This window comes from Rossellomorea sp. NPDC071047 (assembly GCF_050270195.1).
GTDB lineage: Bacteria > Bacillota > Bacilli > Bacillales > Bacillaceae_B > Rossellomorea.
In genome coordinates this window covers 1-57671 of the sequence record NZ_JBNNJT010000009.1, presented here as the reverse complement: position 1 = coordinate 57671, position 57671 = coordinate 1, and the positions used below count along the sequence as shown (strand labels likewise).

Sequence of the window (57671 nt, the reverse complement as noted above, 5' to 3'; positions counted from 1 at the left end):
CCTGCTTTTCTTTTCTTTAAATCCTTATCGACAATGGGAATCTTTTGATGATTGAGAGGCAGACGCCATAATAATGCTTGGTTTTTATCAATATTGATTGGGATTTTGAGTTCTTTACAGATCAATTGATCACTCTCCTTTAAGGTTCTGCCTACTTTAGTTCGCCACATGCTTAAAAAACCCTTCTTATTAATTTGAAAAATCTACAGAATATCACTAATTGCGTCGTTTTGGGGTAGAATTGCGTCGATATCTGAATAATTGCGTCGTTTTCAGCTTAATTGCGTCATTTTATTATTTATTGCGTCGTTTCTTACGATAATTGCGTATTTTTGTGAAAATTGGAAATACATATAATCCTTGCCCCAATCCTGCACGCATTCAAACCAACATAACAAAAAAAACACGACAACCCTAAGGTCATCGTGTCCTCAAATCTATTGATCAAGAATTGTTATAAGATTTACGTTTCGTTGAAGATTGTGGTCTGCCGCCACCAGTACGGTTGCGATCTCCGCCACGGCTTCCGCCTCCGCGATTTCCACCGCCGCTGCGTGATGATCCACCACGGCTTCCGCCTTTACCGCTGCGTGCTCCACCTTTGTATCCACCGCCGCGATTTCCGCCGCCACGATTTCCACCACCTCTTGATGGTAATGGACGCTCTTCAGTGATTTCAACTGGTGTTGTATCCGGCTCTTTCGTCAGGACACGGATTGCTGCTGCAACTGCTTGAACAGAATCGTGGCCACCAAGGAATTCTTCTGCTAATGGATAGTAATCTTTAAGATCACTTTCCTTCGCAGCTTCAGCTAATTTTTCAAGAGCTAAGCGTTGTTGACCTTCAAGGGCTTCGTTTAAGCTAGGTGGCTTAAGAGCCGTCATTTTCTTCTTCGTTGTTTGTTCAACGATCTTCAGGTAACCCATTTCTCTTGGTGTTACAAAAGTGATGGACATACCCTTCTTACCTGCACGACCTGTACGTCCGATACGGTGAACGTAGCTTTCAGGATCTTGAGGAATATCAAAGTTGTATACATGCGTTACGCCTGAGATATCTAATCCACGGGCAGCAACGTCTGTTGCGATCAGGATATCGATGCGTCCTTCTTTGAATTTCTTAAGGACCGTCATACGACGAGCTTGAGAAAGATCTCCGTGAATCCCTTCAGCCAGGTAGCCGCGGATGCTAAGAGCACGCGCTAATTCATCTACTCTACGCTTTGTACGACCGAATACAATCGCAAGTTCAGGTGATTGAACGTCGATCAAACGGGAAAGAGTATCGAATTTTTCTTTTTCGCTTACTTTCGTGAAGTATTGTTCGATGTTCGAAACTGTTACTTCTTTTGATTTTACTTTGATTACTTCCGGCTCTGTCATGAAGCGATTCGCAATGCGTCGGATCGGATCCGGCATTGTTGCAGAGAATAGAAGTGTTTGTCTTGTGCTTGGAACAGTCTCAAGGATGCTTTCAATGTCTTCGATGAAGCCCATGTTCAGCATTTCGTCTGCTTCGTCAAGTACTAATGTTTCAACGTTTTCAAGGTTGAGTGTTTTACGTTTGATATGGTCAAGAAGACGACCTGGTGTACCAACGATGATATGAGGGTTCTTTTTCATCGCGCGGATTTGACGTTGGATGTCCTGTCCTCCGTAGACAGATAACACGCGTGCACGCTTGTCGGATCCGATACGATATAACTCTTCAGAAACTTGGATGGCAAGTTCACGAGTTGGTGCAATGATAAGAGCTTGAACGTTTGGATTTTTCACGTCGATCTTCTCGATCATCGGGATTCCAAATGCTGTTGTTTTACCTGTTCCAGTTTGTGCCTGACCGATAATATCCTTACCTTCTAAACCGACTGGAATCGTACTCGCCTGAATTGGTGTCGCTTCTTCAAAGCCCATACGTTTAATTGATTTCAACGTAGATGCGCTTAAGTTTAAATCTGCAAACTTAGTCAATGTTACATTCTCCTTTAATTTACATCTTTTATAACTAATCAATATCTGATTATATTTTTAGGTCGGAACGAAATCTTACCCACCGAAAGACTTCGGTATCTAATCTAAAACCGTCTATATGAGATGTTTAGTTTTTATGTTTGGTACAAAAAAATACACTCTTCAAAATAGAAGAGCTAGCACGTCCAACAAATTAAGAACTATGTTGTAGCTATGTTACCACTTCTAGAAATGAATTTCAATCTAATGTCAAATAGTCAATCTATTCATTTAGAAGGAAATGGTAGATCTCTTCGAAAAGTTCATGCTTATCTTCACTATGACAGATCAAATGTTTTGCTTTAGGGGAATAAAAAAGGTTTTTTTCTTGGGAAGAAATAGTCTCGTATATATATTTTGCAGCTTTAGGGGGGACTATTCCATCAATCTCTCCTTGGGCAATGAAGGTTGGGACATTAACCTTCTTCAGGAGTGGACGAGCAATACGAACGACTTTTCTAAATTCGTACGTGGACAGAACTGGGGTTTTTGTCACCTTCCATTTGTACCGATTGTACAGCTCGTTTTCAATCAAATTTCCTTGAATTCCTTCTTTAATCATATTTCCAATATCTTTCAGTAGTTGCTTCACATTTACATAATAAGCTGCCGCGCTTAATAGCACGAGCTTATTGACTTCATATTTCACTGAAAGATACGAAGCGATCAACCCGCCCATGGAGAAGCCGATTACGTAAACCTCATCGCATTTCTCTATAAGAGCCTGAAGTTCTTCCTCAGCATGCTCGATCCATTCAATATGTTTGACCCCTTTCAGTTCAAGGGTTTCACCATGACCAGGCAGAGTCGGCACAACGATTTCCCAGTCGGTCCTCTCTTGAAGGAAATTTGCCAGAGGCTCCACTTCAAAAGGGCTCCCGGTGAATCCATGGATTAGTAAACAACCGATCATGTTATCCCCTCTTACTTTTCAAAAGGTAGGGAGCGAGCCAATCTCCCATCATCTACAAGCTCATTTTGTTCATTTCCATTAAGGTTTAAACTTGGACGTCAGTAGAAATTTATGCCTTTAATCCATCGATGACTTCTTCAAGCTTCATTCCCCTGGATGCCTTGAATAAAACCAGCTCTTCCCCTGTAATGAAGGAGGACAGCTCTTTTGTCAGGCTATCTTTATCCGTAAAAGAGTGAACACGGTCAGGAGAAAAATTCTCAAGTGCACCCTTACCTATAAAGCCTCCTAAAGGACCGAATGTAAACACATGCTGAACTTTTTCCGGATTGATCAATTGTCCAATTTCCTGATGAAATTCTTCTTCCTGGTCGCCAAGCTCCAGCATATCACCAAGCACCAGGATTTTGGTATGAAACCCCTCAAGCTCTGACACAAGCTGAATCGCGGCTTTCATGGAAGTAGGGCTGGCATTATAAGCATCGTTAATGATGCTTTCACCTTTCTTTCCTTCCACCATTTCCATTCTCATCTGGGTCAGCTTCAACGACTGTAAGCCTTCTTTCATGTCATCGACGCTGAGACCAAATTTACGGGCGATGAGAATTCCGGCTAGAGCGTTGTGGATATTATGAACCCCTAACACGGGAAGAAAGAAGGTTTCTCCTTCAGCGAGCGAGGTCTCAAAATAACTCCCTTTGTTATCCATGTTGATTTTTGTTGGATAGATAGTGTTGGATTCGCTTCTTCCGAAAGTCTCCACATGCTTCAGGTTGAGTTCCTGAACGCGACCCTGTAGCAGCGGTTCATCTCCGTAGTATGCAAATAACCCATCAGGCTTCAAGCCCTTCACAATCTCCAATTTGGCTTTGGCGATTCCTTCCCGTGACCCCAGATCCTGAAGATGTGATTCTCCAATGTTGGTAATGATGGCCGCATCTGGCTGGGAGATCTCTGATAGAAGTTCAATTTCTCCGAATCCACTCATCCCCATTTCAAGTACAGCCACTTCTGAGTCCTGGGGCAGGGATAGGATGGTTAAAGGAAGACCAATGTGGTTATTATAGTTCCCTTGTGTCTTATGAACTCGATATTTTACAGACAAAAGGTTTGCCACAATATCTTTCGTTGTTGTTTTTCCATTACTGCCTGTAATTCCGACTACCTTTAAACCCAGCTCATGGCGATATTGATTCGCCAATGACTGAAGGGCCAGAAGGGGATCTTCCACCACTATTACGGGAATATCTTCAGGTGGATTCGGAACATTAACATCCCAAAGAGCGGCAGAAGCACCATTTTCGATAGCATTTCGAACAAATTGATGACCGTCCACGTTTTCTCCTTTAAAGGGGACAAACAGATTGGCATCTTCAATCTTTCTCGTATCGATGGAAACGCCTTTCACCACCACCGACTCAAACCTTGAAAGATCGTTTTTTACCTCAAGCATGTTGCATATATCTTTTATTTTTTTCTCAAACATTCGCTTTCTCCTTTTACTCTTTTTAATAAAAACAGAGCAGGGACTGCCTTTAGACGGTGAATCTTCTGGTCAGTCCCAAGTATCGCGTATTACATCGTATGTTTAATCGTTTGTTTGTCTTGATAACGTTCTAAGCCAAGTTCCACTAATTTCCCGATCAAGGTAGGATAGTCCACCCCCGTGTGCTTCCATAGAAGCGGGAACATACTGAATGGTGTGAAGCCGGGCATCGTGTTGACTTCATTCATATAAATCTGACCATCTTCTGTTAAGAAGAAGTCCGCACGCACAAGTCCTGAACAATCCAGGGCTTTATACGATTGAATCGCGATATTCTTCATTTCATTGTAAATGCTTCCTTCTACTTCTGCAGGAATGATGAGGGCCGTATCTCCGTCTTCATATTTCGCTTTGTAATCATAGAAGTCTTTTTTAGGTACGATTTCACCCGCAACTGAGCACTCAGGCTGGTCATTCCCTAATACACCAAGCTCAATTTCACGTGCTTTCACACCTTCTTCGATGATGATTTTACGATCGAACTGGAACGCTTCCTCGAAGGCAGCCTGCAATTCTTCGCGGGATGTACATTTGCTGATCCCTACTGATGAACCTAAGTTAGCAGGTTTTACAAAACAAGGATAGCCAATCTCATCTTCCACTTGCTTATAAGTAGACTCAGGATTCCCTTTCCATGTGCTGCGGATGAACCATGTGTAATTGACTTGCGGGATGCCTGCTTGAGCAAATAAATTCTTCATGATGACTTTATCCATTCCAGCAGATGAGGCAAGAACGCCATTCCCTACATACGGAAGATTCAATAGTTCAAGCATTCCTTGAACCGTTCCGTCTTCCCCATTCGGTCCGTGAAGTAACGGGAAGATCATGTCGTATCCAACAGACCCGGAAGGAGAGATGGATGTACTTAACGCATTAGGGGCAATTTCTTCCCCATCCTTAAACTGTAATGCTTTCACATCTTCAACGGGAGCATTCAGTTGTGGGCCTTTGATCCACGCGCCTTCTGTCGAGATGAAAATAGGGTGAATTTCATATTTATTTAAGTCCAGGGCTCCGATCACAGCCTTGGCTGTTTGCAAGGATACATTATGTTCAGCGGATTTACCGCCGTACAGTAAGCATAACTTCGTTTTCATGTATTTAGTTACCTCCAATATTCACAATAGATGTTTCTATTTTATCACTTTCATCGGAAAGGGAAAGAATGATTCCTATGGAAAATAAAAATTACCACATTTGTCTTGATTCAAAAGACATTTAAGTCAAAGCCCATTATATATGTATGCAAAGGAAAACTAGTCCTGCGACAGGGAGTCAATAATATTATTCTGAATACATTTAAGATTTCGCCTATTTGAAAAGCTATTAAAATATCCTCCTATAAGGTGTACAATCTTTCTATTAAAAACATTTGTATTCTAGAGGAGGACACCAAGATGAGAAAGCTGGGTTTACTGCCTAAGATCCTCTTAGGTATTGCTTTAGGTATTGTCATTGGAGCATTTGCACCAGAGTGGTTCGTTAAAATCTTCGTAACGTTTAATGGATTATTCGGTAATTTCCTAGGATTCGCCATTCCATTAATCATTATTGGATTTATTGCTTCAGGAATCGGATCCATGGGTAAAGGAGCAGGTAAGCTTCTCGGTTTAACCACAGCTTTAGCATATGGTTCCACGGTGTTAGCCGGCTTACTCGCCTTTACGGTTGCGAAGTCTATTTACCCAACTTTGTTGGCAAATCAAACGTCTCAATCCTTTGAAAATCCCGAAGAAGCGCTTCTCAAGGGATTCTTCACAGTAGAAATGCCTCCTATTATGGGCGTTATGACGGCCCTGCTTATCGCCTTCACCATTGGTCTAGGAATGGCTGCCATTAAGGGAGACGCTCTTCAAAAGGGCATGAATGAATTCAGAAACATCATTGAACTTGTAATTGAAAAAATCATCATTCCGCTATTACCGGTTCATATTCTTGGAATTTTCGCGAACATGACTCAAGGTGGACAGGTCAGTGCCATCATGTCTGTATTCGCTAAAGTATTCTTTATGATTATTCTTTTACATGTAGTCTTTTTAGTTTTACAATATACAACTGCCGGAACTTTAAGAAAACAAAATCCGCTTTCTATGATGAAAAGCATGCTGCCGGCCTACTTTACTGCACTCGGGACTCAATCATCGGCTTCTACGATTCCCGTGACGCTTGAGCGCTCAAAGAAAATCGGTTCCAGGGAACGTATTGCCGATTTCTCTGTCCCTCTTTTGGCAACGATCCATTTATCAGGCAGCACGATTACCCTTGTCAGCTGTGCCATGGCCGTCATGTTCATTCAAGGAGAAGCGTTACAGTTCACTCAGCTGTTCCCGTTCATCCTTATGCTTGGAATCACGATGATTGCAGCACCTGGTGTTCCGGGTGGAGCTGTCATGGCTGCCCTTGGATTACTTGAAACAATGTTAGGCTTCGGACCAACAATGACATCCCTCATGATTGCCCTTTACCTAGCACAAGACAGCTTCGGTACAGCGTGTAACGTAACAGGTGATGGTGCGATCACGTCGATTGTGGACAAGCTTACACAGAAAAAAAAAGTACCCCTTTCTAAAATAAAAGCAAGCTGATATACACAGAGGTCCGTCCCAATTTGAGGGACGGACCTCTGTTTTCTTGTTGAAGGGCTTCTTCTACTTCTTGTCGGGCAGGCATTCCGTCTTGATCACCGAACTTAGTGACGGATAAGGAGGCGGAACGCTTGGCAAAACGGATACTTTCATCATGAGAACTCTATTTTCTGTATAATGGAAATATTAACATATTAAAGGAGTGCTCATGAATTGAAAATAACCGGTCAGCGTGTAACACTTAGAAAAATAGAAGAAAGAGATCTTCCTACTCTATGGGACTATATTTACAGTGATCCTTCTCCCGAATGGAAAAAATGGGACGCCCCTTATTTTGAACATAAACGCTTAACACGTGAAGAGTACATAGATTCATCAATAAAAAATAAAAGTCGCAGCGATGAATTCCAGCGGATCATTGAAGTGGACGGAACCATCATTGGAACGATCGGATTTTACTGGGAGTACGAACCTACCAGATGGCTTGAAGCGGGCATCGTCATTTATGACCCTTCCTATTGGAACGGCGGCTACGGAACAGAAGCGTTATCCCTCTGGGTGGATCACCTGTTTCAAACAAAGGAAATTGGCCGTGTAGGTATCACCACATGGTCAGGAAATGAACGGATGATGAAGGCTGCAGAAAAAATCGGGATGAAACTCGAGGGAAGAATGCGCAAATGCCGTTATTATAATGGTGTATACTACGACTCCATCCGTATGGGCATGATTCGAGAGGAATGGGAAGAAAAGCGTCACCTATAAAGGAGATTCATTATGAAGACAATCATCTTAGTCGGTGGCGGACACAGTCACCTGCATTGTTTAAAAAAACTAATAGAAAATCAGGATGATCACGTGAAGTGGATCCTCATTTCCCCCTCACGTTATCAATATTATTCAGGAATGTTCTCAGGTTACACGGAAGGGATCTACTCATTAGAGGAAACGCGAATCGATTTAGAGAGATTGTGCGAGGATGCCGGGTGTGAATTCGTCGAGAGTACCGTTCTCTCGATCGACCCTGTTCAGCAGCATCTCCTGACGGACAAAGGGGACATCCTCACCTACGACTTTGTTTCCTTCGACATCGGATCCCGTAATGACTCATTGGAAATCGAGGGATTACACGAACACAATCTTCCAATCAAACCAAACTATCGTTTCCCTAAGCAAATAGAGAAGTTGCATAACAGCAGGAAAGCCGTCTTTATCGGGGGCGGGGCGGCGAGTATTGAAATGGCGTTGTCATTGAAGGCATGGAAGGTAGACAACGGCTTTAAGGATCATTTGGTAACGGTCGTTCATTCCTCCCCCCTCTTAGAAAAGGCAGGTCCCCATTCTTCAAAAAAAATAACAGGGCTTACTCTTTCAAAAGGGGTTGAGCTACATCAGGGCCGCATAAAAAAAGTAGATGAGACTCGCGTATATGCAGATGACGGAGCACGTATCGACTACGATGAAGTCATCTTCTTAGGAGGGCCAAAAGCGCCGCCACTGTTTGGGAGCAGTATTTTACCGACAGATGAAAAAGGCTATTTAATGGTGAACAGCTATCTTCAATCAGTTGAATACCCCAACGTATTTGGGACAGGCGACTGCGCCACTTTAAAGGACTTTCCGGATACTCCGAAAAATGGCGTGACAGCGGTACGCCAAGGACCTGTCCTGTGGAAGAACCTGAACGGGGCTGTGGCAAACGGAAAAATCATTCCCTTCGATCCTCAGAAGCGATACCTCGCAATCATGTCAGTCGGGGATAAAGAAGGCTTTTTAACATACGGATCGTTTTCATTGGTCAGCGGATGGGCTTGGCGTTTGAAGAATTGGATTGATGTGCGGTTTGTGAGGCGGTATGGAGGGTGAGTTGCGGCACTTCAGCATATGACGTGCCAACTTGTGCACATAAATAAAAAACGCAACCGCCTCCCAGCAGTCGCGCCACCTTCATCTATCATCTGAATATTTCTACAAACTTCTTACTAATCACAGGCAGGACACCATCGAACAGCTTCTCTCTCCAATACAGATCCGCCACCTGCTGTACGACTGCAGCGTGATTGGGGTATGGATAAACCATATTGGACAGTGCCCCGATTTTGCTTCCTTTTTCCATGGCGAACACAACAGGCTGCATCCAGTCTCCTGCGCCGGAACCGACTGCATGGGCACCGAGGATTTTCCCGCTTCCGTCTGTGATGATTTTGACGAGGCCTTCGGTTTTGTGGTCTGCTACGAACCGATCCACTTCGTCCAATGTTTTTTTATAAACTTTGTACTCTAATCCTTGTTCCACAGCCTCTTCCTCGGTTATCCCGATATGAAAGATCTCAGGTGAGGTATAAGTTGTCCAAGGGAGTTTGTTGTAGGAAACTTTACGCTTCAAACCGAATACGGCATTTTGGACGACAAGCTTTCCTTCCATTCCTGCCCCATGGGTGAATGGATATTGACCATTGACGTCCCCTATGGCGAAGATATGAGAATGGTTCGTTCTTAGTTCGTCATTCACTTTGATGAAGCCCCGGTCGTCTACCTCTACTCCCGCAGCAGGCAGGTTCAAAGATTCTGTCCCAGGTTTGCGGCCCGTTGCCAGGAATAATAAGTCTCCATCCACAGATTGCTCTACTCCGTCTTTCACATATTGAACCACTTTTTGTCCATCCCGCTTCGAAACACGCTTAATATCCGCTCCATAAACAAACTGAATATCCTTTTCCAATAAACCTGTTGCTGCTTCCCGGATTTCCTTATCTTCCTTCACCAGTATCCCGTCGTGCTTCTCAAGGACAATGACTTCTGATCCTAAATGAGAGAATGCTTGTGCCAGCTCCAAACCAATCGGACCTCCTCCGATAAACATGACTCGGCGGGGCAGTTCATCTACTTCAAATACCGTTTCATTCGTATGATATTCAACGTCTTCCAAGCCTTGGATTCCAGGAATGAGCGGACTTGACCCTGTTGCAACGACTATTCTCTTCCCGGATATCCGGTCCTCTTTTTCCACTAATATCGTGTGAGGATCAAGAAACTCTGCTCCGCCGAAGTAAATATCGACCCCTAATTTCAGGAATCGATCGGGATCGTCATGTTGTTGAATATGGGCAACGGCTTCTTTGATCCTCTCCCTTACCTTTTTCATATCGACTGAACCCTTTGTATCGAAACCATAATCTTGGCTTGCCCGAATCATAGCCACTTCTCTCGCAGATTGGATGAATGCCTTGGATGGTACGCACCCAAAGTGCAGGCAGTCTCCTCCGAGAAGACCGCTCTTTTCGATGATGGCCACTTTTGCTCCAAGGGACGCGGCTCCCGATGCGACGGTAAGTCCACCTGCCCCTCCTCCTATTACGATCAAATCGTATTGATCCATCTTGATCTCTCCTTATGAAAGTAATCGTTTCGCTTCTAAAAATCGCTGTAAGCCCGTGTACAATTCCACTGCAAAAAACAGTAAGGTGGTCCACAGGACGATGGACGGAAATAGCATCATGACGCTGAACAAAATGAAGCCTTCCGTCCTTTCAGCAAGTCCTGCCTGATAATAAAAGGATTTCATTCCCTGTTTCTCTGATACGGCTCCGACTGTCAGGAAAATGGTCATGGAAATAATAATGGATACACTCAGTAAAAGGAGCGCCCACATAATCTCAGGGTGTATGAAAGCAACGCCCAGAATGACACTGATTTCGACGATTCGATCAAAAGTGACATCCATGACGGTTCCAAAGGGGGAGGGCTTGGTTAATCGGGCCATGGTACCATCGACTGCGTCCAAAAAGCCGGATAACCATAATAAGAGGACGGCTAAGATCGGGAATCCAAAATAATAAACCAGACCTGTAGCTGAGCCTACAATAAATGCAATCAACGTTACTTGATTGGCTGATAGTCCCCTTTTTAATAGCAAACGTGCTGTTCCCTCTATGCTTGGCTGCACCCACTTACGGGCATGCGTATCTAACATGTGTTTCCCATCCTTTACTTGTCATCTTTACTCGATAATCCCAGCCAGTCTTTCATTTTATTCTTGAAGATTAAAGGCACGATGATCATCATCAAGAAAAAGCCGATAGCAATATATAAATTCGTTCGATCTTCTCCTACCAAGCTTGATCCCAGAAATACGTACCCAAACGTACCAGGTAAAATCCCGATGGCTGTAGCGAAGATGAATGGGGTGTATCTCACCTTCCCCATGCCGGCAAGGTAACTGATGAGATCGAAGTTTAAAAACGGAACTAGCCGTAATAGTAATACATAAACAAAACCGTTCTCCTCCATCTTCTCGCGGATCTTAATCATGCGGGGAGATGGTCTTTTTAATAGTTTTGCCCCAAGGAAGCTTGCAGTATAATAGGCTACCGTTGCACCACCTAAAGCTCCGATCAAAATGTAGATGAAGCCTTCAAATGCACCGAAAGCAAGACCTGCAGCCAATGAGAGCATGGAAGCTGGAAAAAGAATCAGCGGTCGAATCGTATAGACGACAATAAAAACAATAGGAGCCCAAATACCATAGGACACGATCCAATCCCTGATGTCATGTGGCTTTACATTAAAGAAATTCCGGCTCAGCCACATGAGGAGCAGTAATATGGAAATGAACAACAGAATCTTACCGACTTCCTTCTTCTTCATTCTACTTCCCTCCTATTCCTCTTTCTGAAACGTTTGGATGTTCTCTTCCTCTGCATAAAGCCAGATGTCTTCAGTAGAGGTCTCTAATTCAATGGGTAGATTCAGCTTTTGCTCCAGTTCATCCACCCATACTTCAAAGAGGTTGGACCCTGCTACAAATAACTTTTGTATCACAGCTCCTTTCCATCTTGGCAAGGAAGTATCAAGAAAGGTGGAGCTTGCCTTTATGTGGGAAGCGTGAATGAATTGTTTCTGATTCAGGATAAGTCCGTCACTCATGAAAGATGCCACAAATGGAGTGTGCGGCCGATAATAGATGTCCTCAGGAGCTCCTATCTGCAAAAACCTTCCACTCTGTAATACAGCCACTCGATCTCCTAGTTCATACGCTTCATCACGATCATGCGTGACGAAAATGACGGTTGTTTCTTCTTCTTTAAAAATCCGCAGTACCCATTGCCTCAGTTCCTTCCTTAGCTGCAAATCCAGACTGCTGAAAGGTTCGTCTAAAAGTAAAAGCTTCGGCTTCAATATCAAAGAACGTATCAGGGACACCCGTTGCTGCTGACCGCCGGAAAGCTCAGAAGGATAATGATGCATCACTTCTCCGAGGCCTACTCGTTCAATATAGCTCATGGCTTTTTTCTTGTTTTTCCCTTTGTTTCGTTCTTTCATTTCCAGCCCGTACATGACATTTTCCAGGACATTCATATGAGGGAATAATAATGGCTGTTGAAAGACCATTCCAATGGGGCGTTTTTGAGGCTTTAAAGAGGAGATATCTTTGCCATCAATATACGTATTCCCTTTTGTCGCAGACTCTAACCCGGAGAGAATGCGAAGGAATGTTGATTTACCAGACCCGGATGCTCCAACCAATGTAAGGATCTCGCCCTTTTTTAATGAGAACGTTACGTTGGTTAAAATCTCTTTATCTTTAAACGATTTGGATAACTGATTAATTTCTATGAATGAACTCAAAGGCTCTTCCTCCCTCTTGGATGTTGATAAGGGAGTAAGAATTTCAAACACCCTTCCAGAATGATGTACAGTATGATGGGAATGAGGGCGAACACGATGGAGAAGGCTGCCATCACCGCTTCATCTGCCGTATCGGTAAAAGGATAATAGACCATCGAGAGCGTCACGACATTCCCTCCCCCTATAATCGCTGTAAGCACATACTGGCTCAGGCTGATTACAATCGTCAGGAATAAAACACTTCGAATGCTTGGAAGAAGCAAGGGCAGTTCAATATGGTAAAAACGTTGAAAAGCTCTGCCTCCAAGCATGGCGGATTGCTCGATTAATTTCGTACCGATCCTCTCATAGCCTGCTTTGAACATTTTGATACTATAGGGAATGGTGGGTACTAAGTGAACAAGGGCCACTCCGGTCCAGTGATCAGCGAGTCCATAACGTATGAACGTAATATGAAGTCCGATGACCACCACCAAGACGGGTAGGAATAGCGGCAACATAAGGAGTGCTTCCACGATGGACTTACCTGTGAACGAAGATAATGAAAACACTCTTCCTGAAGTAACGCCAATCAGAAGATTTATCGCCAGTACAACAATGGCGATCCAGATGGAGGCACCAATCGATTCCACGAATTCCCCCTCATTTATCAGCACCTGCCACGCCCTTAAACCAGGCTCAACAGGAACGGGACTTCCCCATCTCCAAACACCGAAAAAACTTTTGTAAACTAAAAATAAGAGGGGAAACACAAAAAGAAGGAAGGATATGATATAAAAGAACGATTTTCTCAAGTGAACACCTCTAATTTCGAATCCCTTTTGTAATGTGCATTCGTTTCTTGTTTGTGAAGTAAATAAGGAGCCACATCACGATCCCGATGCCAAGCCCGACTAATACGAGGGAGGAGAAAGCCAAGGGACGGTCACTCCAGGTGCCACTGTAAAACCAGTCGTAAGCAAGGATGGCCAGCATTTGCGGTGACGTCACTCCCAGAAGCTGTGGCACTTCAAATGCTGAAAAAATGAATGCGAACAGAATCGCTCCGGTTTCCACGAGAACGGGAAGGATAAATGGCCATTCTGCCACCCAAAATGCTTTATAGGGACTCGCGCCCAGTAAAGAAGCGATCTCTTTATAGCTTTTTGAAAGCGTCGCGTAAACGGGTAACAGCATCAGGGTAACAAAGGGAACCTCTTTCCAGACATACGTCAGAATGATTCCGATCCCATTCCGCTCCTGGACCAGGGTCGGGAACTGATTTCGTTCGTCGATCCAACCGGCCATTTCGAACACATTTGAGAAAAAACCGCTTTGATTAAAGAGCAAATAGACGAGATAAGCCCATACAAAATGGGGAACCAGCATCGGAATCCATACAAGTAGTTTATGTTTATTTTCCTGTAGTAAAGGTGAGAATGCCTTCACAATTCCAAGTCCAATGCAAAGAGATAGAATGGTCGAAATGGAAGTCACAGTCAAACTGAAGAGAAAGGATGTCATAAACCGCTTCTCTTCGAATAAATCAATGTAGTGCCCGAATGTGATATTCCCTTCACTCCCTACGCTTTCCAGTAGGGCAAGCACGATCCCAAGTCCAGGAATGAAGATAAAAAAGAGTAGGGCGGGAATGAGGAGAAACGTGTTATTGACTCTCTGCCACTTCACGGATCCAGTTCTCCTTTAACCATTCCACGTACTCAGCATCCAGTTCACCCCTATAGGCCTCTTCGAGTACAGGAGCCTCCAGTACACTTCCACCCCGATCGATGCTCATAAATTTATTTCTCCATTTTCCATCCAGCTTTTCATAAGAAATAGGTGAACTCTCACCCCAGTAGTCAGGCTTCAATTTCTCATACTGAGCTTCAGGAGAGAGTAGTTCATTGATGGCCACCAGCGCTCCTTCTTTATTGGGGCTGTTGAATGGGATGGCCAGAAAATGAGTATTCCCTATCGATCCCACATCGTTTAATACGAATGATTTTGTGCTTTCCGGGAACACCCCATCCTTGATCAAATGCTCTGCTCTCGCTTCGTTATATCCCATCGTCATCCAAACCTCTTCCCCGCTATATAGCTTATCAAGGTCTGTTAATGTCGCGGGGTACGTTTCTCCTTCACGCCACAAGAACGGCTTCATGTCATTCAACTCTTTCCAAACCTCTCCCCCCATCTTCTCGGCTGATTCTTTGTCGAATTCAGACTGAGCTAAATCCGAGTCCGATTTCGCATAAAGAAGATGTCGAAGAAATGCATTTCCGGTGAAATCAGTCGGATTAGGATAGGTGAATTTCCCCGGATGCTCTTTCATGAATGCTTTTAATTCATCGAAGCTGGAAGGGGGATTTCCCACTTTTTCGCTGTTATAAAAGAAGACAAATTGAACCTTTCCCCACGGTGCCTCATATCCTTCTGTTTCCGTCCCGAAGTCATATTGAAACGCTTGACTTTCTGTATCGTAATATTTCGTGAAGTTTGGCAGCTTATCTGTAAATGGACCTGCCAGTAAGTCATTTCCCTTTGCATTTTTAAAGTTTTCTCCATTGATCCATACAATATCAATCGTTCCTTTCCCCTTGCCGGCCCGCTTCTCCGTTTGTAGCTTTTGTAGGATTTCCGGTGTGTCCAAAGGTACTCGATTTAACTCGATATTGTTTTTTTCTTTCAGTATAGGAGCAACTGCGTCATCAATATAACGGTTAATCCCATCGTCACCGCCCCACATGAAAAGATTCACTTTCGTTCCTTCTGCTTTTGAAGTGATGGTTCCCCAATCTTCATCGGGAAGTTCCCCGCTATCGGTTGCATTTGAAGGACCACAAGCAGATACTAATAGTAAGGAAATAACACCAATAATAGCTAACCATTTTTTCATACACCTTGCTCCTCTGTTCTTTTTCTATAATTCTATTGTACTGAACCTCGTGATATAAAAAAGTAATCTGCCTTACATATGTGTAATTATACCTTTTAGAGGAAGGGTTTTATGGAAAGGTTGTTGTTTTAACATGAGCTCTTCATGGGCTCTGTCAATCAGTGTGTGCTGGATGGTGAGGGGAACTGCTCCGCTTTCCGCGGACGTTCGGCCGAGCCTCCTCAGCTTCGCTTCCGGGGTCTCGGCACGCCCGTACTTCCGCAGGAGTCTCCGCAGTTCCCCTCACCATCTTTAAAAGATCTTTTGTGACAGAGCATCAACATGTGTAATAAAAACATGTAACTAGAAAAAATAATTCTTTTTTTATAAAAGGGATATCAATCTCTACTCTTAAGTAAGGTTGTTTGCTAAAATTCTTGTTTTTATTGATTTCCCTTAAGGATACATTCTCAGAAAGTTGATTCTCGCTGCAGGAAGATCGACTCCTGCGGGAATAGCTGGACAGGTGAGACCCCGGAGGCGCAGCCGAGGAGGCTCACCGCCAGCCCCGCGGAAAGCGAGCATCCTGGAGCGGAAATCAACTCCTACATTCTTCATTAAGATAACCACAAACTTTGCGAAAAGAGCCTTATAGAAAGAAACAAGTTCAGCCCATCCCTATGTGTCTTCGTGCTCATATTCGGGAACACTTGTAACCTTTCGGGATAAACCTTGTCTAATTCGGTAAGGAGGTGGATTTGGCATGAAGCGATTGATTATGTTATTTATTATACTTATGGCAGGGGTAGCCGGCTGTGGAACGGCTGGTGAAGAAAACGGAAGTCAAACCAAAGAAGATAAAAACTCAGGAGCTGGTGAAGATATTTCTGTACAGAAAGGGATTGTTGCAGGCGAAATGGAACCTTCTTTAACGAAACAAGATGGAAGCGGTCAGGTTGTCTATGTCTATTCGATCAAGAACCAAACAGAGCAAGAGAAAACCTTCATTTTTTCATCAGGACAAACCATTGACTTTGAACTTAGAAACGATAAAGGTGAAGTAGTGTATACGGACTCAAAGAATAAGATGTATACCCAGGCAATCCAGGAGATCACCGTGAAACAGGGTGAAGAATTTTCTCAGAAGGTTGTTCTCCCCAATGTCGCTAGCGGTACCTATACATTGACGGTTTGGTTAACGGCTAAAGGAGACCAGAACTATAAAGCTAAAACAGAAGTACAGGTGAATCAGTAGAGCAAAAAAGGATTAATCTTCACATGCTATGATGGATGTGAGATTAATCCTTTTTTGTATATACAGGTAAAGGTCCGTTTAAGGAAATACGCTCTGGCGTCACGATACAGCTTCTTCCAAAAAATTGGACACCCTGATCTTCGGCTTCTTCCATGACCCGGGCAAAATGAGGATCGATTTCAGGAGCGGAAGTGATTCTGTGCAAATCCGTTCGCTGAGCAATAAACAGGACCGCTGATTGAAAGCTTCCTTTAGCCTGCAGATGTGTAAGCTCCTCTACATGCCTTGCACCTCTTGACGTGACGGCATCAGGGAATCTCCCTACTCCCTCTTCAACCATGGTGACACTTTTTACTTCAAGCAGTAATTTTTGATCATTTCGTTTGTGGGTGAGTAAGAAGTCAAATCGTGAGCTTCCTACTTTATATTCAGCTTTTTCTAACCGCCATTCCTTCAACTCTTCCAGCACTTCCAACTGTAAGGCTTCGAGCACTAGCCGATTCGGATATTGGGTATTTAAAGACACATACATATCGTTAGAAGCATCATACGTCATGACGGCTGACCATTTTGTTTTCCTTTTAGGATCGTTTGATGCCTGAAGCCAAATGGGGTTCCCCCGCACCAATAATTCTTTTAATCTGCCTGGATCAGGTAAGTGGACTATCTCTATTGAACCTGAAGGGAGCTCACACTCAAGCACAAACCGATTGAGGCGTTCGAGAAACACTCCTCGAACCAAGCTGTCATGAAACAGAATTTCTACCAAGCTTTCACACTCCTCGTCACCGAAGTAAAGCACTCCAGCTTTTCGTTTTACGATCATAGGATAATAACCCGTTAGCTGGTGATTTCCGGATTTGCTTATAATCTTCCGCCATCTCGTCCATATCATAATAATCACCGATCACCCATATAGGGATCTCTATCTTGCCTCTCGTTAGTATGGCTTTTTCCAACGAAATGACCATGCCTTCTTTTAATTTGTCTCTAAAGGAATGAATCACTTCCTGACCGATGATAGGATAGTCTTTCTCTTTCTTCATACCAAATAAGCCTTTTCCACCTTTGACTGTACTCAATTTTGAAGAAATCGTTGCTCCTAACATATGATAGAAGTCTTCAAATTCCCGATAATAGATCTTATTAAACCACCCATCATCATGGGAAAGGTACGCGTAACGATTGTTCAGCTTTGAATAAAAAGGAGGATTAAGGGGTTGCTTGACGTGACCCATATAGAGAAGCTCAGCGATTTCCTGACCGTTCAATTCATTGACTCCGACTTCTTCTTCAAAGTCAATCCAACAGAAATCACCATAGCTCTGTACTCCATCATTCATGATCTTCTTCATTTCATCCTGTTCCACATACTCCATATGCGTATGTATATTAAAAGCGCCATGCTCGTACTGATGCTTAATAAGAAGTAGGTTCATCAATGGTTTTCGGGCATTTGAAGCAAACTCGTTGAAATTGATCCCGTAAGAAACGACATACTGGCGATCTGTATTCTTGTGAACATAGATGATATCTTTAACCTGATTATTTGCCTTCAAGAACATTCCCTCCATCTGATTGACACGATGCACAATTCATAGTATCTATTTTAGCAAATAAGTACAGTACTTGTTCTTTTCTATTTCATTTCAAAATGATGACAAAAGTCGCAGGTAATTGTCGAAAATAGTCATATTGCAGGACCGTTAGCTTTCATTATTTCTATTTAAGTTTATTGGAATGTAAGAAATCGAGGTGTTGTTTTTAGGCCACGGCACTTTCTTCTCATATTCTGAAGACAAATAATGATCACAATCATGTAAAAAATGGTATTCCTTTTAGTGCTTCCTCTGTCGAATCCCACTCCCATAGGCTTAATTATTCATTTCATTTCGACAAATGTCGTTTAATGCCTGTCACATCCCGTCAGAACTTCCGGATTTTATCAGGTCATGAGTAGAAATTTCCCTTCATTTCTATTAGACTAGGAATGTGAAATCTTTAGAAATTCAGGTGAATTGATTATGGAAACTCGCCAGCGATTTGCTGACAAGATCGATTGGGGTCTTCTCTTTTTATTAATGTTGTTTTTTATCGTTAGTGCTATGGGAATAAGCAGCGCCCAGACCTCAGGTCAATATGGGACAAACTTTGTGATAAGACAGGCTTTTTGGTATGTCGTAGGTGGAATTATTATTGGTGGAGCCTTATTCCTTGATTCCGATCAGTATAAGCGGCTTGCCTGGTACATATACGGTGCAGGGATTTTCCTGCTGCTTGTATTACTCATCTCACCGGAAAGCATCGCCCCATACAGAAACGGAGCCAAAAGCTGGTTCATGCTGGGGCCGCTTGGTTCGATACAGCCTTCAGAATTTATGAAGACGTTCTTAATTCTTGCTCTTGCACGAATCATTACAAATCATCATGAGCTAAATCCAAGTAAAACATTACAGACAGATTTTCAGCTGTTAGTGAAAATCGGGGCGACGACTCTCCTTCCCCTTGCTTTTATTATGCAGCAGCCGGATTTAGGGACATCCCTTGTCATTTTAGCCATCATGACCGGAATCATCTTAGTTTCAGGTATTACATGGAAGCTGATCGTTCCCATATATGCTTCTATCGGAGTGCTTGGGGGAATCATCCTTTCTCTTGTGATTTGGGCTCCTGAGCTGCTTGAAAAATATTTAAATGTAAAGCCTTATCAATTTGGACGTATTTATGCTTGGTTAGATCCTTATAACTATGCAAAATTAGAAGGTTTTCACTTAATTAACTCCCTTAATGCCATTGGCTCTGGTCAGATCTTCGGGAAAGGCTACAGTGATGGAGAAGTATATATCCCGGAAAATCATACGGATTTTATTTTCAGTGTGATTGGTGAGGAATACGGATTTATTGGCGCAAGCGTCGTGATCAGCTTGTACTTCTTGTTAATTTACCATCTGACGAAAACGGCACTGGACACAAAAGAACCATTCAACGCCTATGTATGCGCAGGAATTATCAGTATGATCACCTTCCATGTGTTCCAGAACATCGGAATGACGATTCAATTACTTCCGATCACCGGGATTCCCCTTCCTTTTATCAGCTATGGGGGAAGTTCTCTTATGGGTAATATGCTGGCCTTGGGACTTGTATTCAGTATGAGATTCCACCATAAAACGTATATGTTTTCATCAGAAGATTCTTAATTACAGGTTGCATTCAGCTCCATAATGTGTAAAATAATAGTAATTATATAAGAACATTCGATGATGAAGAGAGTAATTCTGACGTGGATCGAAAGCGAACCGGGGATGGTGGAAGCCTGGTGTGAAGCCTGGGATGAACCGCACTTCTGAGAAGTTTTTCTTGAAGAGTTAGTAGGGAAAAACCGGGATCCCCGTTATACAATGAGCGCCCTTCAAGGGAATAAGAGTGGTACCGCGAGCTAAACTCGTCTCTATTTTGGATAGAGACGGGTTTTTTTGTGTTCGATTTTATCAGGAGGTGTAGATGATGGATTTGAAATTAATAGTAGCCGGTGCGCTCACACAGGTGTTGTCTGATTGGGACAAGAATGACCTTTACGAATTGATTGAAACGCCAAAACATTCTCATTTGGGAGACCTGGCCTTTCCTTGCTTCCAGCTGGCGAAATCATGGAAGAAAGCACCAAACGTCATTGCCGGAGAGGTTGCAGATGCCCTCTCCTCTCCCTTTTTCAGTAAGGTGGAAGCAGTCGGTCCCTATGTTAATATCCGATTTGATGGAGTGAATGCAGGGAAAGAAATTGTTTCAGCTATATTAGAGAATGGAGCGGATTACGGTAGTCATGAATTTGGAAAACAAAAAACCATCGTATTGGATATGTCCTCCCCTAATATTGCGAAACCATTTTCCATGGGACATTTACGCTCGACAGTCATCGGAAATTCCATCGCCACCATTGCGGAAAAATGCGGCTATACAACAGAAAAAATCAATTATATCGGTGATTGGGGTACACAATTCGGGAAATTGATCGTCGCATTCAACAAATGGGGAGATCAACAAAAAGTGAAGGATAACCCGATCGCTGAATTGTTTATCTTATATAAAAAATTTCATGAGGAAGCAGAAAAGGACCCCTCACTTGAGGAAGAGGGAAGAAAAGCGTTTAAGCTATTAGAAGACGGAGATCCGGAAGTAACGGAGCTTTGGAGATGGTTTAAAGATGAATCACTCCATGCCTTTAAAACGATTTACTCTTTGCTCGGTGTGGAATTTGATTCCTATAACGGAGAAGCGTTTTTTAATGACAAAATGGGTGAAGTTGTGACCATGCTTCAGGATCATGACCTTCTCGAAACCTCTGAAGGTGCGAGAGTCGTTCGTTTAGAAGGGAATCTCCCGCCCTGCCTCATCAAGAAGTCCGATGGAGCTACCCTTTATGCTACAAGAGATCTGGCTGCAGCACTGTATCGCCATCGTCAGCATCACTTTGATGAAGCTTTGTATGTTGTTGGACAGGAACAGACCATTCACTTCAAACAAGTGATGGAAGTTCTAAAGAAACTCGGCTTTAACTGGGCGGACGATATGAAGCATATCCCCTTTGGACTTTACTTGAAAGATGGAAAGAAGATGTCCACCAGAAAGGGCAGAGTCATTTTACTTGAAGAGGTTCTCAAAGAAGCGATTCATATGGCTGAAGAAAATATCAAGCAGAAGAATCCCCACTTAATGAATGCTTCAGAGGTGGCGAAAGCTGTTGGAGTTGGCTCCATTATCTTTCATGATTTAAAAAATGATCGTGTGAACGATATTGAATTCTCCCTGGAACATATGCTGACCTTCGAAGGTGAAACAGGTCCGTACATTCAATACACGCACGCCAGGGCTCAATCCATTCTGAGAAAAGCGGGTGAAACACTTCTGTTGACGTTTGAGGGGCTTGACGATGCTGAAAGCTGGGAAGTGATTAAACAGTTACGCTTATTTCCGGAGATGGTCGAGAAAGCGTGGAAGAACTATGCGCCTTCGACCATTGCCAAATATTTAGTCGATACCGCCCAAAGCTTTAACCGTTACTACGGAAAAACTAAAATCATTTCAGAAGATTCCCAGCAGGCATCCCGTTTAGCCTTGGTTCATGCTGTTTCGACTGTCCTCGCGGAAGGATTACGATTACTAGGAATGAAGTCTCCTTCAGAAATGTAGAATCAATAAGATTTCTGTCACTATTTCCCGAGAAATAGATTATTTCGTTTAAAGCTTTTTTAAACGTTGTTAAATGTTTTAGGTAGTAAACTCCCGTGGGTTAATTCATGACTCCTTTTATGAAAAGTGATATACTTTCTTATGTTCCGTTTAAAATCGAAAATAACGCTTGATCAATAAAGGAGATTACTGAATTTATGTCTGAACTACTTCACGCTTTCGAAGCATGGTTACTGGATTATGGTATATGGGGACTAATTCTGGTTTCATTCGCTGACTCATCATTTTTCCCTATACCACCTGATGTACTACTGATCCCATTAGCGATTGCCAATCCGGATAGCGCATTGTTGTATGCACTTTATACGACTATCGCTTCCGTTATCGGAGCCCTTTTTGGCTGGTGGATTGGTAAGAAACTTGGACGACCGATCCTTGTGTATTTCTTCTCTGAAAAAAGGATTCAAAAAGTTGAGGAATACTTTAACAAATATGGAGCAATGGCTCTTTTAATCGCAGGACTTACACCTGTACCTTATAAGATCTTCACGATTTTCGCAGGGGTTTCAGGTGTTAAGATCAGAGTCCTTGTGATCTGGTCGATTATCGGAAGAGGAATTCGTTTCTTCCTTGAAGGTGCAATCATCTTAGCACTTGGAGCTAAAGCAAAACCTTTCATTGAAGAGAATTTTACACTTCTTACACTTGGTGCTGGTGGCGTCTTGATTGCCGTTTACCTTGTATACTTGGTAATAAAGAAGCGAAATAAAACGGTATAATCATAGGAAAAGAGAGCAAGGGGAGGAATCCCCCCCTTGCTCTCTTTTTATTCTGACATTTCAACCACAAATCGCAGATGCTTATTTAACACTTGGAGAGATTGCCTGTTTCCTTCATATAATTCCCCATCCATATCAAGCTTTTCATTCTGTCCAAGTTCGATATGGGCTTCCCTTGCTTGAATGTGCATAATATCATCATATTGTTCGCTGATATTGCCCGTACTTTTGATAACGAGAAATTCCTTTAATAACGGAAATCCGCTTTTCTTGACGACGTAAATATCCATCAACCCATCTTCCATATCAATGCATGTCGGCAGTGGGTTAGAGCCTATCGATCGTCCGTTAGCAGCCAATAGCATCACCACTTCCTCTTCAATCACTTCACTTTCAGTTGTTATCTTTACATTTAAGATGGGTGATTCCTGAATGGATTGAAACGCACTAATATAATAACTCAGTTTTCCGAGGACACTCTTTGATCCTACATCGATATTATCGCTCGTCTCTGCGACCAGCCCCGTTCCCCAGAAATTGCTGAAATACCGCTCGTCTGCTTTGACGATATCGATATCCTTTTCAAAAGGACGCTCGGTAATAAGTCGGACAGCTTGTCCAATATTCATGGGAATATGTAACGAGCGTGCAAAATCATTACACGTCCCTCCAGGGAGGATGCCTACCAATGGCCTTTTTTCTAAGACTGCCAATCCGTTAATGGCCTCATGGATCGTTCCGTCGCCACCCATAATGACCACCAGTTCATATTGATTACCGGTTTCCTTACAAATTCTTTCGGCATCGCCTTTCTCTTTCGTTTTATGAATAATTAAGTTCGTACAGATATCTAGTAAAGGGGGCACAGCATCCTTTAACAGAACTTCTAACGTTCCTTGACCTGCCTTCCCATTACAGACCAACAATATATCCGAAAACATCGTCATGAATATCGTCACCTAACTTTTAGAGTAGTAAATAAAAAGAGGCTGACCCAAAACGATGAGTGATGTCATCCTTAAAGGACCAGTCCTAATTCTTTCAGAGTTTCTGATTTATTTCTATAATATTCTTCATTTAGAAGCCCTTGAATTCTTGGGTCAACCTCTTTTACTATGCTGTATTGGAATCCTCTTGAGGGACTTGGAGAACAGATCGATAGGCAATTCCAAGACGCCCTTTAATATAACTTTCGGGGTCATAAGGAATATGGTGATTCTCCATTCGATGAATTTCCGTTTCTGCAAACATAGCTAGTGCACGACATACCTGATCTAACGCCATGCTTACACGATGAGGATCTGGTTGATCCCGGCTCATACAGTAGTATGAAATTTCATCTGCCTTCTTTCTGATTTCCTTTAATGCCTGTAAATCAAACATCATTCTTTCCATACCTACCCCTCCATTTCACTACTACTTAGTATATCGTGAAAAAAGGGAGAATATGTCTGTCCAACGTTTCTTGGGGAGTATGTTTAATAGTCTTGGGTTAACGTCTTAGGTAATGGCTGATACTGCTTCAGTGAATGAAGAATTTCACGTCTTGATTTCGTTTTTGAAATATTAACACCAACGTTCGACAATTTCGTAATCACTTTTTTTAAGCGATCGTTCTCCTTTACCACGTTATTCACCTCTTTTATAAAATGTCGTTACCTATTTGTACGTTTATTCTAAAGAAAAGTTTCACTTTATGGTTAATGGTTTTCCTTTTCCCTAAAAATGAAACTATAATCCTATTTCCACACTTTTTCTTAGAATATTTTGTCCCTGATTACACATTAATCATGAAAATAAAACGTTCTCGCTGAATCCTAAACTCCTATCGGTGTGGGATATGCCAAAGGAGGATCTTACGGGACACTAAATGATATTCAAGAAGGACTCCATGAAGGTCCGTCCCTCCCATTTTGAAAATAATGGCTGAACACATTGAGAATAGTTGAGTGGATTTGTCGAATAATAATGGTGTACTGCCAATTTGATTAAGGGGGAATTTACATGCAAGTACGTGATATTATGTCGACAAATGTGGAAGCCGCTTCAAATCAGGACTCACTTCAGAGCGTCGCATCTAAAATGAGTTCCAAAAATGTTGGTTCCGTTCCCGTTGTTGAAAACGGACAAGTTGTCGGTATGGTAACAGACCGTGATATTGCTACTCGTGGACTGACTCAAGGTGCACAGGGAAATGTCTCTCAAGTTATGTCACAGCAGGTCGTGACAATCTCTCCGGATGCCTCGGTCGAAGAAGCATCAGCTTTGATGTCTCAACACCAGGTCCGCCGTTTGCCTGTCGTGGAAAACGGACAGCTTGTCGGGATGCTGGCTCTGGGAGATTTGGCAGTACAACAGCAATCGGATCAAAGTGCCGGAAGCGCCCTTAGCGGAATTTCACAAAATCACCTCCGCTAACTAAGGCTACAGGTACTCACTTCTAAGCTTTCTTCATCCAAATAAGAGGCTATCTGAGCATAGCCTCTTATTTTGTGTTGTAGATTTAATGAAGGTCCGTCCCTCCATTCGACTTGTTAATAGGTCAGTCGGCATATTTTTCACTTTAAGGAAGGATTTTCTTGAATTGTGACGAATATGTGTTAATACAAATGATGTTTATGGAGGAGGAGGTTTTTTATGAGTCGTGCTGCACGATCGTATCGCAAGGAAGTACGTCATTTTAAAAGTGAAAACCGTAGAAAAGTCTTCGCCGACAGCATTCTTGATTTCTTATTTATGTTATTTGGTATTTCAATGATTACGGGTATTTTATTATTCGCTTTAGGATTCTGGAATTATTATTAATCCTTATTTCATCCTTCTATCTTAAAAGATCCTCATCAAGGCATTCTCTACTTAATATGAAGAATCATCATGTTGCCATGGACTCCTATGGCTTTTTTTGTGGGGAATACTGCTCTGTAAATCCTCACTGATTTTTGTATGTCCCTTCTTAATATTCAGTATTGATCAAAGATTAGCACTTATAAAAAATCTAAATAGTAACCGTTTTCAATGTTATAGTAAACCTTGTTATCTATTTTTAAGGAGGTTTTACTATGTGGTGGCGTTTTGACACTATCTTAATTCAAGAACCTATGGCAATCTTTTCTTATTTAGCTGCCTTAGTAGGTCTTGTGTTCATTCTTGGGGAGTCGAAGAATCCTTTCTTACAGAAGTTCTTTCACTATGCTCCACCATTAATCTGGACTTATTTCCTTCCGATGTTATCTACAACGTTTGGAATCATCCCGGATCAGTCATCTTTATATGACTTTACATCGGCTTACATATTACCAGTGGGATTATTATTGCTGCTTCTTTCAGCGAACGTTCCCGCAACATTAAAGCTTGGTCCAAAAGCGATTACGATGTTCCTTGCCGGGACTCTTGGTGTCGTGATCGGAGGTCCCATCGCTTTAGCCATATTCCAGCCGTTTCTTCCTGAGGACGCATGGACTGGGGTAGCGGCACTTGCCGGAAGCTGGATAGGCGGGAGCGCCAATATGGCAGCCATGATTGAAGCTACTGGTACACCGAAAGAAATCCTTTCTCCTATTATTGTCGTCGATACCGTTGTCGGTTATAGCTGGATGGGAATCATGATTGCCCTGGCAGGATTCCAGCATAAATTCGATAAATGGAACAAAGCGGATAACTCGATCATCCGTAAGGTGAATGAGGATATGGGCGAACTTCAACGTAAAAATGCCAAGCCCATCGAGGTTCCATACCTTGCTGCCATCATTGGTTTAGGTTTCGGTGTAGCTTACGTTGTACGAAAGTTCTCAGAAACGTTACCGGTCACAAATGTACTCTCTGCTGGAACGTGGACGATTATGATCATTTCTGCAGTCGGGATCATCTTCTCCTTTACTAAGATTCGCACCCTTGAGAACTACGGTGCAAGTAAAATCGGATACGCAGGAATTTATCTCCTGCTTGCAACGATCGGAGCAAAAGCCGATCTTGCTTATGTATGGGATTCCCCTCAATACGTTGCAATGGGGATCGTATGGTTAGCCATTCATGTGATCATCATTTTCTTAGTGGCACGTCTACTAAGAGCCCCTTTATTCTTCGTAGCTGTAGGATCTCAAGGAAATATCGGCGGAACAAGCTCGGCTCCTGTTGTAGCCTCAGTATTCCAGCCTTCACTTGCCCCTGTAGGTTTATTAATGGGGATACTAGGTAACGTGGTGGGAACTTATGCCGCCGTTGCATGCGCCTGGATTGCCGAATGGGTAAGCAGGACATTATAAATTATGTAAAGCGAGGCTGGAACAAAAGAGTATTTGTCTAAGTAAAACCGGAACTAATTTGCTTTCTTGGAGCAAAATTAGTTCCGGTTTTTAATTTGTTTAATATACATTTAGATTTTAGCTCTCTCCAGCGGTTGATTGGAGTGCAAGACGAAGACTCCTGCGGGAAGAGTAGCTTATGTGAGACCCCGCAGGCTTGCCGAGGAGGCTCACGGGCTACCCGCGGAAAGCGTAGTCTTGCACGGAAATCATTAGCGGTATTAAGAATCGTCGTTTTTTATGAAGCTTAAGCCCTGGTTCGTCATTGTCCCTAAATAAAAAAATAATTATTCCAACGGAGAGAAATATATTATTTTAAGATAATATATTCAATCACTACTTTGGACTCATTACTACAAAAGAAACCTTTATTACTATGACAAAATAGTTCGCCCTCCTAAATACCCGATTGGTAATATTTTAATATTCAGATAATAACTTGACTTTTATTTGAAATTTTCAGATAATATTAAACGTAACCGACACAAATTTCTGAGGGGGTTATCATGGATATTTTAAACAATTTAGTCACGGAAGCAAATTCAATATTATGGGGGTATATTTTAATAGGCGTACTCCTCATTTTAGGATTATACTTCACAATCGGATCTAAATTCGTTCAAATTCGCCACTTTGGTGAAATGCTTCGATTATTAGGAGATAAAGATGTGGTCGAAGCGGAAGGGGAAAAGCAAATATCATCCCTGCAAGCATTCTTTATTGGAGCAGGTACTCGAATTGGTACAGGTAATTTAGCAGGAGTAGCCATTGCCTTAGCAATTGGGGGACCTGGAGCGGTCTTCTGGATGTGGCTTGTCGCCATTCTGGGAGGAGCCAGTGCCTTTGTAGAAAGTACTCTGGCTCAAATTTACAAAGAAAAAGATAAGGTTGGATTCAAAGGCGGCCCCGGCTACTATATGAAGAAACAACTGGGCAAGCCATGGATGAGTTCGATCTTTGCTGTCACCATCATCCTTTCCTTTGGGACAACCTTCAATGCGGTTCAAAGTAACACCATCGCAACAGCTTTCAGTAATTCATTCGGAATAAATACGTTTGTTATCGGAATTGTGTTAGCAGGTTTGACTGCACTCATCATCTTCGGCGGCGTTAAACGCATAGCCACTTTTTCTTCCATCATTGTTCCGATCATGGCAGTCTTTTATATTGTTTTAGCTTTATTTGTAGTCATTACGAATATTACGGAAATGCCGGGAGTCATCGCACTTATTTTCAAAAGTGCCTTTGGATTCGAGCAAGTGGTTGGTGGCGGAATTGGTGCCGCGATTATGAATGGTGTAAAACGTGGACTATTCTCCAATGAAGCGGGTATGGGTAGTGCGCCGAATGCTGCCGCTACAGCATCTGTTTCTCATCCGGTCAAACAAGGTTTCATTCAGGCACTTGGTGTCTTCTTTGATACGCTGCTCGTTTGTTCTGCAACCGCGTTTATCATCTTAACTTCAGATGCGTACGGTTCCGGACTGACAGGTATCGAGCTATCTCAAGCAGCCATGTCTGAGCACTTTAACTCATGGGCAGGTATTTTCTTAGCGATTGCCATTTTCACTTTTGCCTTTAGCTCCATCATTGGAAGCTATTATTATGGAGAAGCGAATCTTCCATTCATTAACAATAGCAAGACTGGACTTCTGATTTATCGTTTCATTGCTTTAGGAATGGTGATTTTTGGTTCTGTTGCAAGTCTTGATATTGTTTGGAGCTTAGCAGACTTCTCAATGGCATTAATGGCTCTTACCAACTTAGTTGCCATCGGTATTTTAGCACCAATTGCTTTTAAAGCCTTGGACAACTATATGAGTCAGCGTCGACAAGGATTGGACCCGATCTTCTATGCAGATGATATTCCAGGTTTAAAGGGTGTCGAAAGCTGGCCAACACGTGGACGCGAGATGAGTAAAAAAGCTGTGAATGAATAAAGAATCCTACCGAACAGAGCAGGCTGACAGTCTGCTCTGTTTTTCTTTGTCATTTTTTTCTATTCCATTCTCAGGTATACTACTTATAGAAAGCTAGTTAAAGGAGCCTTACATACTATGAGTATCCTATCTACTCTTTTAGGGGTTTTATATGTTCTTAACTTAGTTCTCGCTGGCGTCATCATTTTCCTGGAGCGAAAAGATGCCGGTGCGACCTGGGCATGGCTTATGGTTCTGTTTTTCATTCCCCTTCTTGGCTTTATTCTTTATTTAATCTTCGGTCAGAACTTAAGCAGAAAGCGCTTATTCGACTGGGAAGATATGAAGAAAATCGGCATTGAAGATTTGATTCAAAAGCAGATCCACTCCCTGAAAGAACATCGATTCCCTTTTAAAAATGAAACGTCCTCCCGCTATCAGGACCTTATTTATATGCACCTCATGAATAATGAAGCTCTTTTGACCCAGGATAACGAAGTACAAATGTTCACCCATGGGGAGGACAAATTCGAGTCCTTATTGGAAGATTTGGAAGCAGCACAGGATCATATTCATATCCAGTACTATATCTTTAAGAAGGATCAATTAGGCAAGCGTATCTTAAAAAAGCTCACTGAGAAAGCAAAGCAAGGCGTAAAAGTCAGGGTTCTGTATGATGAAATGGGCTCCCGGCGGACAAGAAGAAGCTTCTTTAAGGAACTTCTTGCAGCCGGCGGGGAAGTGGCCGTGTTTTTCCCTTCGAAAGTTCCCTTCATCAACCTCCGCCTAAACTATCGTAACCACCGAAAGCTTGTGATTATTGACGGGAAAGTTGGTTATGTCGGCGGATTTAATATTGGAGATGAATACCTGGGCTTGAATCCTAAGTTCGGTTATTGGCGTGATACCCACCTGCGGATCGTAGGGAGCTCAACACTTGCCATGCAAACCCGGTTTATTCTGGATTGGAATCAAGCCAGCCGCTCGAAGAAGATCGCTTACGATTTACGATATTTCCCACAGCCTTCCTTTACTGGTCATGCCGGAGTACAGATTGTGACATGTGGGCCAGACTCAGAATGGGAGCAAATTAAAAACGGTTATATTAAAATGATTTCATCTGCCAAACGATCCATCTATATTCAAACTCCTTATTTCATACCTGATGTCAGTCTGCTGGATTCGTTGAGAATTGCTGCTCTTACAGGAGTCGATGTCCGGATTATGATTCCGAACAAACCGGACCATTTATTTGTGTATTGGGCGACCTATTCATACATTGGTGAGTTACTGAAGGCAGGAGTGAAAATTTATATTTATGATAACGGCTTTATTCATGCCAAAACCATTGTAGTGGATGAAACCATTTCTTCAGTTGGAACGGCAAATATTGATGTAAGAAGCTTTCGCCTCAACTTTGAGGTAAATGCCTTTTTGTATGATCAAACCATCTCTGAAAATCTGAGTGCTGTGTTCAGGAAAGATATTGAGAAGAGTAGAGAATTAACCATGGAAGAGTATAATAAAAGACCTGTGAAGATCAAAGTGAAAGAATCAATTTCAAGGCTCCTGTCCCCTATCTTATAGAAGAGATATCTAAGACGTTGCCATGAGTGCCTTGAAGAAGGCATAATAGAAGATATAATGCGTAATTGGTAGAGAGGGATGAAATCATGAGTGTACATAAAGACATTACGAAGCATTCAAGTAATCAAAATCAACTTGTACAACAATTTATGAAATTGGATGAGCGTAGAGAAAGAGCCATCGATGAAGCCGTTCAGCTTTGTTTGAATGATCAGCCGTTTACAACGGATGCCATTAATCATGTGACAAATGAAATCAATATCCTTGCCCGTCAAGGTGTCGTTCCACAGAGAAAGCTTGTCACAATTGAAATGGTGAAGGAATATGCAGCTAAATTAAAATAATCAGATGGTAGTTGAAACACTTCTTTTTCGAGTGTCAGACTACACATAAAAGACCTTGAGACGTCTAATCCATCTTCATGGCAGGCGTTTTCAAGGTCTTTTTCTTTGTATGTTGGAATTTATGCTTTTAATGCGCTATTCCACCCATCATATACAAATACAGGTTGTGTACCAATTTCTGCCCGTTCTATGACGACATAGTTTTTATGTGACACAACGGTTTGATCGTCGGGTAAATCCAGCTTCTTCGCAACATCCCTGTCCATTTTAACAATGACCGTATTTTCTCTTAGGGTAGTAACCACGCCATTGATTACATGTTTCTTTCTTTTGAATTGAACGGTATCTCCAAGGTTAGCATTATCTTTTGAGTACACGAATGTATTTTCCATTTTAATATCCCCTTTTTAATAAAATGTAATATGTTTCTAATCTAGGTTATAAAATTGAAAGAATTTTCTAATAATATTATTCTAACTGGTATTTATATAATTTTCAATGAATACTTATCCTTCTTCTACCACAATTTTTGTATATCAAAACCTTTTAAGAAAACTTTTTGTTTGCTTATTCTTTCTCCCTCATTATATCTATTGGCTACTAATATAGGAAAATTATTCCTTTTTACATTTTTTTACAAGACTCTGTCAATTCGTGTGTGCTGGATAGCCGAACGGGGTCTCGGCACGGAGCTTAATAAATGGCTCTTTTCACAAAGATTGTTGTTTTCTAGCATAAAATCTGCCAGGGCTCTGTCAAGCAGGTTTATGCTGGATGGTGAGGGGAACTGCTCCGCTTTCCGCGGACGTTCGGCCGAGCCTCCTCAGCTTCGCTTCCGGGGTCTCGGCACGACCGTACTTCCGCAGGAGTCTGCGCAGTTCCCCTCACCATCTTTAACAGTTTTTTCATGACAGAGCTTCAAGGTGTGCAAGAAAACAAAATAAATAGAAAAAAATAATTCTTCTTCCTTAAAAGGAAATTCAAAGTTTACTTACATTTAATAAGATTGTTTGCTAAAAAGCTTGTTTAAATGGTTTTCGATTTAGGATTCATGCTTAGAAAGTTGATTGGAGCGGAAGGAGGCTCGACTCCTGCGGGAATAGCTGGACAGGTGAGACCCCGGAGGCGCAGCCGAGGAGGCTCACCGCCAGCCCCGCGGAAAGCGAGCATCCTGGAGCGGAAATCAACTATTACTTTCTCCTCTACAATAGCAACAAACTATACGAAAAGAGACCAATAAAAAAACGCCTGAAGAGTCTGTTCTCTTCAGGCGTTTTGATGTATTAATAAGCGAGTGCATTTTTCTTTTCTTCTTTCATGAGGACGAAGCAAAGGAAAATGCCTAAAAGGGATAGTACAGCGAAGAATAAGTATACCGTGTAAATGGAGTACGTTTCATAGATAAAACCGCCAACAAAGGTACTGAACCAGTTCCCCAGTCCGTTTCCGATTGCTGAATACACCGTAACGGCCGTTGCTGTAATGTGGGAAGGCGTGATTTCTTTAATGTACCGTAATCCGGCTGGAATAAACAGGCCAATGGCAAGACCTTGCATGACAGCCGATGAATAGACAAGCCATAGACTAGGTTCAGTAAAGTAAAAGAGCCAGCGGAGCATGGAAGCAGCACCTGCCAAGGCAGCGACGGTTAACAAACCGAATTTATCAATCCATCCACCGGCGATCCTCATAAAGGGGACCTCCGATAACACTGCAATCAGGAACGCAAGACCAATCCCTGCATACGTTCCACCTGAGTCTTCAACAAATAATCCAAAATACACATTGTTTGCCAGATTCGGGCCGAACACTAAGAATGTGACCGCTAAAAAGATAAGGAACTTTTTCATCGTGAATAATTCCTTCATCCCTGCCTTTAAATCAAGCTTGGCTGCCGCCCTCTCTTTCGGAAAACGGAACGAAAGGAATCCGGATAGGACTAAACAAATAAAGAAAGAGTAAAAAATGATGGTAGGCCCGATGAATCCTTCTGAAAGTCTTCCCATCATAAAGACTGCGATACCAAAGCCCAAAGAGCCGAACAGGCGGATATTTCCATAGTTATACCGGACTTTACTTGTATACTTCAAGCTTATACTATCGGATACAGGAATGATCGCACTTTGGAAGATTGCAACTAGAATGGCCACGATAAGCAGGCCATAGTAAAAGTCCATGAACAAGTAACCGAGTGCAAAGATCCCTGCTACTAAAGAGGTTAAACCAAGAACCAAGGTGGGACGATTGGTCGTGTCACTCACCATTCCCCATATAGGCTGGAAGAAAATCATCATAATGGGGCCTACAGACATGATCGTTCCAATCTGATAACCATTTAAGCCCACACTTTCGCTCAAATACACACTGAGTAAGGGATATAAACTACCAACACCGAAGAACGTCAATAAATAAAATCCTTGTAAGGTAAAAATTTGATTTCGTACAGTTCTTTCCACTACCGTATCCCCCAAGATGTTTTTTGTCTTCCTTATAGTAGACCTTGAACGGTCAATTGTCTATGAGTTTATACCTTATTATGGATAAAATCATACTTTTGTTGTTGGTAAGGAAGGAAATAGACTGATGTCCATGCTACAGAAAAAATTCCCGTTTGACTTTTTCCAGTAAACCCTTTAAAGTATGGAAGTATATTTAAATCAACTAAATACGATATTCTTCTTATCCAGAGAGACGGAGGGACTGGCCCTGCGATGTCTCGGCAGCGGACTCATATTGAGTGCTGTGCCACATCCAGCAAGCGAAATGCTTGAAAGATAAGAGGAGTGTTTCGTTCTTTTGAAACCTCTTCTTATTTTGGAAGAGGTTTTTTGTATGTTAGTAAATTGGACGTCAAAGGAGTGTTAGGAATGAATCAAGAAAGAGGAAATTTATTGGCGTTACTGCCTTTGATCATATTTGTTTCACTGTTCCTTGGAGCAGGCATCATTTCGGGAGACTTTTATGCGTTTCCTGTACTAGTATCGATCATCATTGCATCTGTGGTAGGTCTTGTGATGAACCGAAAAGAGACATTAACGGCTAAGATTGAGCGTTTCGCTAAAGGAGCCGGTCACCCTGATATCATGATCATGGTCTTTATCTTCCTGTTAGCAGGAGCATTTTCCGGAGTGGCTGAAAAGATGGGGGCCGTTGATTCAACCGTAAACTTCGCCCTATCCGTGCTCCCTGGTAACTTGATCATCGTTGGATTATTTATTATTGCTGCTTTCATATCATTATCAATGGGTACGTCCATGGGAACGATCGCAGCACTTGCGCCAATCGGTGTCGGGATTAGTTCAGGTACAGATATTTCCATGCCCCTTGCGATGGCGACAGTTATTGGAGGAGCGATGTTCGGAGATAACTTATCATTCATTTCAGATACGACCATTGCAGCTGTTCGTACTCAGAAAACGGAAATGAAAGATAAATTTAAAGTGAACTTCTTCATTGTATTACCTGCTGCAATCGTGACAATGGTGATTCTCCTTGTTCTTACTATGGGGAATCAATCAACTGTCGGAGTGGAAAGCTTTAATTGGATTAAAATTCTCCCTTACCTTGGAGTTATCATCGGTGCTCTTGCAGGTTTAAATGTATTTGTCGTTTTGTTAGGCGGAATTGTTTTAGCTGGAATCATTGGATTCATAGATGGAAGCTTTACTCCAGCCAGTTATTTCGGCAGTGTGGCCGATGGAATGACAGGGATGGCAGAGATCGTGATTCTATCCGTACTGATTGGCGGAGTTGTCGAACTCATCCGTTATAACGGCGGTATTCAGGCTTTACTATATCATGCTACACGCAAAATCAAGTCTCCTCAGGGAGCACAGCTTGCTACTGCAGGATTAGTGAGTTCTACTAACCTTTGCACAGCAAACAACACGATTTCAATCATTATTGCCGGTCCACTTGCCAAATCGATTAGTGAAAACTATGGAGTCGATGCCCGTAAATCAGCCAGTATCCTTGATATTTTCTCTTGTTCGATTCAAGGGCTGATCCCTTACGGAGCACAGGCCCTGTTAGTGGCTGAAGTCGCGGGCATTTCACCGGTCAGCATTATCCCATATGCCTTCTACCCTATCTTGATTGCTGTTTGCGGTTTGATTGCCATTCGATTCGCACTACCGAAATTCACACGTAAATCAGCACCGGAAGCAAACTCGGTTCGATCTTAGTAAATGATAGTAGAGAGACAAATCCTTTGGGGTTTGTCTTTTTTTTGAGCTAAGAAAAAGCAGATTCCGTTTCCGGTAATCTGCTCACTTTTTATAACAAATCATTTACATGATAAAGCTTACCACTTTCGATTTCGCTTTCTGTTACGAGTTTAACCAGTGCATTAGCGACCGTATCCGTTTCACGAAGCATCCCTTCCTCTTTGTAGCGCTGAAAGGATTCTACATCGGCAAAGGCTTCTTTAGAGGAGGAACGGATTTCTCCCTGCATATCCGTATCCATGACACCCGGGCTGAAGGCAATCACTTGATGGCGGCTATGCTTTTTAGAAAGCTCCAGGCTTACGGTTTCCGTCAGCATGTTCACGCCGGCTTTGGTTGCGCAGTACGTACTCCATCCGTGAACAGGACGACTTCCTGCTCCTGAGCTGATATTGATCATGATCATCTTCGATTCGGAACCCCTGGCTGCTTTTAGCATCTCATTGGTGGAGATCATTGGAGATAGTAAATTCACATGCACACTCGTTTCAAGGGCTTGAGTTTCTACTTCACCAGACGGATTGATTGGTGTCACCACACCGGCATTTTGGACAACATAGACTCTGTCCGGTTGATAACCAAATACTTTTGCTCCCACTTCCCGGAAGACCGCTTCTGTTTCTCCTGATTGTGCAAGATCGCATGGAAAGAATTCATACGATACATCCTTTTCCCCGGCAAGTTTTTGCAGTCTTTCATTATCCGATCTGGAAACATTGATCAAACCTATGCCTCTTTTGATAAATAGCTTGGCGATCGACTCGCCCAAGCCTCTTGTTGCTCCCGTCACAATTGCATAATCCATATCGACTCATCTCCTTCTTACCTTCTGATTATAAGGGAGAGTCTTCTTTTAACAAAAAAATAAGCATTGGTTTAACAGAAGATTTACAAAGTAGCGGTTTCCAAATTAAGGGAAAGAGCACGCCATCAAGGCATGCTCTCATCAATCAAATGATATTCAGGTATTAAATCTGACAGTGGTACAATGGATGCTTTTTTCTCATAAAGAGGAAGAAACTCTTCAAGCATGGTGGCAATCTTGATTCCTGTGACCCCGACATGACCAATGGCAATGGTGGAAGTGCCACTGTCTAATTCTTTAGAAAGAAGCTTGGCTTGCTTTCCTATATGCTGGATGGAATAGACATCATCAAAGAATAATTCGTTCTCAAGATAGGGAACGTCCAATTCTCTTGCAAGCTTCGGAATGACACTCTTTCCCGTTGTTTTACTATCCAAATAAAATAGTCCCTTCTCCTTGCATACCTCTAATACGGTCCTCATGACCCTCTCATTGGCAGTGGCCCTTGAGCCCATATGGTGATTGACGCCTACTGCATAGGGGACCTCTTCGATCGCCTTTTCTACTCTATTCCGAATTTCCTCATTTGAAAGCGAAGTGGTAATCGCTCCCGGGCCTAGCCAACTTGCTTTCCCGGACATCGGTTCCATGGGTAGATGGACGATGACCTCATGCCCACGGCCGTGTGCCTTTTCTGCATCTTCCCTTGTTGTCGGAAGAAATGGCATAACGGCAATGGTCAAGGTGACGGGTAAGTTCAGAATCTCTTCCGTTCCCTTCATATCGTTTCCTAAATCATCAATAACGATCGCGAGTTCATTATGATGGGCTGGAAGGGGCAGGATGTTTCGGGCTGAAACGGATGCATGAAAAGAGAAAGTCATTAGTAACCAGATGAACACGATTCTCATCTCTCATCACTCCTTTTTCTTTATCATGTCCATTTTGAGGAGGATATACGAAAGAGGTCCGTCCCTGGGGAGAGTGTAAATAAAGGCAGGAAGCTGATTCTCTCTTCCTGCCTTTTGGTTTATGAGGTCCGTCCCTCATCCCAGCCTTTGGTGGGGCGGTCGCTGGGGTAGCCGTTGGTTTGGCGGTAGTTTTTTCTTTGGGTTGTGAAGTCCCACCAGTTTTTGGTGGATGCCGGGTTGTTTGCGTGGTGAACGACGCACCTGAGGGAGTCTTCCACGCATGGGTCCATCCAGACGCCTTACTTCTTTTCTAGGTCTATAATGAGATCTTCCCCTTTTTCATCCTTAATGTCTTCGTAGGTATGAAAACCAAGGTCTTCAACAACATTATGCGCCATATTCGGTCCGATCGACGGAATTCGTTGGAAAATGGACATGCCGACTAAGTACCGGGCTCTAGTCATAGAGATGTTTAGTTTTTCACTTAACACATCGGGAGACAGTTCGAAGATGTCTCCCAGTCTGATCTTCTCTTTACGAAGTGCCGATCTTTCCTCGTCGGTTAGTGGCAATTTAGGACTCTTTCTACTCACTCTCAATCTCCCCCTTTAACCCTTAAAGGATTGTTGTCGAACCAAATGAAAGTCTTCCGTCACTGGACGGTAGGTTTTCTTCTTGACCAGCTTATGTTTATTCTTAATTGGAGTGTTGTTCACCAGTACCCCTACCTTTGTTTGCTGGATTTCCTTCACACCTTGCACAATCAACTGCATGGCGATGATGGCAATCATAAATGCCGCTAACGGAGCAATGACAATCCAGTACTTTCCGGTCATCAGGGAATCTTTGGTGGAACTGATCAGACCTGACCATTCAAATGTTCCTGATTTCGGAGGATCGGGTACCAGTCCTCCTGTGATGATCGTTCCCCCCAAGAACAGATGAAATAATCCCAGATGCACTAGAATGAGAAGCGTTTGGATAAACTGCTGTCCCCATATAATAAATAATCTAGGTGCCAAATGAGGGAATAGATGCGTCCACAGCAAATGTCGATTACTTCCCCCTAAGAGCTTCGCCGACAGAACAAAATCCTGTTTTCCTAATAACTTCAGTTCATTCCCTATTAACACCGTCGTTAACGGCAGCACAAGAATCGTCAAGACGACAGCTTCAAAAACGAGTCTTTCAAAGATGGAGTGATCCCATCCTAAAACGGGCAATCCCCAAAGAACAGGTCTTAATAGAAGATACGCAATAAGACTCAAAGGCAGGAAATGAATGGAATCCACCATCCGATCAAGCCAATTCTTCCTATTTTCTTTCAGATGAAAATGATAGGCTACTCCAAGATAGAATCCACCTATCACCCTTAGAGACGCGACAACCAGTGCAAAGAGGAGGGTATACTTTGCCCCGACAATCAGTTGGTCGAGGATGCTATACCCGAAGAAATCCGAGCCCAGGATCATCTCTCCGAATGGCTTATGTGGAGGGGCACTGATAATTCGTCCCTCATCGTTCTTCATAAACTGAATTTGTTTAATCGGCTCATCTTTCAGTATTGGATAAAGGAAACTGAGAGCAATCAAGAGAAAGATGACACTAAACCCGATAGCAAACTTCCCATTATGCATATGCTGCCACCAAAGCCGTCTAATAGTAGAAAGCCAGCTCCATATCTTCCATTCTCTCCACTTTATTTTATCCTTTTTATATTTGGTATGATCGACGCTTCCCTCCCGATTGATCCATAGATATACACCTTGATACACGACAAAAAAAGGCGTGTATATCATAATCAGTGAGATGGCTATGACCATTGGTCTGAAGTCCTGGACGATATAATACGTGATTCCTCTCATATTGAAAATCGTTTCAATGATGAATAAGCTAGAAAGCATCCCCCATATGATCAGCTTTCCATGATAAAACAGACTGGGAGAAATATTTTTCAATACGTGAGCAAAGAGAATTCTGCCTTTCGACATTCCTTTACTTTGGGCAAATTCAATATGTGGTTTAAGCATTTCTTCTTCTGTAATAAAAAGAAGAATTCGAAAGAAAGAGATCATGGGAATGATCGATAATGTGATGATTGGTGCAAGAAAGATCTTTTCTTCCCCATACTCCGTGAAATTCATCAGTTCCACGCCAAAATATTTAATTACATAGACAATGAGAAGCTGAAGCATAAACGCAAACATTAAGTCAGGCACCGTCTCAAAGAGGTTTAATACTTTCTTTAGAGAAGACGTAACCCATTGGGGCAAAAACACTGTGAAAATGGTAAGGATGAAGGCTATTCCCAGGCCTAAGCCCAATGCTCCAGCGATAATCTGTAAAGAATACAGATAAGGTCCCCAAAGCATGTCCAGAAAATCGACGGTTATCCCTTTATAGGAATAGCTCCAATTTTCCCCGTCCATAAATACAAAAACAAACTTAAAAAACTCTTCCAAGAACCCGACAAAATTATACAGACCCTTCTCCTTAAATACTTCAGGAGCAATACTCACGGCTAAAATACCGATTAATCCGAGAATATAATAGAACATAAATTTCAGCGGAAATGTGAGAAGCCTCATACCCTGATCCCCTTTTTTTCTCTTTTTCCTCAGTTTAATGGAAATGTTAAATATTTTCAATTTTATTTTAATTCGGACAATCTCGCAGCAGATGTCCACGAAAAAAGGTGACTCCTACATTTCAGAGTCACCCTTCTCATTTAAGCTAATAATCGACTCGGCCTTCCCAGATAATAGCCTTGCCCGATTGTAATCCCAATATCCTTTGCCACTTGCATATCCTGTTTGGTTTCAATGCCTTCTAACACAATTAGCGTATCCTTACCATAGAATTGATTAAAAAAGGAAAGGAATCGTTTTTTCTTATCGTCTTGAGCCAGATTCAAAGCAAAATAGCGATCCAGCTTAATGATTTCAGGTTCATATTCAATGGATTTCTTGATGGAGGAAGTCCCTTGACCAAAATCATCAATCGCATACCAAACACCATATTGCTTAAGTTCTTTGAGAGACTCTTTTAATAGTGGGTTCTGCCACAGCTCTTCAGCACTCGATTCATTAATCTCCAGCACAAGCCGCCCCTTTATATCAGGGTGTTTCTTCATGAGATCATAAAAATAGGTATGAAAGCTTGGGTGAAGAATCGTCGTGATATAAATATTAAGAAATAACTTACAGTTTTTCAGTCCATTCTTTGAAAAGCTTTCAAGAGCTTTTGAAATGGATAACGTATCAAGCTTATACAAGATATTCGCTTTCATCGCAGACTGAAAAACACTTTCGGGATTTTCGTTATACTTGTTTCGTAACAGGCCCTCATATGCATAGAGGGTTTGATGCTCGCCCATTTCATATAAGGGCTGAAAATCATGATAAATATAGTCGTTTTGAAAAATAGTAAAGATATTCATAGGACCCCTATACTCTCTATAGTTTATAAAAAAACCACACAAAAACGTATTCCTACGTTCGTATGTGGCCGGTTGCGCTACTAGCTCCCCTAAATGTAAGCGCCCATCTATCATTTAGGTTCAAAGCTCCCATTCGAATTGTCAGTATATGATTTTTATCTCACAAGAAAAATATACCACAAACATAGTACTTATGGTTTATTTTTTAATTGATTATTAGAAAATTCTCAAAAATAATTATCTTGATACATAAGAATTCCCCTTTACCCAGAACCTCCACGGATAATCCCTGGCTTCACCAGTATTATCAATCCCGATTCGTTTTCCCTCCACGATGTCTTCAGGCCGGTATCCCTTTGAGATGATGAGAGGGGGTTCCAGGAAGCTGCCCCCGTAATCCTCCATGGTTATGCCTAATGCTTTTGTCAGCTTTCCCGGACCATTTGTCCAATTTTTTTTCACATGACCCGACCTTCTTCTTTCCATTAGCTCCAAGCCGTCAAGGGGTTCGACCGCTCTAATGAGAATCGCTTCGGGTTTTTCTTTTTCCCCGCTCACTACATTGACCAGGCAGTGAGTATGCATAACATATGTATAGATCCTGCCGGCTTCATGAAACATGACTTCCGTCCGCTTCGTCCGTCTATTTCCATAGCTGTGAGCCGCTCGATCTTTTGGCCCTAAATACGCTTCCGTTTCCACTATATAACCTGAAGCTGTTCCCTCCTCCGTCTCTTTCACTAACAAACATCCCAACAACGACTTAGCAAGTTCCAAAGTGGGCTGTTGGTAAAACGAAAGAGGCATAGGGGTATCATTCATGACTGTCACTTCCTTCAACCAAATAATTCGTACGCATATGTATGGTATACCCCATAAGTTTGATGCTTAAATAATATTCTAATAAGAAAAAAGGTTTATGTCTTATTTCATCAGTCCATAAAGCAAATCTAAAGGTATCGCTTCCACTTTCCTTCCATTCCTGCCCGTTGTGGTTTCCGCTTTACAGAGAGAGTTCCATATGGCTTCTTCTACGCAATCGACTGTCATTTCAAATAATGTAGAGATGATCGGTCCGTCTTCTTTAATGAAACTGTAAGGAATCGTGTTATCACTCGAAGGCTGATGTGGAATGCGATGTGCAGTAGAAAACGCAAGAACAACATCACCACTCCCATGGGCTGCATACGAACCAGTTCTTGAAAGGCCGAATGAAGCACGCTTCGCCAATCGTTTAAGCTGCCTTTCATTTAGAGGTGCATCCGTCGCCAGGATGATCATGATTGATCCATCTGGCGTATTTTGATCCTCCCCTATGTTAGGAATGGGAAGCCTTAGATCTCTCTTCTGACCGAAATTCGTTAATACGAGGGCTCCCACCGTATACTTCTCATCACCAAAGGCATACTCCCTGGAACTCGTTCCTATACCACCTTTATACCCTAAGCAAAGCATTCCCGTTCCCGCTCCTATGCACCCTTCATCGACGGGTCCCGAATGTGCGTGAAGAATGGCTTCCCTGGCATCCCCAGCCTTTACATGCAGGCCGCGGATATCATTAAGAAACCCATCATTGCATTCTCCTACAACTACATTTACTGTGCCAGTTGTGTCGCCAATTTCAGGTGTTTCATCCAGCATATATTGAACCGTCCCTTTTAACACATCCCCAACGGAAAGAGTATTCGTCAAGAGAATCGGACTTTCAAGGACACCAAGTTCCTCCATTTGAATCGTCCCGACTGTTTTTCCAAAGCCATTGATTACATGGCAACCCGCCCATACTTTATCACGATACAGATTGCCCCCATGAGGTAAAATCGCCGTTACTCCTGTTCGTACCACGGTACCTTCATGCTCATAGTGAAGGGTTTTATGTCCGACCTTCACTCCCTCAATATCGGTAATGCTGTTATACTTCCCACTTGAATAAGAACCGATACTGCCTCCCATTTCCCGTAATCTCTTTCTTTCCATTGATGGAAAACCCCCTTTTTCTCTTATCAATACTATTCTGGTCAAAATCACAAAACCCTCTTTAACAGTGAAGCAAAACCTATTTTTAACAGGATAAAGAGCATCTGGAGAGTACATATTAAAGACTGTTAAATGCTTGTAAAAGCCAACTAAAAATATTGGAGGACCTGACATGAAAAAACGATTTTTTTCCATTACAGCCTGCGCTGTCATCCCATTTATGCTGATGACTGCCTGTAACAATAACGATGCAAACGATAATCTGATGGACACACAAAACGTGAATTACGATCCTGTTACGTATGATAATAACGGCGGGGATCGGATGGATGGAATGCAAGGAAACCAAACGGCCCTTCACCGTTTCATGGCTCCTATAGACCCAAATGGGGGCTTACGCGAGTTCACTCACTTAGATCCCGGTGAGGAAAATGCTCCAGGTAATAAAGAAGCACGTCAGCCGAATCAGCCTGCACAAGAACCGAATACAGCACAGCCGGAACCACCAGCAGAGGGTCAGCCCAAACAGGATGCACAGGCACCAGATGCAAGTGGATTTGTAAAGCAGGTAGTGGATTTAACCAACCAGGAACGTAAGAAGAATGGACTTGGTGCCTTGAAGATGGATGGAGAGTTAGCGAATGTGGCAGAGATGAAATCAGAGGACATGAAGGAAAATGACTATTTCTCTCATACATCCCCAACGTATGGATCTCCTTTTGAAATGATGGAAAACTTCGGGGTGGATTACTCCACGGCAGCTGAGAACATTGCCGTTGGACAAAAAACGCCTGAATCTGTCGTCAATGCATGGATGAACAGTCCCGGACACCGCAAAAATATCTTAAACAAACAAGTCACTCATATTGGCGTGGGAACGGCGAAGGATCCCAGCCAGGGAATATATTGGACGCAGATGTTCATCGCGAAATAAAGGCTAAGACCGGTCACCTAAGACCGGTCTTTTTCTATTACATAACCCGCACGGACTCGGCCTCTGGTCTGATTCAAAAATAATCCCATGGCTCATTGTGATGAAGCGGCAGCTGCATTAAAATAAAACTATAAAATGGAAAAACAAGCCAAAGTGAGGGATTTTAATGAAAAATGCTTTTGCCGTGATCATTGCACTGCTTGCACTTGGAACGCTATACGTCATCCTGAATGACAATACATCGCTATTTGCCAAAGAAAGTCAATCTGGGGAACGGGTCGGGGTAACGAATAAAATCGATCACATCGATCTTAAAATGGAAGGCAGCGACACTAAAGTCATTCCCACGGATCAGAATGAAGTTAAGGTTGAGATTGAAGGAAAAGGAGCGCTGACTTTAGCTAAAAAAAGTGACACCATTGAAGTCGCTGTAAAGCATAAATGGTATGAATGGATAGGATTCAACCGCAAATCAAACGTAATCGTGTACATTCCAAAAGAATATGATCGAAGCATGGAAATCGAGATTGGTTCCGGTAACCTGCAATTTGCAGGAAAATCCGAATCGAATCGAATGAAGCTGGATGAGTTATCCGTTGAAATGGGTTCCGGAAACATGACTCTTGAAAATTTTGAGACGAATGTATTCGAGCATGATGGTTCTTCAGGAGACTTGGTCGTGACTGCTCTCTCCACAAAACAAGGGAATGTGGATATCAGCTCTGGGGATGTAGAATTGTCGAAGTATGAAGGTCCACTGGAAGGTGACCTGTCTTCCGGAGAATTAACGGTCGAGATGAAAACTCTTAGTGGTGATATGAATTTTGATGTAAGCTCTGGAGGGGTCAACCTGGACCTGCCGGAAGACGCAAGCTTCACACTGAATGGAAAAGCAAGCAGCGGAGACATCTCCTGCAACCTTCCATTAAAGAATCAGAAGATAGAAGATGGCGATCTTTCAGGTGTGGCCGGGTCTGGTAAATACACCATCGATATTTCGGTTTCGAGTGGGAATGTGGATATTTATTAAGGAAAAGAGTGTCAGGCTTGGCCTGACACTCTTTCTCTTATTTATGGTGAAAGGGGCATTTGCCCTCGATCGGTTCCACGTCGTCTCCAATGAAGTATTGCTTCCATTCACGGTGTTCAGGGTCCCCGTAATGACTGATATTCGGATGCTTCGGTAAGCCGTCCCACTTCTCGACCCGCTCCCTTACTTTCTCACGGGACATAATGCCACCTTTTGACGTTCCTTCCAACCCTTCAAAGATCCTTCTCGGCTGAAATCCTAATACCAAGCTATTCCCAAGGTCTCTCGTCTTTCGCTGCTTATAAGCAGGAGCATTCCCAAACACGAAAAACGGCTCCCCGGCAAACGAAAACGCCCACAAATGATGATCCGGATCCTCCGGATAACCCTCCGGCCAAGCCTCCTCATCCTCATCATGAAGAAACTGAAGAATCTTCCAGAAATACTCCCGGTAATGAGGGACGGACCTCTCCTCATCCTCCGGTTCAACAAATAAGAAGAATCCGTGACGAATCAGCCGCTCACCTTCTGGTACATCGAACAAGTCGATAAACTCTTGAATGGTTTGGGGCAGATGTTCCCAATTATCGTGACTTATATACGAGTAGCGAAGCTCCCCTTTTTTCTCTCCGGTCATACCGAAGTAACAAGGAAACGTTCGATCTGTAACAACTTTATGAAACATCTCATATTCATCGATCACCCATTGGGGGACAAGTTCAGGGTTTTTCATATCTTCTTTTGTCAGCAATAAGCTTTCGGCTGCCATTTCCTCCACCTCACGATATTCAGATGGTATGCTTTTCCCGAAGAATGATGGGTTAAAACAATTTCCGACAAGAAGTTATCAAAAGCGACTTTATGCACATAATTAAATTCTAAAACCGGGTGGAATTAGATAAATAGATAAAAGGGTAAAGCGAAATTCGCTTTACCCTTTTGTTTGTATTTCCTTCACCTCTGCACCCAATTCCTCACCAAGTGCTACAATCGATTGATTGATCCTCCACACATAGTATAGGTGGTGAATCAGATCCACCTGTGATTTCTTCCAGCTCGGTGCCAGGGTTTCGATCTTTTCCCTCTCCTGCCCTAAGCTCCACAACACACGGCTGCTCTCTTTTTCTTTTAATAGTTTTCGAAGTGTTTCGATGTTATAAGTGATTTTCTCTTCTGTCTCGTGAAAAACACTTGATAGTTCTTCCGAAACCTTTGCAGGTACTTTTCTATTGGAAGAAGCAAGCAGATGCTTTGCATAATAGTTTATGGCTGTCACCACTGTGATCCAACGACCGATCCCGGACCTTGTCACGGCACCAGGTCTTTGTAAAAGTGATTGCGCCTCATCCTTAATTCCCTGAAGCTTTTGATCCAAATCGAAAGCTTGATCTGTTAATGGTTTGTCTTCAATATTCGTGAAAGTTTTTATATAGGAAGAAACATACCCTCCAAGCTCTTCAAGAAAGTCATCAAAGGCGTCTGCCACCTTGTCCTTCGTTTTCTTCGGAAATACAAATGCCGAGACAGAGAGGGCAATCACCGCTCCTGCAATCGTATCAATGACCCGTGCCCCCATCAGCTGCACGCTGATTCCACCTAGCAGCAGGTCATACATAAATGCAATGAGCATGGTAATGAACAAGCTCATAAGAGTGTACGAAACCGTGAAAAGATAGAAGGCCAGAAACAGTACGAGAAACAAGAGGAAAACTTCCAGCTCAGAATTTCCTGAAACGAGCTTTGCCGCCCCGAATCCAAGTATGGCTCCGATCACCGTTCCGACTGATCGCTGAAAGGCCTTCATATACGTTCTTCCAACTGACTCCGTACCAATTTGTATAATGAAAGTGGTTAACAGTACCCAGTAGGGCTGTGCAGGAGCAATCAGCTCACCTACAATAATCGCTAACGTACCGGCCACAAGAGCTTGAATCGCCTTACGAGTAGAGGGTTTTAAGCTCTTGGTCCCCTCCTCAGGCTTATCCTCTTTTTCCTCAACCTCAGACTCGACCTTATTCTCTATGTCCGTTTCCTTACTTTCTGAAATCTTCAGTGATTCTTGAATCGTAATGGCTGCTTCCAGCACATGATTGGCAATGGACTCGATGCGCCTTAGAAGGTACACCCATCCTTTAGGCTTTTCTTCTTGATTCAACACCTCTGACAAAAGTAGACGAAGGGCCTGGATGGCCTTTTCCGCTTCTTCAAGGGAACGGGGATCATAATCCTGGGCCAGTACCTCTGCATCACGGAGCGAACGGAGTACCCAGACCAACAAACGTCTAAGCTCCGTAACCTCTAAGGCATCCAACTCCTTAAGCCGCTTCAAGGAATCGGTTAACGTCTGAATCAACATCTCTGTATCAAAAACATAGAGACGCAATTGTGAAGGCTCGATGCCAGGCCAAAGCTTCTTCAAATCATTCTCATTGATATCACTAGCTACGATTCTTGCATACTCATTCAGCCTTCGAACATTTCGATCAAGAAGCTTTCTCCGTTTACTACTCGTGTCCGGATCCTCGATCATCTTCATTAAAATCGTAAACGTCAAGTTGGATTGAATATGAAAAGAACGCATACTCCTTCTTAACACATGAACCGAGCCTTTAAAGATAATGAAGTTATAAAGAAAAGCGTACACGACACCAATCACGATCCCGATATAGAACCAAGAAAGGTGGGCTACATCAAGCTGCAGAATCGACGATATATAAATTGACAAAAACCCTGCCATTCCCATGGAAAAGTAGCGAATGGCAAATCGAGAAAAGTAAAAAGCGCTGAATATCGCTCCAACCAGTAGGATATTCACCACGAGACTAAAATGGGCAAAGGCAGACCCCAATGTGATGCCAACCGCTACTGCCACACCAATCAGCGGGGTCGTGACCTTTTTTTTAGCCGTTGTATCATCCATGACGACGAATATTCCGAGCATCCCCACCATCCCTGACACAATGGCCGGGGTGATCGCTGTGTGATCAAATAGTTTTAATAAAAAAAGCATCGTAAACACAGCCGATATCAAACTGATCGTCGCCTTACCCGCCTGCTGAAATCTCTTACGGCCGGGGTCTGAAGCAAGGAACCTCCCAAGCCATACATACTGTCTATGTAACTGTTTCATTTATCATCATACCCTTACTTTCAAACCGTTTTTCATTCTCTATTATCGTACCCGTTCCAATAAAAAAGTAACCTGGACCGCCGAAGCAGCAGGTTACTCAATTTCGCTGGTGCACGAAGAGAACTTGAATCTATTTGTATGATTATAAGGGTTTTACGTGGTTGGGTAAAGAAATGTGCTTGTGACCTTCGTTTCATCAATAAGCAAAATAGATGAAAAAAACGGTTAGCCCATAAAGGACTAACCGTTTTCGTCTATTAAATTCTTATTCAACCGTAACCGACTTAGCCAGGTTACGCGGCTTATCTACATCACAATCGCGGTGCAGAGCAGCATAGTAAGAAATCAATTGTAATGGGATGACAGAGATAAGAGGTGTTAACAAAGGGTTAACCTCCGGGATGACGAAGCGATCTTCCTCGTCTTCTAAGCCTTTCATGGAAATGATACAAGGGTTTGCTCCACGAGCGACTACCTCTTTCACATTTCCTCTGATGCCTAGGTTTACTTCTTCTTGAGTTGCAAGTGCAACGATCGGAGTACCTTCTTCGATCAGAGCGATCGTACCGTGCTTAAGCTCTCCTCCGGCAAATCCTTCTGCCTGGATGTAAGAGATTTCTTTCAGCTTCAATGCGCCTTCCAGACCTACATAGAAGTCAAGTGAACGACCGATGAAGAAACAGTTGCGAGTCGTTGACAGAAATTCGCGTGCGATATCTTCAAACTCTTCTTTCGTATCGCATAGTGCTTCCATCGCAGTAGCAACAATACCAAGCTCTTGAACAAGATCAAAGTCCTGGTTGTTTCCACATGCCTGCCCGGCAACGTGTGCAAGGATAGCAAGTACTGCCAGCTGTGCTGTGTACGCTTTTGTTGAAGCAACGGCGATTTCGGGTCCTGCATGAAGAAGCAATGTGTAATCCGCTTCACGGGACAGCGTAGAACCCGCTACGTTTGTGATCGTTAATGATTTATGACCAAGCTCTTTGACTTGAACCAGTACGGCACGACTATCAGCCGTTTCACCACTTTGAGAAATAAAGATAAATAATGGTTTCTTAGATAGTAAAGGCATATTGTAGCTGAATTCGCTTGCTACATGAACTTCCACAGGGATTCCTGCACTCTTCTCGATGAATTGCTTTCCAACAAGACCAGCGTGATAGCTCGTTCCACATGCAATGATGTAGACACGATCCGCTTCTTTCATCGCGCCGACGATCGGCTCATCTATGTGAAGCTCATTGTTCTCATTTTGGTAAGCTTGAATGATTTTACGCATCACTAATGGCTGCTCATCGATTTCTTTAAGCATATAGTGAGGGTATGTTCCTTTTTCAATATCACTCGCATCGATTTCAGCGGTGTAAGGAGCACGTTCCATAACTTCACCGATCAGATTTTGAATTTCAACCTTTTCTTTCGTTACGATGACCATTTCTTTATCCATAAGCTCAACATATTGGTCTGTTACTTGGATCATCGCCATAGCATCACTTGCTACAACGTTGAAGTCTTTTCCTAGACCTACAAGTAGTGGACTTTTATTTTTCGCTACATAGATTGTTTCATCATTTTCAGAATCTAAAAGGGCGATGGCATAAGAGCCTTTAAGAAGCATTAACGTTTGACGGAAAGCTTCCTCTACCGTGTTTCCTTCATTTACAATCTTTTCAATCAACTGAACGATTACTTCTGTATCCGTGTCACTCTTGAACGTTACATCCGTTAAATATTCACGCTTCAGTTGAGAGTAATTTTCGATTACTCCGTTATGAACGATTGTAAAACGGCCTGAATTACTTTGATGAGGGTGAGCGTTCACCTTGCTTGGTACACCGTGGGTAGCCCAGCGAGTGTGACCGATTCCTGTGTTGCTAGATACACTCTCATCAACGATACCGCGAAGGTCGGCAATACGACCCTTCTCTTTAAACACGTGGATGCCTTCATCGTTTTGAACGGCAATACCTGCAGAGTCATAACCGCGGTACTCAAGCTTTTCAAGACCTTTTAAAAGAATTTCCTTTGTATCTGAATTTCCAATATATCCAACAATTCCACACATAATTAATATATCCTCCCTGAACATGCAAGGGGGCAAGAACTCTTTTGGGGACAACTTGCCCCCTTATCTCTGTTTGTCATTAGTATTTACATTGATCACTTTTTTCTTCCCTTTGTCCATTAAGTTGCCTCAACGATTTAAGGAAGAAACTTTCGGTTCGGTGACACATGCGAACCGGGAGGCATCCGCCGAATGCTCGATAAACCTCCACCTCGTCAACTAAACGATCCTTGTCGTATCCATCGTTTAGCCCTGGCGCTTTATAAGATGTTTACTCACTATCCACCTTTCCTTCTTGACTCATTTCCATATAATTCGAAAAACGAAAACAAAATCATCATACACTAGCTCGTTTCCCTTAGTCAATAAAAATCTTACAAGAACAAGAAGTTGTTACCCCATTGTCATGTTCCCGAAACAGAGCAGTGATAAACCCTTGGGAGACAACTGTCGTTTTCAGAACGGTAGTTCGATGATATTCAATTGTGCTCTACTTATTAAATATGCATAAGGGGCACATATTGACCCCTTATGCATATAAATTCCACTATTCGTTCAGACCCATTTCTTCATCAACAACTTGTACGATTTCATTTACATATCGATCACATAGTTCTTCTGTAGGAGCTTCTGCCATGACACGTACTAATGGCTCCGTTCCAGATGGACGAACAAGGATGCGGCCGTTTCCGTTCATTTCTTCTTCAACCTTTTGAATTACTTTTTTAACTGTTTCATTATCCGTCACATGGTGCTTGTCTGTCACTCTTACATTCACAAGTTTTTGTGGGAACTTTTGCATTTCTCCCGCTAGTTCAGATAATGATTTACCGGTCATTTTCATAATGTTCACAAGTTGGATACCCGTTAACAGACCGTCTCCAGTTGTATTGTATTCCAAGAAGATGATGTGGCCTGATTGCTCACCGCCAAGAGTATAACCATGTTTCTTCATTTCTTCCACTACATAACGATCTCCAACCGCAGTTTGAATGCTTTGGATCCCATTCTCTTCAAGCCCTTTATGGAAGCCAAGGTTACTCATGACTGTAGATACTACTGTAGACTGTTTTAACTGACCTTGTGACTTCAAGTATTTGCCGCAGATGTACATGATCTGGTCACCATCCACGATTTGTCCATGCTCATCGATTGCGATAATACGGTCACCATCACCATCAAAGGCAAGACCCAGGTCTGCACCTTTTTCTTTCACCATCTCAGCAAGTGCTTCAGGGTGGGTAGATCCTACACCCTCATTGATATTCAACCCGTTCGGTGATGCCCCCATTGTCGAGATGTCGGCATCCAAATCAGCAAACAGATGAGTAGCAAGAGCGGATGTTGCACCGTGTGCACAATCTAACGCAATATGTAAACCATCGAAATCTTCGTCTACTGACTGTTTTAAATACTGCAGATATTTTTGTCCGCCTTCGAAATAGTCACTTACTTGTCCTAAATCAGCACCGATTGGACGAGGAAGCTGATCAACTGTTTGATCTAATAGATCTTCAATTTCATTTTCCTGGTCATCAGATAATTTGAAGCCATCCGGTCCGAAGAATTTAATTCCATTATCCCCTACAGGATTATGAGAAGCTGAGATCATGACACCAGCTTGAGCCCCTAACGCTTTTGTTAAGTAAGCTACCCCTGGAGTTGAAATGACACCTAAGCGCATCACTTCAGCACCAATTGATAGTAGTCCCGCTACAAGAGCTCCTTCCAACATATGTCCGGAAATTCGAGTATCTCTTCCAATCAATATTTTGGGACGCGTAGCATCCTTTGTTAGAACATAACCACCAAAACGTCCAAGCTTAAATGCTAATTCCGGTGTTAATTCTGTGTTCGCTACACCTCTTACTCCATCAGTTCCAAAATACTTACCCATTGTCATTCTCTCCTTTTTACAGCTCTTATGCTGATGTGTTCTTTTCTTTAATTTCTACCTTTACCGTTTGCTGAGACAGGGTCCATTCAATATCCTCAGGGCCTTCTGCCTCTATTTCCACCTCATGCTCACCGGGCTCGAGCCCTGAAAGGTCAAGAGCCAGCGAGAAATCTTCTTTCGTCACTTTGCTCACCTGTGCATTCTGACCTTTCATCGCTACATCGACGACACCTTCTTCAGGTGACATGATGGTATATTCATATTCTTCAGCTAACCCTTGTGGGGTGATTTCAAGTCCTGATAGGCTCTTTTCCTCGGTTGTGTTGACATCAACCTTCACCTTAACTTCTTCAGGAGCCACTTTATTCAAGCCATCTTGCAGGGCAAGTGGTACCGTAATGGTTGAATCCTTCGTAATCTTGGAAAGGTCTATTTCTGCAAGCAACTCTTCTACTGTATCCAGTACTTCCTGTCTGCCGAAGATGGTTGCCTCTTTGGGCTCAACTGATATCGACTCCAGCGTCGTCCCTTCTGGAAGAGTACCTTTTTGTTTAATCGTGACCGGTACACTCTTGCTTTTGTTTACAACCGAAACGGTCACATCGACCACTTCAGGATCAATCTGAACATCTAATTTATTATACTCACGGTCAAGTACCTGCACCCTGGCTTCCCTTGTCACATTTTCATTGATCTCCTCATCAAGATCGAGTGTGGCAATGACATAAGCAATCCGTTCCACTTCATCCTTAGAGCCTGTTACTTTCACCGTTTTCGGATCAACCGCCAGTCCTTCTGCTTCATATCCATTGGATAATATACTTTCATTGAATTGGGGTTCAATCGTAAATTCTTCGGTCACCTTTTCTTGAACCGATATATTGACAAAATCAGGATCGAGCTTCACTTCGAGTTTTTCAGAAATATTATCTATCTTAATATCAACCTGATGCTCACCGATACCGATATCATTCAAGTCCACATAAACCCTGAAATCCTTCACTTGCTTGGCTTGCTGCACAATCGCTTTAGAACCTTCTACAGTCACATTCACCGTATCAGGTAAGCCGCTTACTTCTAAATTCTCACGATCATAGAAAACTTCAAGCGGGACATCCTGGATCGTTTCAATCGCATTTTGAGAGTTGCCGTTGTTGTTGTTAGCCGTCTTCTGAATATCATCAAAGTTGACGGACAGATAGAGAATGAACGCTAACATCAGTCCCACTATACGCATGAACCAACGACTTTCCATGAATTTATCCATTTTCTTTCTTCCCCCTAAAACTCCATTTCGTCGAGGAAGCATTTGTCTTATCGCCTATGAGCTCTACCATAAGAATTTCTGTGAAGCGCTCCAAAGAGAGGTCGCGATGTAACTCTCCATTTTTTGTAATGGAGATAGCTCCCGTTTCTTCTGATACAACAATCGTAATACTATCTGTTACCTCACTGACGCCAAGTGCTGCCCGGTGTCTTGTTCCCAATTCTTTCGAAATGAATGGGCTTTCCGATAAGGGAAGATAACAAGCCGCAGCCGCAATTTGATTTTTTTGAATGATAACAGCTCCATCATGAAGAGGTGTATTGGGAATAAAGATATTAATCAGCAATTGGGACGTAATCTTGGCATCGAGTGGTATACCTGTTTCGATATAATCACTCATCCCTGTTTCCCGTTCAAGAGTAAGGAGGGCACCAATTCGACGTTTTGCCATATAGCTTACGGCTTTCGTCATGGATTCAATCATCTGTTCCTGTTCTTCTTCTTCCTGAAGTCCCGTCCTTGAGAATAAACGGCCCCTTCCCAATTGTTCAAGGGCTCTCCGGAGTTCAGGCTGGAAGATGATGATAATCGCCAGGAACCCCCATGTGAGGGCTTGTTCCATCATCCATCCCAGTGTATCCAACCCAAAGATACTACTAAGACCTCTCACAATGATTATGACAAAAATACCTTTTAATAATTGTACTGCTTTCGTTCCTTTTATCAGCATGATCAGTTTATAGATTACAAACCATACTACGAGTATATCTACTATATCCGAGACATAATCCAGCGCGGAGTAATCCGAAAAAATATCGATAAACGGCATATTACATCCTCCAATAGCTTAATCGAAAGCGTAAGCCGCCATGTGTGGCTTCTCCATTTTCGTAACGTTCCTATTATAGCATATTTTATCACTGTCAAATGAAAGACACCCACGGCTTCATGATTCTTTCTCTTCTATTCATGAACTCACGTTTTTGCATAAAAAAACCGACATGGATTCATACATGTCAGTCCTTCTTAGGGACGGACCTTACTTCCATCCCCTCTATTTTATCCTACTTTTCTTCAAGTTGCGAATTTCCCCAATCCACCGTGTCTTTAGCCCCTTTTTTGATCTGGTACCAAAGCCACTCAAAGGCCGCATCTATTTCGTGGATTTCTCCAGTCACGCTTCCAGCAGAAGCCAAATACTGCTTACCGTTAATGACCGTCACGTTCCCGGTCACTTTACCTTCAATTTTCACATCACCATTCCGGACCGTCAGATCCCCATTCACGACTTCACCCTCAGGAACCACAACCGTATGATCCTGAACCACTAACTTTGTATTCTTCGTAAACGAAAAATCCTGATCGTCATTCCATGACGTTAAGAAGCTGCCTGTCATAAAGAAAAGGAATAGGGCCGCAGCCGTGAGTAGCGGATGATGGCGGAACCACCTCGCGACCCCTACCTTCTTCTTCTCTTTCGGCAATCTTGACATGACTTTATCCGTAAAGTCTGCAGAAGCACTAATATGAGACGTGCTCTGTACAAACGCAATCGCTTTTTTCAGCTCATGGAAGTGATGCTGACACTCACTGCATTCCTGCAAATGATGCTTCAGCAGCTCTTCTTTTTCTCTATTTAAATCTCCATCTAAATAATCGTGCATATACTCGATGATTTCTTCAGGACAAGGTTTCATATTCACTCACCCTCTCTACAGTGATCTTAATTGTTTACGGAGAGCTTCACGCCCCCTATGTACTCTCGTTTTAACCGTTCCCAGGGGTAAATCCAATATCTCGCTGATTTCTTGAAGAGGAAGCTCCTCGATATATTTTAAAACAATGACCGATCGATACTTCTCAGGCAACTTGGAAATTTCCTTCTGAATGGTTTCCTGAAGCTCCATATTCTCTACTTCTTCTTCCGGCAGCTGAACATCCGCAGCCACTTGTGAGTACATCGTCAAGCCCTCAGTCCCCGCTACCTCTGCATCTAAGAAATAATCCGGTTTCTTCTTACGGATCCTGTCGATACAAAGATTCGTCGCTATCCTGAATAGCCATGTCGAAAACTTTCTCTTCTGATTAAAGGTTTCAATATTGACATATGCCCTGATAAAAGCCTCTTGGGCGATATCCTCTGCTTCATGACGATTTCCAAGCATCCGGTAGCAGATTTGGAACACTTTATCCTTATAAAGCTCGACTAATTCGGCAAAGGCGTTCTGATCACCTTTCAATACTTGCTTAATCCGCTTTTTCACTAACGCTTCCATTTCACAACCTCCGCTCTATGCGGCTATATTTATATACGTAACTCCCTATCAAAAGGTTTCAATTTTTTTATATTACTATCCTAACAAATTTTCCGGGAAAAATGTTTACAATTATTAGAAAAAGGGTATAAAGGAACTAATTATTTCTATTGTAGGAGGATCTCGAAATGAGGGGAAGAATGAATGATTTATTATTTCAAATTGAAGACTGCCGTCGCCAAATGGTCGAACTAGCATTAAAGTCATCCTTTGCCGACGAACAAGTAGTTGATTTGAGTACTCGTCTTGACGATCTATTAAACCAATATCAAGTGGTCAAGCACCATTGAAGAGAAATAGATGAAGGCTGAGAACCTTGAAGGGTTCCCAGCCTTATTTTTTTGCTCAAGATTATAGTAATTTCTCTCCAAATAGTGAACCCATCAACGCAACAGCAACAGTAGCAGTTTTATTCTTCTCATCGAGGATGGGATTTACCTCTACAAATTCTGCAGATGTAATCATTCCCGACTCCTCCAGCATCTCCATCGCCAAGTGACTTTCACGGTAGCTGATCCCTCCAAGAACAGGAGTACCCACACCAGGAGCATCGCTCGGATCCAATCCATCTAAATCAAGTGATAAATGGACGCCATCCGTTCTGCCCTTCAAGTAGTCAATGGACTCTTCCATTACCTTTGTCATGCCAAGGCGATCGATCTCGTGCATCGTGTAAACTTTAATGCCTTTTTCTTTAATTAACTCTCTTTCACCTTCATCTAATGAACGAGCTCCAATAATAACGATGTTCTCAGGCTTGATTTTTGGTGAGCTCTGCCCGATACCCGTTAAATCTTCATGCCCGATACCCAGGCTAACCGCAAGAGGCATTCCATGAATGTTACCAGACGGAGACGTATCCCCCGTATTCAAATCACCATGTGCGTCATACCAAATCACACCTAAGTTTTCATAGTGAGGAGAAACACCAGCCAATGTTCCTATCGCAATACTGTGATCTCCACCAAAGATTAATGGGAAATCTCCACTCCCGATTACATCATTCACCTTACCAGCCAACGTCTCGCTGGCTTCAGCAACCGCTTTCAAATTACGGAGGTTCGTATCAGGATTATTATGTACACGCTCAGCCTGGCCAATCTCGATATCACCCAAGTCTTTAATGTCATATCCAAGGTTCTCAAGACGCTCAACAATACCGGCATAACGAATCGCACTCGGCCCCATATCCACGCCTCTGCGCATTTGGCCTAAATCCATCGGTACACCAATAATAGAAATATTTTTCTTCATGAAAAATTCCCCCAATTCGAAATTTATTTACATCTCTATTCTATCCATACTATGACCCATGGTTCAACTGGACAGGATTGTGTATATATATGCGTGTGTAGAGGGGGTTGAAGTAGAAAGGTGTAAGATTATGTAGACGGTCATTGGAAGAGGATTCCAGTGTGGAACCGATTTTGGTTGGCGGTCCTTGGTAAAATGTGATTTGAAAATAGAAACTTAAATTTGAAAACAAATGTTGGAAATTTGAAAATATCCGTTTGCTAGTAAGGTTTAAAAAACACATTGTCCGCTAGGTATAGGAGGTTTTGGGCTATTTCAGATATATATTGAGTCAATAGAATGGATTTCAAGTTTACTCGTCCAACAAAAACAAAAAAACCTCAAATCTCCTAAAAGATTCAAGGTCTAATCATGTCGTATGTATAGTTATTTTCTTTAATGCCGCTTATAAACGGATAGATATTTTGCTATCGCAAAAATCTTTGGTGGAGCCTAGCGGGATCGAACCGCTGACCTCCTGCGTGCAAAGCAGGCGCTCTCCCAGCTGAGCTAAGGCCCCATATGTTATAGATTATAGTGAAATTCTCACACCTTGCGATGTGAGAAAATGTGTGATGAGCCATGAAGGACTCGAACCTTCGACCCTCTGATTAAAAGTCAGATGCTCTACCAACTGAGCTAATGGCTCGTAATGGCTGGGCTAGCTGGATTCGAACCAACGCATGTCGCAGTCAAAGTGCGATGCCTTACCGCTTGGCTATAGCCCAATAATTACTCTAATGGCATAAAAAAGGGACATTTATAGGATGTCCATTTTACACTTAAATATACAGTGGTGGAGGGGGGCAGATTCGAACTGCCGAACCCGAAGGAGCGGATTTACAGTCCGCCGCGTTTAGCCACTTCGCTACCCCTCCAGCTAAAAAAAATGGTGCCGGCAAGAGGACTTGAACCCCCAACCTACTGATTACAAGTCAGTTGCTCTACCAGTTGAGCTACACCGGCATATATGATTATCAAACATTATGGAAGTTTATTTTGCTTTCGCAAAAAACTTGGTGGAGGATGACGGGATCGAACCGCCGACCCTCTGCTTGTAAGGCAGATGCTCTCCCAGCTGAGCTAATCCTCCAATATGTAAATGGTGAGTTGAAAATTTGGTGACCCATACGGGATTCGAACCCGTGTTACCGCCGTGAAAGGGCGGTGTCTTAACCGCTTGACCAATGGGCCATTCCGAATAAAAATATAAAAGCTTCCAACCGGGCTCGAACCGGTGACCTCTTCCTTACCATGGAAGCACTCTACCTGCTGAGCTATGGAAGCAATGGCTCCGCAGGCAAGATTCGAACTTGCGACCGATCGGTTAACAGCCGATAGCTCTACCACTGAGCTACTGCGGAATGATATAGCCTGGCGACGTCCTACTCTCACAGGGGGAGATCCCCCAACTACCATCGGCGCTGAAGAGCTTAACTTCCGTGTTCGGCATGGGAACGGG

Annotated in this window: 51 protein-coding genes, 9 tRNA genes, 1 rRNA gene, 2 pseudogenes, 2 riboswitches and 1 other annotated feature (1 of these 66 running past the window's edge); of the genes and pseudogenes, 17 read left to right on the top strand and 46 right to left on the bottom strand. The window is 42.7% G+C overall.

Translation table 11 applies throughout. The features are described 5' to 3' along the window. The 5 genes from ACQKFO_RS22175 to ACQKFO_RS22155 all read right to left on the bottom strand — a co-directional run. On the bottom strand, positions 1-170 hold the beginning of the coding sequence (locus ACQKFO_RS22175; protein ID WP_427601133.1) for a nuclease-related domain-containing protein. 847 nt of this gene lie to the left of the window's left edge; only the first 170 of its 1017 coding nucleotides appear in the window; it begins with the start codon at positions 168-170; its stop codon lies off the left edge, out of view. Positions 171-444: 274 nt separating this feature from the next. Next, a complete protein-coding gene (locus ACQKFO_RS22170; protein ID WP_427601131.1) occupies positions 445-1971 on the bottom strand; it encodes a DEAD/DEAH box helicase in 1527 nt (508 codons plus the stop codon). A 262-nt stretch (positions 1972-2233) separates the two neighbouring features. Then, complete coding sequence (locus ACQKFO_RS22165; RefSeq protein ID WP_427601130.1) at positions 2234-2923, bottom strand: alpha/beta hydrolase; 690 nt, start codon at positions 2921-2923, stop codon at positions 2234-2236. 109 nt (positions 2924-3032) lie between these two features. Beyond that, positions 3033-4409 carry a UDP-N-acetylmuramoyl-tripeptide--D-alanyl-D-alanine ligase gene (locus ACQKFO_RS22160; protein WP_427601128.1) on the bottom strand — a complete coding sequence of 459 codons (1377 nt, stop codon included), beginning with the start codon at positions 4407-4409 and terminating at the stop codon, positions 3033-3035. A gap of 89 nt (positions 4410-4498) precedes the next feature. Further along, the gene (locus ACQKFO_RS22155; RefSeq protein ID WP_427601126.1) at positions 4499-5569 is read right to left on the bottom strand and encodes a D-alanine--D-alanine ligase; all 1071 of its coding nucleotides are present in this window, start codon (positions 5567-5569) and stop codon (positions 4499-4501) included. 300 nt (positions 5570-5869) lie between these two features. On the opposite strand from ACQKFO_RS22155, the gene ACQKFO_RS22150 reads away from it, so the two are divergent. Beyond that, positions 5870-7057 (top strand): dicarboxylate/amino acid:cation symporter, encoded by a 1188-nt coding sequence (locus ACQKFO_RS22150; RefSeq protein WP_427601124.1) that lies wholly within the window; start codon positions 5870-5872, stop codon positions 7055-7057. A gap of 52 nt (positions 7058-7109) precedes the next feature. Here the strand turns inward: ACQKFO_RS22150 and ACQKFO_RS22145 are convergent. Then, a pseudogene (locus ACQKFO_RS22145) lies at positions 7110-7208 on the bottom strand (ribokinase); the annotation flags it as partial. A gap of 62 nt (positions 7209-7270) precedes the next feature. Between ACQKFO_RS22145 and ACQKFO_RS22140 the strand changes: the two are divergent. Together ACQKFO_RS22140 and ACQKFO_RS22135 are read left to right on the top strand one after the other, a co-directional pair. Continuing rightward, entirely contained in the window at positions 7271-7822 is a 552-nt protein-coding gene (locus ACQKFO_RS22140) for a GNAT family N-acetyltransferase (protein WP_427601122.1), read from the top strand. Positions 7823-7834: 12 nt separating this feature from the next. After that, positions 7835-8923, top strand: a complete 1089-nt coding sequence (locus ACQKFO_RS22135; RefSeq protein ID WP_427601120.1) for an NAD(P)/FAD-dependent oxidoreductase — start codon at positions 7835-7837, stop codon at positions 8921-8923. 88 nt (positions 8924-9011) lie between these two features. On the opposite strand, the gene ACQKFO_RS22130 is transcribed toward ACQKFO_RS22135, so the two are convergent. From ACQKFO_RS22130 to ACQKFO_RS22100, 7 genes are all read right to left on the bottom strand, one after another. Further along, a complete protein-coding gene (locus ACQKFO_RS22130) occupies positions 9012-10436 on the bottom strand; it encodes a dihydrolipoyl dehydrogenase family protein (protein WP_427601118.1) in 1425 nt (474 codons plus the stop codon). Positions 10437-10448: 12 nt separating this feature from the next. Beyond that, entirely contained in the window at positions 10449-11030 is a 582-nt protein-coding gene (locus tag ACQKFO_RS22125; RefSeq protein ID WP_427601116.1) for a CDP-alcohol phosphatidyltransferase family protein, read from the bottom strand. Positions 11031-11044: 14 nt separating this feature from the next. Then, positions 11045-11704 carry a TVP38/TMEM64 family protein gene (locus ACQKFO_RS22120; RefSeq protein WP_427601114.1) on the bottom strand — a complete coding sequence of 220 codons (660 nt, stop codon included), beginning with the start codon at positions 11702-11704 and terminating at the stop codon, positions 11045-11047. Between the two features lie 12 nt (positions 11705-11716). Further along, entirely contained in the window at positions 11717-12685 is a 969-nt protein-coding gene (locus tag ACQKFO_RS22115) for an ABC transporter ATP-binding protein (protein ID WP_427601112.1), read from the bottom strand. Then, complete coding sequence (locus ACQKFO_RS22110) at positions 12682-13317, bottom strand: ABC transporter permease (RefSeq protein ID WP_427601110.1); 636 nt, start codon at positions 13315-13317, stop codon at positions 12682-12684. Before ACQKFO_RS22110 ends, ACQKFO_RS22115 begins: the two co-directional genes overlap by 4 nt. 172 nt (positions 13318-13489) lie before the next feature. After that, entirely contained in the window at positions 13490-14353 is an 864-nt protein-coding gene (locus tag ACQKFO_RS22105; RefSeq protein WP_427601108.1) for an ABC transporter permease, read from the bottom strand. After that, positions 14331-15563: an ABC transporter substrate-binding protein gene (locus ACQKFO_RS22100; protein ID WP_427601106.1), complete on the bottom strand. Its 1233-nt coding sequence runs from the start codon at positions 15561-15563 to the stop codon at positions 14331-14333. The genes ACQKFO_RS22105 and ACQKFO_RS22100 overlap by 23 nt, the downstream gene beginning before the upstream one ends. A 742-nt stretch (positions 15564-16305) precedes the next feature. On the opposite strand from ACQKFO_RS22100, the gene ACQKFO_RS22095 reads away from it, so the two are divergent. Continuing rightward, positions 16306-16797 carry a BsuPI-related putative proteinase inhibitor gene (locus tag ACQKFO_RS22095; RefSeq protein ID WP_427601104.1) on the top strand — a complete coding sequence of 164 codons (492 nt, stop codon included), beginning with the start codon at positions 16306-16308 and terminating at the stop codon, positions 16795-16797. Between the two features lie 43 nt (positions 16798-16840). Here the strand turns inward: ACQKFO_RS22095 and sfsA are convergent, their stop codons facing one another. Both sfsA and ACQKFO_RS22085 read right to left on the bottom strand, forming a co-directional pair. After that, the gene (gene sfsA / locus ACQKFO_RS22090; RefSeq protein ID WP_427601102.1) at positions 16841-17623 is read right to left on the bottom strand and encodes a DNA/RNA nuclease SfsA; all 783 of its coding nucleotides are present in this window, start codon (positions 17621-17623) and stop codon (positions 16841-16843) included. Then, entirely contained in the window at positions 17583-18362 is a 780-nt protein-coding gene (locus tag ACQKFO_RS22085; protein ID WP_427601100.1) for a hypothetical protein, read from the bottom strand. The genes sfsA and ACQKFO_RS22085 overlap by 41 nt, the downstream gene beginning before the upstream one ends. 459 nt (positions 18363-18821) lie before the next feature. Here ACQKFO_RS22085 and ACQKFO_RS22080 point away from each other — a divergent pair, with 459 nt between their 5' ends. From ACQKFO_RS22080 to ACQKFO_RS22070, 3 genes are all read left to right on the top strand, one after another. Then, positions 18822-19997, top strand: coding sequence for an FtsW/RodA/SpoVE family cell cycle protein (locus ACQKFO_RS22080; protein ID WP_148996519.1), 1176 nt, complete (start codon positions 18822-18824; stop codon positions 19995-19997). Positions 19998-20048: 51 nt separating this feature from the next. Next, positions 20049-20253 (top strand) — a binding site (T-box leader). Positions 20254-20304: 51 nt separating this feature from the next. Beyond that, complete coding sequence (gene argS, locus ACQKFO_RS22075; protein WP_427601159.1) at positions 20305-21987, top strand: arginine--tRNA ligase; 1683 nt, start codon at positions 20305-20307, stop codon at positions 21985-21987. Positions 21988-22184: 197 nt separating this feature from the next. Further along, a complete protein-coding gene (locus ACQKFO_RS22070) occupies positions 22185-22766 on the top strand; it encodes a YqaA family protein (protein WP_427601098.1) in 582 nt (193 codons plus the stop codon). A 47-nt stretch (positions 22767-22813) separates the two neighbouring features. Here the strand turns inward: ACQKFO_RS22070 and ACQKFO_RS22065 are convergent, their stop codons facing one another. The 3 genes from ACQKFO_RS22065 to ACQKFO_RS22055 all read right to left on the bottom strand — a co-directional run bounded on the left by ACQKFO_RS22065 (position 22814) and on the right by ACQKFO_RS22055 (position 24394). Continuing rightward, entirely contained in the window at positions 22814-23713 is a 900-nt protein-coding gene (locus ACQKFO_RS22065) for a diacylglycerol/lipid kinase family protein (protein WP_427601096.1), read from the bottom strand. 166 nt (positions 23714-23879) lie between these two features. After that, positions 23880-24161, bottom strand: a complete 282-nt coding sequence (locus ACQKFO_RS22060; protein WP_427601094.1) for a hypothetical protein — start codon at positions 24159-24161, stop codon at positions 23880-23882. An 83-nt stretch (positions 24162-24244) separates the two neighbouring features. Continuing rightward, a complete protein-coding gene (locus ACQKFO_RS22055; RefSeq protein ID WP_181778163.1) occupies positions 24245-24394 on the bottom strand; it encodes an Lmo0850 family protein in 150 nt (49 codons plus the stop codon). Positions 24395-24770: 376 nt separating this feature from the next. Between ACQKFO_RS22055 and ACQKFO_RS22050 the strand changes: the two genes are divergently transcribed. From ACQKFO_RS22050 to ACQKFO_RS22025, 6 genes are all read left to right on the top strand, one after another. Next, the gene (locus ACQKFO_RS22050; RefSeq protein ID WP_113970217.1) at positions 24771-25184 is read left to right on the top strand and encodes a CBS domain-containing protein; all 414 of its coding nucleotides are present in this window, start codon (positions 24771-24773) and stop codon (positions 25182-25184) included. Positions 25185-25403: 219 nt separating this feature from the next. Continuing rightward, on the top strand, positions 25404-25571 hold the full coding sequence (locus ACQKFO_RS22045) for a hypothetical protein (protein WP_427601091.1): 168 nt from the start codon (positions 25404-25406) through the stop codon (positions 25569-25571). Positions 25572-25825: 254 nt separating this feature from the next. Next, positions 25826-27028 carry a DUF819 domain-containing protein gene (locus ACQKFO_RS22040; RefSeq protein ID WP_427601089.1) on the top strand — a complete coding sequence of 401 codons (1203 nt, stop codon included), beginning with the start codon at positions 25826-25828 and terminating at the stop codon, positions 27026-27028. Between the two features lie 545 nt (positions 27029-27573). After that, positions 27574-29007: an alanine/glycine:cation symporter family protein gene (locus ACQKFO_RS22035; protein ID WP_148996514.1), complete on the top strand. Its 1434-nt coding sequence runs from the start codon at positions 27574-27576 to the stop codon at positions 29005-29007. A gap of 117 nt (positions 29008-29124) precedes the next feature. Then, the gene (cls, locus tag ACQKFO_RS22030; RefSeq protein ID WP_427601087.1) at positions 29125-30573 is read left to right on the top strand and encodes a cardiolipin synthase; all 1449 of its coding nucleotides are present in this window, start codon (positions 29125-29127) and stop codon (positions 30571-30573) included. 86 nt (positions 30574-30659) lie between these two features. Next, complete coding sequence (locus ACQKFO_RS22025) at positions 30660-30917, top strand: YpbS family protein (RefSeq protein ID WP_427601085.1); 258 nt, start codon at positions 30660-30662, stop codon at positions 30915-30917. Positions 30918-31036: 119 nt separating this feature from the next. Here ACQKFO_RS22025 and ACQKFO_RS22020 read toward each other — a convergent pair whose 3' ends face one another. Both ACQKFO_RS22020 and ACQKFO_RS22015 read right to left on the bottom strand, forming a co-directional pair. Further along, positions 31037-31309, bottom strand: a complete 273-nt coding sequence (locus tag ACQKFO_RS22020) for a DUF2187 family protein (protein WP_427601083.1) — start codon at positions 31307-31309, stop codon at positions 31037-31039. Between the two features lie 891 nt (positions 31310-32200). Continuing rightward, on the bottom strand, positions 32201-33373 hold the full coding sequence (locus ACQKFO_RS22015; RefSeq protein ID WP_427601081.1) for an MFS transporter: 1173 nt from the start codon (positions 33371-33373) through the stop codon (positions 32201-32203). Positions 33374-33593: 220 nt separating this feature from the next. After that, positions 33594-33698: riboswitch (SAM riboswitch) on the top strand. 86 nt (positions 33699-33784) lie between these two features. Between ACQKFO_RS22015 and ACQKFO_RS22010 the strand changes: the two genes are divergently transcribed. Then, a complete protein-coding gene (locus ACQKFO_RS22010; protein ID WP_427601079.1) occupies positions 33785-35101 on the top strand; it encodes a Na+/H+ antiporter NhaC family protein in 1317 nt (438 codons plus the stop codon). Positions 35102-35192: 91 nt separating this feature from the next. Here ACQKFO_RS22010 and ACQKFO_RS22005 read toward each other — a convergent pair whose 3' ends face one another. From ACQKFO_RS22005 to ACQKFO_RS21975, 7 genes and pseudogenes are all read right to left on the bottom strand, one after another. Beyond that, complete coding sequence (locus ACQKFO_RS22005; protein ID WP_427601078.1) at positions 35193-35948, bottom strand: (S)-benzoin forming benzil reductase; 756 nt, start codon at positions 35946-35948, stop codon at positions 35193-35195. Positions 35949-36073: 125 nt separating this feature from the next. Then, entirely contained in the window at positions 36074-36859 is a 786-nt protein-coding gene (locus tag ACQKFO_RS22000; RefSeq protein WP_427601076.1) for a divergent polysaccharide deacetylase family protein, read from the bottom strand. A 119-nt stretch (positions 36860-36978) separates the two neighbouring features. After that, positions 36979-37323 (bottom strand): annotated as a pseudogene (locus tag ACQKFO_RS21995) (helix-hairpin-helix domain-containing protein). 144 nt (positions 37324-37467) lie between these two features. Beyond that, complete coding sequence (locus tag ACQKFO_RS21990; protein ID WP_427601075.1) at positions 37468-39447, bottom strand: ABC transporter permease subunit; 1980 nt, start codon at positions 39445-39447, stop codon at positions 37468-37470. 140 nt (positions 39448-39587) lie between these two features. Next, on the bottom strand, positions 39588-40298 hold the full coding sequence (locus ACQKFO_RS21985; protein ID WP_427601074.1) for an EAL domain-containing protein: 711 nt from the start codon (positions 40296-40298) through the stop codon (positions 39588-39590). Positions 40299-40355: 57 nt separating this feature from the next. After that, a riboswitch (cyclic di-GMP riboswitch) is annotated at positions 40356-40436 on the bottom strand. A gap of 99 nt (positions 40437-40535) precedes the next feature. Continuing rightward, positions 40536-41120 carry a DNA-3-methyladenine glycosylase gene (locus tag ACQKFO_RS21980; RefSeq protein WP_427601072.1) on the bottom strand — a complete coding sequence of 195 codons (585 nt, stop codon included), beginning with the start codon at positions 41118-41120 and terminating at the stop codon, positions 40536-40538. A 102-nt stretch (positions 41121-41222) separates the two neighbouring features. After that, positions 41223-42275 carry a P1 family peptidase gene (locus ACQKFO_RS21975; protein WP_427601070.1) on the bottom strand — a complete coding sequence of 351 codons (1053 nt, stop codon included), beginning with the start codon at positions 42273-42275 and terminating at the stop codon, positions 41223-41225. A gap of 172 nt (positions 42276-42447) precedes the next feature. On the opposite strand from ACQKFO_RS21975, the gene ACQKFO_RS21970 reads away from it, so the two are divergent. Both ACQKFO_RS21970 and liaG read left to right on the top strand, forming a co-directional pair. Then, a complete protein-coding gene (locus ACQKFO_RS21970; protein WP_427601068.1) occupies positions 42448-43209 on the top strand; it encodes a CAP domain-containing protein in 762 nt (253 codons plus the stop codon). Between the two features lie 166 nt (positions 43210-43375). Then, the gene (gene liaG / locus ACQKFO_RS21965; RefSeq protein ID WP_427601066.1) at positions 43376-44239 is read left to right on the top strand and encodes a LiaG family protein; all 864 of its coding nucleotides are present in this window, start codon (positions 43376-43378) and stop codon (positions 44237-44239) included. 37 nt (positions 44240-44276) lie between these two features. Here liaG and ACQKFO_RS21960 read toward each other — a convergent pair whose 3' ends face one another. From ACQKFO_RS21960 to sigW, 8 genes are all read right to left on the bottom strand, one after another. Beyond that, entirely contained in the window at positions 44277-45008 is a 732-nt protein-coding gene (locus ACQKFO_RS21960) for a YqcI/YcgG family protein (protein WP_427601065.1), read from the bottom strand. 162 nt (positions 45009-45170) lie between these two features. Next, positions 45171-47369, bottom strand: a complete 2199-nt coding sequence (locus ACQKFO_RS21955; RefSeq protein ID WP_427601063.1) for an FUSC family protein — start codon at positions 47367-47369, stop codon at positions 45171-45173. Positions 47370-47634: 265 nt separating this feature from the next. Next, positions 47635-49437 carry a glutamine--fructose-6-phosphate transaminase (isomerizing) gene (gene glmS / locus ACQKFO_RS21950; protein WP_427601061.1) on the bottom strand — a complete coding sequence of 601 codons (1803 nt, stop codon included), beginning with the start codon at positions 49435-49437 and terminating at the stop codon, positions 47635-47637. Positions 49438-49984: 547 nt separating this feature from the next. Beyond that, positions 49985-51334, bottom strand: coding sequence for a phosphoglucosamine mutase (gene glmM / locus ACQKFO_RS21945; protein ID WP_427601059.1), 1350 nt, complete (start codon positions 51332-51334; stop codon positions 49985-49987). Positions 51335-51359: 25 nt separating this feature from the next. Beyond that, positions 51360-52601 carry a CdaR family protein gene (locus ACQKFO_RS21940; protein ID WP_427601057.1) on the bottom strand — a complete coding sequence of 414 codons (1242 nt, stop codon included), beginning with the start codon at positions 52599-52601 and terminating at the stop codon, positions 51360-51362. Then, positions 52594-53430, bottom strand: a complete 837-nt coding sequence (gene cdaA, locus ACQKFO_RS21935) for a diadenylate cyclase CdaA (RefSeq protein ID WP_324746301.1) — start codon at positions 53428-53430, stop codon at positions 52594-52596. Before cdaA ends, ACQKFO_RS21940 begins: the two co-directional genes overlap by 8 nt. Positions 53431-53665: 235 nt before the next feature. Then, on the bottom strand, positions 53666-54298 hold the full coding sequence (locus ACQKFO_RS21930; protein WP_427601055.1) for an anti-sigma factor family protein: 633 nt from the start codon (positions 54296-54298) through the stop codon (positions 53666-53668). 15 nt (positions 54299-54313) lie between these two features. After that, positions 54314-54877: an RNA polymerase sigma factor SigW gene (gene sigW, locus ACQKFO_RS21925; protein WP_113970158.1), complete on the bottom strand. Its 564-nt coding sequence runs from the start codon at positions 54875-54877 to the stop codon at positions 54314-54316. Positions 54878-55044: 167 nt separating this feature from the next. Between sigW and ACQKFO_RS21920 the strand changes: the two genes are divergently transcribed. Continuing rightward, on the top strand, positions 55045-55206 hold the full coding sequence (locus tag ACQKFO_RS21920) for an aspartyl-phosphate phosphatase Spo0E family protein (protein WP_098351124.1): 162 nt from the start codon (positions 55045-55047) through the stop codon (positions 55204-55206). A 61-nt stretch (positions 55207-55267) separates the two neighbouring features. Here ACQKFO_RS21920 and rocF read toward each other — a convergent pair whose 3' ends face one another. From rocF to rrf, 11 genes are all read right to left on the bottom strand, one after another. After that, a complete protein-coding gene (gene rocF / locus ACQKFO_RS21915; RefSeq protein WP_148971374.1) occupies positions 55268-56170 on the bottom strand; it encodes an arginase in 903 nt (300 codons plus the stop codon). A gap of 483 nt (positions 56171-56653) precedes the next feature. Beyond that, positions 56654-56729, bottom strand: a tRNA-Ala gene (locus ACQKFO_RS21910). 56 nt (positions 56730-56785) lie between these two features. After that, positions 56786-56858: transfer RNA gene (locus tag ACQKFO_RS21905), tRNA-Lys, on the bottom strand. Between the two features lie 4 nt (positions 56859-56862). Further along, positions 56863-56937 (bottom strand) — tRNA-Gln (locus ACQKFO_RS21900). 66 nt (positions 56938-57003) lie between these two features. Continuing rightward, positions 57004-57087, bottom strand: a tRNA-Tyr gene (locus ACQKFO_RS21895). Between the two features lie 12 nt (positions 57088-57099). After that, positions 57100-57175, bottom strand: a tRNA-Thr gene (locus ACQKFO_RS21890). Positions 57176-57226: 51 nt separating this feature from the next. After that, a tRNA-Val gene (locus tag ACQKFO_RS21885) sits at positions 57227-57302 on the bottom strand. A 26-nt stretch (positions 57303-57328) separates the two neighbouring features. Then, a tRNA-Glu gene (locus ACQKFO_RS21880) sits at positions 57329-57403 on the bottom strand. 20 nt (positions 57404-57423) lie between these two features. After that, positions 57424-57496 (bottom strand) — tRNA-Thr (locus ACQKFO_RS21875). Between the two features lie 2 nt (positions 57497-57498). After that, positions 57499-57573 (bottom strand) — tRNA-Asn (locus ACQKFO_RS21870). A gap of 8 nt (positions 57574-57581) precedes the next feature. Then, a 5S ribosomal RNA gene (gene rrf, locus ACQKFO_RS21865) occupies positions 57582-57671 on the bottom strand; the annotation flags it as partial.

What these genes read in the sequence shown, in the direction of transcription:
- ACQKFO_RS22025 (WP_427601085.1), top strand. Translation starts at nt 30,660, where the DNA reads ATGAGTGTACATAAAGACATTACGAAGCATTCAAGTAATCAAAATCAA.
- rocF (WP_148971374.1), bottom strand. Translation starts at nt 56,170, where the DNA reads ATGAAGAAAAATATTTCTATTATTGGTGTACCGATGGATTTAGGCCAA.
- cdaA (WP_324746301.1), bottom strand. Translation starts at nt 53,430, where the DNA reads ATGCCGTTTATCGATATTTTTTCGGATTACTCCGCGCTGGATTATGTC.
- ACQKFO_RS21975 (WP_427601070.1), bottom strand. Translation starts at nt 42,275, where the DNA reads ATGGAAAGAAAGAGATTACGGGAAATGGGAGGCAGTATCGGTTCTTAT.
- sigW (WP_113970158.1), bottom strand. Translation starts at nt 54,877, where the DNA reads ATGGAAGCGTTAGTGAAAAAGCGGATTAAGCAAGTATTGAAAGGTGAT.
- sfsA (WP_427601102.1), bottom strand. Translation starts at nt 17,623, where the DNA reads ATGATCGTAAAACGAAAAGCTGGAGTGCTTTACTTCGGTGACGAGGAG.
- ACQKFO_RS22010 (WP_427601079.1), top strand. Translation starts at nt 33,785, where the DNA reads ATGAATCAAGAAAGAGGAAATTTATTGGCGTTACTGCCTTTGATCATA.
- cls (WP_427601087.1), top strand. Translation starts at nt 29,125, where the DNA reads ATGAGTATCCTATCTACTCTTTTAGGGGTTTTATATGTTCTTAACTTA.
- ACQKFO_RS21985 (WP_427601074.1), bottom strand. Translation starts at nt 40,298, where the DNA reads ATGAATATCTTTACTATTTTTCAAAACGACTATATTTATCATGATTTT.
- ACQKFO_RS22060 (WP_427601094.1), bottom strand. Translation starts at nt 24,161, where the DNA reads ATGGAAAGAATGATGTTTGATTTACAGGCATTAAAGGAAATCAGAAAG.
- ACQKFO_RS22125 (WP_427601116.1), bottom strand. Translation starts at nt 11,030, where the DNA reads ATGTTAGATACGCATGCCCGTAAGTGGGTGCAGCCAAGCATAGAGGGA.
- ACQKFO_RS22100 (WP_427601106.1), bottom strand. Translation starts at nt 15,563, where the DNA reads ATGAAAAAATGGTTAGCTATTATTGGTGTTATTTCCTTACTATTAGTA.
- ACQKFO_RS22135 (WP_427601120.1), top strand. Translation starts at nt 7,835, where the DNA reads ATGAAGACAATCATCTTAGTCGGTGGCGGACACAGTCACCTGCATTGT.
- ACQKFO_RS22080 (WP_148996519.1), top strand. Translation starts at nt 18,822, where the DNA reads ATGGAAACTCGCCAGCGATTTGCTGACAAGATCGATTGGGGTCTTCTC.
- ACQKFO_RS21920 (WP_098351124.1), top strand. Translation starts at nt 55,045, where the DNA reads ATGAGGGGAAGAATGAATGATTTATTATTTCAAATTGAAGACTGCCGT.
- ACQKFO_RS22085 (WP_427601100.1), bottom strand. Translation starts at nt 18,362, where the DNA reads ATGTTCTTGAAGGCAAATAATCAGGTTAAAGATATCATCTATGTTCAC.
- ACQKFO_RS22050 (WP_113970217.1), top strand. Translation starts at nt 24,771, where the DNA reads ATGCAAGTACGTGATATTATGTCGACAAATGTGGAAGCCGCTTCAAAT.
- ACQKFO_RS22150 (WP_427601124.1), top strand. Translation starts at nt 5,870, where the DNA reads ATGAGAAAGCTGGGTTTACTGCCTAAGATCCTCTTAGGTATTGCTTTA.
- glmM (WP_427601059.1), bottom strand. Translation starts at nt 51,334, where the DNA reads ATGGGTAAGTATTTTGGAACTGATGGAGTAAGAGGTGTAGCGAACACA.
- ACQKFO_RS21955 (WP_427601063.1), bottom strand. Translation starts at nt 47,369, where the DNA reads ATGAAACAGTTACATAGACAGTATGTATGGCTTGGGAGGTTCCTTGCT.
- ACQKFO_RS22165 (WP_427601130.1), bottom strand. Translation starts at nt 2,923, where the DNA reads ATGATCGGTTGTTTACTAATCCATGGATTCACCGGGAGCCCTTTTGAA.
- ACQKFO_RS22000 (WP_427601076.1), bottom strand. Translation starts at nt 36,859, where the DNA reads ATGAGAATCGTGTTCATCTGGTTACTAATGACTTTCTCTTTTCATGCA.
- ACQKFO_RS22155 (WP_427601126.1), bottom strand. Translation starts at nt 5,569, where the DNA reads ATGAAAACGAAGTTATGCTTACTGTACGGCGGTAAATCCGCTGAACAT.
- liaG (WP_427601066.1), top strand. Translation starts at nt 43,376, where the DNA reads ATGAAAAATGCTTTTGCCGTGATCATTGCACTGCTTGCACTTGGAACG.
- ACQKFO_RS21940 (WP_427601057.1), bottom strand. Translation starts at nt 52,601, where the DNA reads ATGGATAAATTCATGGAAAGTCGTTGGTTCATGCGTATAGTGGGACTG.
- ACQKFO_RS22120 (WP_427601114.1), bottom strand. Translation starts at nt 11,704, where the DNA reads ATGAAGAAGAAGGAAGTCGGTAAGATTCTGTTGTTCATTTCCATATTA.
- ACQKFO_RS22070 (WP_427601098.1), top strand. Translation starts at nt 22,185, where the DNA reads ATGTCTGAACTACTTCACGCTTTCGAAGCATGGTTACTGGATTATGGT.
- ACQKFO_RS21960 (WP_427601065.1), bottom strand. Translation starts at nt 45,008, where the DNA reads ATGGCAGCCGAAAGCTTATTGCTGACAAAAGAAGATATGAAAAACCCT.
- ACQKFO_RS21980 (WP_427601072.1), bottom strand. Translation starts at nt 41,120, where the DNA reads ATGAATGATACCCCTATGCCTCTTTCGTTTTACCAACAGCCCACTTTG.
- ACQKFO_RS22040 (WP_427601089.1), top strand. Translation starts at nt 25,826, where the DNA reads ATGTGGTGGCGTTTTGACACTATCTTAATTCAAGAACCTATGGCAATC.
- ACQKFO_RS22160 (WP_427601128.1), bottom strand. Translation starts at nt 4,409, where the DNA reads ATGTTTGAGAAAAAAATAAAAGATATATGCAACATGCTTGAGGTAAAA.
- ACQKFO_RS21970 (WP_427601068.1), top strand. Translation starts at nt 42,448, where the DNA reads ATGAAAAAACGATTTTTTTCCATTACAGCCTGCGCTGTCATCCCATTT.
- ACQKFO_RS22020 (WP_427601083.1), bottom strand. Translation starts at nt 31,309, where the DNA reads ATGGAAAATACATTCGTGTACTCAAAAGATAATGCTAACCTTGGAGAT.
- ACQKFO_RS21990 (WP_427601075.1), bottom strand. Translation starts at nt 39,447, where the DNA reads ATGAGGCTTCTCACATTTCCGCTGAAATTTATGTTCTATTATATTCTC.
- ACQKFO_RS22005 (WP_427601078.1), bottom strand. Translation starts at nt 35,948, where the DNA reads ATGGATTATGCAATTGTGACGGGAGCAACAAGAGGCTTGGGCGAGTCG.
- ACQKFO_RS22095 (WP_427601104.1), top strand. Translation starts at nt 16,306, where the DNA reads ATGAAGCGATTGATTATGTTATTTATTATACTTATGGCAGGGGTAGCC.
- ACQKFO_RS22045 (WP_427601091.1), top strand. Translation starts at nt 25,404, where the DNA reads ATGAGTCGTGCTGCACGATCGTATCGCAAGGAAGTACGTCATTTTAAA.
- argS (WP_427601159.1), top strand. Translation starts at nt 20,305, where the DNA reads ATGGATTTGAAATTAATAGTAGCCGGTGCGCTCACACAGGTGTTGTCT.
- ACQKFO_RS22065 (WP_427601096.1), bottom strand. Translation starts at nt 23,713, where the DNA reads ATGACGATGTTTTCGGATATATTGTTGGTCTGTAATGGGAAGGCAGGT.
- ACQKFO_RS22035 (WP_148996514.1), top strand. Translation starts at nt 27,574, where the DNA reads ATGGATATTTTAAACAATTTAGTCACGGAAGCAAATTCAATATTATGG.
- glmS (WP_427601061.1), bottom strand. Translation starts at nt 49,437, where the DNA reads ATGTGTGGAATTGTTGGATATATTGGAAATTCAGATACAAAGGAAATT.
- ACQKFO_RS21930 (WP_427601055.1), bottom strand. Translation starts at nt 54,298, where the DNA reads ATGAAACCTTGTCCTGAAGAAATCATCGAGTATATGCACGATTATTTA.
- ACQKFO_RS22130 (WP_427601118.1), bottom strand. Translation starts at nt 10,436, where the DNA reads ATGGATCAATACGATTTGATCGTAATAGGAGGAGGGGCAGGTGGACTT.